Below are 57434 nucleotides of genomic sequence, written 5' to 3' on the forward strand. Positions count from 1 at the left end.
CGGCACGCCGTACGGCGAGGACGGCACCCTGATCACCGGCCCGCCGGTGGCCGCCTCCACCGCGACCCCCGTGCCCTGACGTGCCCTGACGTGCTCTGACATGCCTTGACGTGCCCTGACGGCGGGGACGACCGGGGCGCGGCGACCCGGGCCGGTCAGCCCAGGGCCGGTCAGCCCAGGGCGGCGGCCTTGCGCAGCAGCACCGACCGCTCGCGGGTGTTGCGGCACATCCGGGCGGCGAGCTCCAGCTCCGACCGGGCCTCGGCGGTGCGGCCGAGGCGGGTGAGCAGTTCGCCGCGCACGCCCGGCAGCAGGTGCGAGCCGGACAGCCGCCCGGACGCGGCCAGCCCGTCGACGATCCGCAGGGCCTCCTCCGGTCCGACGGCCATGGCGACGGCGACCGCCCGGTTGAGGTCGACCACGGGGGAGGGCGCGATGCGGCCGAGCGCCTCGTAGAGCAGCACGATGCGCGGCCAGTCCGTCTCTGCGACCGACGGGGCCCCGGCGTGGCAGGCGGCGATCGCCGCCTGGAGGCCGTAGGGGCCCAGGCCGTGGCCGGTGGCGGTGGCCCGGTCGAGCGCGGCCAGTCCGCGCCGGATCGCCGAACGGTCCCACCGGCGGCGGTCCTGGTCCTCCAGCAGGACCGGCTCGCCGTCCGGCCCGGTGCGCGCGGGGAAGCGGGCGGCGGTGAGCTCGAACAGCGCGAGCAGGCCGGACACCTCCGGTTCCCCGGGCAGCAGCGCGGTCAGGGTGCGGGCCAGCCGGATCGCCTCGTAGGCGAGGTCGGTGCGCAGCAGCCGGTCCCCGCTGGTCGCCGTCGAACCCTCGGTGAAGAGCACGTAGAGCACGCTCAGCACCCCGCCGAGGCGCTCGCGCCGCTCCTCCGGCGGGGGCACCGCGAAGGGGACGCCGGCGGCGGCGACGGTCTTCTTGGCCCGGGTGATCCGGGCCTGGAGGGTGGGCACCGGCACCAGGAGGGCGCGGGCGATCTCCTCGCTGGACAGTCCGGCGACCACCCGCAGGGTCAGCGCCGCGCGGGCCTCGGGCGACAGCACGGGGTGGCAGGCGACGAACATCAGCGCGAGGACGTCGTCCTCGATCAGGTCCGGGTCCCACGGCAGGTCGTCCGGGCGGTCGGGGACCGGATCGGCACCGGAGCTCGCCCCGCCCTCGGGCAGCCGGCCCGCGAGGGCCGCGTAGCGCTCGTCGAGGGCGGAGCGGCGGCGGTACCGGTCGATGGCGCGGCGCCGCCCGGTGGCGAGCAGCCAGCCGACCGGGTTGGCCGGCTCGCCGTCGCGCGCCCAGGCGACCAGCGCCTCCGCCACGGCCTCCTGGGCGACGTCCTCGGCGAGGTCGAAGTCGCCGGTGAAGCGGGTCAGGGCGCCGACGATCCGCGCCGACTCGATCCGCCACACGGCCTCGACGGCCCGCCGGGCGGCCTCGGCGCCCGGCGGGCCGTCGAGGTGCCCGGCGGACCCGCCGGTGCCGTCGGTCGGTCCGGTGCTCAGAGCTGGCCGGTCCGCTCGCGCCATTCCCGCTCCTGGATGATCCACTTGTTGTCCTGCGGGAACTCGTCGATGCCCGGCACGCGCCGGATCTCGATCTTCATCCCCGGGAGGGACGGCAGCCGCTTCGCCCAGGCGACCGCCTCGTCCTGCGAAGCCACGTCGAGGATGTAGAAGCCGCCGAACAGTTCCTTGGTCTCACCGTAGGGCCCGTCGGTGACAATCGGCGTCTCCCCGGTGAAGTCGACCACCACGCCCGTCGACGCGTCGTCGAGCCCCTCGGCGGCGACCAGCACCCCGGCCCGGATCAGCTCGTCGTTGTAGCGGCCCATGATGTCGAGGATCTCCTCGAAGGGCGTGTCCATCATCTTCTCGCGCGTCTCGTCGCTGCCGCGCATGATCAACATGTACTTCGCCATGGCTGGTTCTCCTCGGTACGGGGGAGTCGCTGTCCGACCCTCTCTACCCCAGGTCGAACGGGGCGGCGCGGGATCGACACGACGGGGGCGTCCGGAGAGAAATTCTCTCCGGACGCCCCCCGGCGTTCCTCCCGAGGCCCGCGTGCGGCGCGATGCCCCCGCCGCACGCCCGCCCGCTGGACGCCCGCCCGCTGGACGTCGTCCGCTACACGCCCGCCCGGTCCACCGGTGGCACCGGCCGGACGGCCGCGGCCGCGCCCCCGGAGCCGTCGGCGTCCAGCGCCCGGAGGATGTCCTCCACGCTCTGCTTGGCGTCGCCGAACAGCATCGCGCTGTTCTCGCGGAAGAACAGCGGGTTCTGCACCCCGGCGTAGCCGGACGCCATCGACCGCTTGAACACGATCACCTGCTCCGCCTCCCACACCCGCAGCACCGGCATGCCCGCGATCGGACTGGCCGGATCGTCCATGGCCGCCGGGTTGACGGTGTCGTTGGCGCCGATGACGAGGACGACCGTGGTCGCGGCGAGGTCGTCGTTGATCTCGTCCATCTCCAGCACGATGTCGTACGGCACCTTCGCCTCCGCCAGCAGCACGTTCATGTGCCCGGGCAGCCGCCCGGCGACCGGGTGGACGCCGAAGCGGACCTCGACCCCGCGCTCGCGCAGCCGCCGGGTGAGCTCCGCGACCGGGTGCTGCGCCTGCGCCACCGCCATGCCGTAGCCGGGCGTGATCACCACCGACTTGGCCCCCGCGAGCTGCCGCGCGGCCTCCTCGGCCCGGATCTCCCGGTGCTCGCCCTGCTCCTCGGCCCCGCCCGAGGCGGCCTCGATGCCGAAGCCGCCCGCGATCACCGAGAGGAAGGAGCGGTTCATCGCCCGGCACATGATGTAGGACAGGTAGGCGCCGGAGGAGCCGACCAGCGCGCCGGTGACGATCAGCAGGTTGTTGTCGAGCAGGAAGCCGGCCGCCGCCGCGGCCCAGCCGGAGTAGCTGTTGAGCATGGAGACGACGACGGGCATGTCGCCGCCGCCGATCGAGGCGACCAGGTGCCAGCCCAGCGCCAGCGCCAGCACGGTGACCGCGATCACCGCCGCCAGGCCCGGGCTGACCGTGAACCAGACCGTCAGCCCCACGAACGCCGCCAGCGCGCCGATGTTGAGGGCGTTCTTGCCGGGCAGCACCAGCGGCCGCGAGGCGATCCGGGCGGACAGCTTGAGGAAGGCCACGATCGACCCGGTGAAGGTGACCGCCCCGATGAAGATGCCGATGAACACCTCGGCGTGGTGGATGCCCAGCAGGTCCCCGGAGACGGCGGTCTGCGCCGCGCCGTGCGCCTCCACCTCCAGGTAGCTGTTCCAGCCGACCAGCACCGCGGCGAGGCCGACGAAGCTGTGCAGCACGGCGATGAGCTCCGGCATCTGCGTCATCTCGACCTGCCGGGCCCGCAACAGCCCGGCCGCTCCGCCCAGCGCCATCGCCAGGACGATCAGGGCGACCGCCCCGGCGCTGATGCTCCTCGACGCGACCACCACGGTGGCGACCAGGGCGAGCGCCATCCCGGCGATGCCGTAGACGACCCCGGCGCGGGAGGTCCGGTGCTGGGACAGCCCGGCCAGGCTGAGGATGAACAACAGGGCGGCGACGAGATCCGCGGCGTGGGCCGCCGTCGTGGACGTCATCGGGCTCAGCGCCTTTCCGGGGACGAGGAGAACATGCTCAGCATGCGGCGGGTGACGGCGAAGCCGCCGAAGATGTTCACGCTCGTCAGCAGGATCGCCACGAAGGAGAGCACGGTGACCGTCGCGCTCCCGTGCCCGATCTGGAGCAGGGCGCCGATCACCACGATCCCGGAGATCGCGTTGGTGACCGACATCAGCGGGGTGTGCAGGGCGTGGTGGACCTTGCCGATGACGTAGTAGCCGATCACCACGGCGAGTGCGAACACCGTGAAGTTCTGGGCCAGTTGGGTCGGGGCGAAAGCGATCAGCAGGAACAGCGCGAGCATCCCGGCGCCGATCAGGCCGAACCGGGCCGCCGGGGTGAGCCGGGGCCGGGCCGGTTCCACGACCGCCGGCGTCGCGGGCGTCGCGGCGGTCGCGGGCGCGGCCGACACGGCGACCGGCGGTGGCGGCCAGGTGACCTCGCCCGCCCGGACCACGGTCACCGCCCGCTGGACCACGTCCTCGAAGTCCAGCACCGGCTGCCCGTCCTTGCCCGGGGTCAGCAGCTTCAACAGGTTGACCAGGTTGGTGCCGAACAACTGCGAGGCCTGGGCGGGCAACCGGGCCGCGAGATCGGTGTAGCCGATCAGCGTGACGCCGTTGTCGGTGACCACCGTCCGGCCCGCGACCGTGCCCTCGACGTTGCCGCCCTGCGCGGCGGCCATGTCGACCACGACGCTGCCCGGCCGCATCGCCGCCACGTCCTCGGCGGTGAGCAGCCGGGGCGCCGGCCGGCCGGGGATCAGCGCCGTGGTGATGACGATGTCCACGTCCTGGGCCTGCTCGTGGTAGAGCGCGGCCGCGGCCCGGTCGTAGTCGGCCGAGGTGGCCTTCGCGTAGCCGTCGGTGCTCGCCTCCTGCGCGACCCGTACCGGCAGGTACTCCCCGCCGAGGGACTTCACCTGGTCGGCGACCTCCGGCCGCGGGTCGGTCGCCCGGACGATCGCGCCCAGGCTGGAGGCGGCGCCGATCGCGGCGAGCCCGGCCACCCCGGCGCCGGCCACCAGGACCTTCGCCGGCGGGACCTTGCCCGCGGCCGTGACCTGGCCGGTGAAGAAGCGGCCGAACACGTGCGCGGCCTCGATCACCGCCCGGTACCCGGCGATGTTGGCCATCGAGCTGAGCACGTCCATCGACTGCGCGCGGGAGATCCGCGGCACCGCGTCCAGCGCCAGCGCGGTCACCGGGCGCGCGGACAGCGTCTCCAGCAGATCGGGCCGCTGCGCCGGGGCGAGCAGGCCGATCAGGGTCGCGCCGTCGCGCAGCCGGGCGACCTCGGCGGTCGACGGCGCGTTGACCTTCAGTACGACGTCGGCCGACCAGGCGTCCCCGACGCCCGCTCCGGCGTCGGCGTAGGCCTCGTCGGTGAACCCGGAGGCGGTACCGGCCCCGGACTCGACCACGACCTCGTAGCCGAGGGCGAGGATCCCCCGCACCGTGGACGGTGTCGCGGCGACCCGGGTCTCCCCGGCGGTCGACTCGGCGACCACACCGATGCGCCGCGGGGGGTGGTGCGTGGCGTCCTGTGCAGACATCACTCGTGCCTCTCTCCTGGGAGGAGCCAATGACGGCGGGATCCGCGTCCGGGGGAGCGTCGCTCCCCTTGGAGGCAGGAACCTACCCGCCCTGACCCGCCGGGGCACCGGGGCGAGGCCGTGACGTGCTTCACCGATTCACCGGGCGGCGGGTCCGCTGCGCCGCCCGGGACGCCAGGGAGTGGCGGGTCGGGTCAGAACCCCTGGGCGCGCGCTCCCTCGCGCAGCAGGGCGAAGGCGGCTGCGGTCTCGGCGACGGCCTGCGGGCCGGCCTCGGCGATGTCCTGTCCGGCGGCCAGCCTGTCCCAGGCGGTGCGGGCGAGCACCTGGCGGACGGCCACGTACTGGGCGGCGAACAGCCGGGCCGTGATGCCGCCCTCCGGGTCCAGGGCCTCGGCGAGCGCGTCCGCGTCGGCGTCGACGTAGTCCAGGAGCTGGGCGGACAGTTCCGGGGTTTCGTAGACCAGCCGGAGGAAGGCGAGCACCTCGGGGTCGTCGGTGAGTCCGGTCTGGGGCTCGTGCGCGGCCAGCCCGGCCAGGTGGTGGCGCTCCAGGGCGTCCAGCGGGGTGAGTCCGGCGGCGCGGTCGCGCACCACCCGGCCGGCCTCGCCGAGGTGGTCGGCGAAGCGGTGCAGGACGAGTTCCTCCTTGGTGGCGAAGTACCGGAACAGGGTGGGTTTGGAGACCTCGGCGGCGGCGGCGATCTCGGCCACCGAGACCTGGGTGAAGCCCCGGTCGAGGAAGAGGGCGATGGCGACATCGGCGATGGTCTGCCGGGTGCGCTGCTTCTTGAGGGTCCGCAGACCCGGTTCTGGTTCGCTCGGACTCATGCCAAGAATCATAACCCGGATAAATTCGTTACTGGGTTGCGTTCGTTACCGAGTTGCTGTTCCATGGAGTCATCGACAACCGGAAGGGACGGGCACACACATGACGAACACGGCGAACGTGGCCACCATGACGAACGTGGTGATCGTGGGGGCGGGGCCGACCGGACTGACGCTGGCCTGCGGACTGGCCCGGCAGGGCGTGGCGGTGCGGGTCCTGGAGCGGGCCGCCGCCCACGCCGACGGCTCCCGCGGCAAGACGCTCAACCCCCGCAGCCTGGAGATCCTCGCGGACCTGGGCATCGCCGAGGAACTGGCCTCGATCGGCCGCACCCACCTGCCGTTCCGCAAGTACTTCGAGGGCGTCTTCGTCAACGAGACCGAGCCGTTCGCCGGCGCCCGGCCCAGCGCCACCACCCCGTACCCGGCCAGCCGGTGGCTGCAGCAGCCGCAGCTGGAGGCGCTGCTGCGCGAGCGGCTCGCCGCCCTCGGGGTGGAGGTCGAGCTCGGCGCCGAACTGGTCGACGTCCGGCAGGACGCCGACGGGGCGGAGGCCGTGCTCGCCGACGGCCGGCGGATCGCCGCCGAGTACGTGGTCGCCTGCGACGGCGGCCGCTCGACGGTGCGCAAACTGCTCGGCATCCCCTTCGTGGGCGAGGGCGACCCGGAGCCGATGATGGTCTGCGGCGACGTCGTGGTCGAGGGCCTGGAACCGGGCGCCTGGCACCAGTGGTTCGGGCCGAAGGGCGCCTTCATGCTCTGCCCTTTCGAGGACAGCCCCCGCTGGCAGCTCCAGGCCACCCCGGAGACCGCCGCGGACGGCACGACCGTCCCGCCGTCGCTGGAGAGCTTCCAGCGGCTCGCGGCCGAGCACACCGGCCGCGAGGACATCCGGCTCGGCGACGCCACCTGGCTGTCCACCTGGCGGGTCAACGTCCGGATGGCCGAGCGCTACCGGGAGGGCCGGGTCCTGCTGGCCGGGGACTGCGCCCACGTCCACCCCACGGCGGGCGGGCTCGGCATGAACACCGGCATCCAGGACGCCTGGAACCTCGCCTGGAAGCTCGGCCACGTGGTGCGCGGACTCGCCGCGCCCGCCCTGCTGGACACCTACCAGGAGGAGCGGCTGCCGATCGCCGCGTGGACCCTCGACGTCACCAGCGCCGGGATGGCGGCCGTGGTGGCGGGGATCGACACCCCCGGCATCGGGGTCGAGGCCGGCGGGGTCGGCGACTTCACCGGTCTGTCCCTGGGCTACCGGTGGAGCAGCCTCGCCGCGGGCGACCCGGCCGACGCCGGCGGCGCGGAGGCGCTGCTCCGGGCCGGGGACCGGGCGCCCGACGGCCCCTGCCCGGGCCCGGACGGCGCTCCGGGGCGGCTCTTCGAGCGGTTCGCCGGCGACGACTTCACCCTGCTCGGCCTCGGCGCGGGTGCCCGCCCCGACCTCGCCGGACTGCCCGGCCACGTCCGGCCGGTGCGGGTCGAGGACCGGGACGGCGAGGTCCGCCGGGCCTACGGTGTGACCGGCGAGGCCCTCGTCCTGGTCCGGCCGGACAACCACATCGCGCTGGTCACCCCGGCGGCCGAGCCCGGCCCGGTGCACGCCTACCTGGCGCGCCTCGGTGCCACCGGATGATCAGGGCCTCGGTGCCGGTGCCGGTGCCGGTGCCGGTGCCGGTGTCATGGCAGTGGCAGCGGCAGTGGTGCGGTCAGGGGCGGGGGCGGACGGCCAGGCCCGGGCGGCGGCGGTGCACCGTCAGGTAGACGACGCCCTCCGCCCCCGCCGCCACCGCGCGCTCGGCACCGTGCGGCAGCAGCCGCAGCGCACCCGGCTCCAGCGTGTGCTCGACGCCCGCGCACCGCAGGGTCCCTTGCCCGGTGAGGCCCAGGACCAGCACGTCCAGGTCGGGTTCGACGTGGGCGGCGACGGCCGCCCCCGGGCGCAACCGCACCACGTTGGCGTCCAGTTGACGCTCGGTGCCGGTCAGCCGCCACAGTGCCCCGGCGGCGTCGGCGCCGGCCTCCCGCAGCAGTGCCTCGACCGCCACGCCGTCGCCGGACAGGTCCGGCCCGGGTGTCCCGTCCGGCTCCTGAGACCCGTCCGACCTGTCCAGCCTGTCCGACCTCTCCGACCCGTCCGGCTCGGTCGGCTTGTGCGAATCCGTCATACCGGACATCCTCCCACCACGCGGCCGCCCCGCCCGGTCCGGGCCCGTCAGTCGACGGTCCCGCCCGTGTTGCGGATCAGCTGCCGGAGCACCTTCAGCGCGGTGACGTAGTCCGCGTCGTCGATGCCCGCGTGGATCGCGGCGCGGATCGCGGGGGCGTTGCGGGCGAGGTCGACCCGGGCCTGCTCGCCCTCCTCGGTCAGCCACAGCCGCCGGTCGGCGTCCTGGGTCAGCCAGCCGCGCTCCACCAGCACGGCGGCCTCCGCCGTCAGGTCGTCCTCGGCCCGGAGGTAGGAGGCCATCGCCACCCGGAGCTCGGGCACGGTCATGCCCGCGCCGTCCGGCGAGATGTCGTTCTTCGACAGGTTGCGCAGCAGCCAGAACTGCGGCTGGGTGTAGCCCTTCTCGGCCTGCCGGGCCCGGGTGAACGCGATCAGGGCCTCGTAGGCGACACCGGTCCAGTAGGCGGCGGGCTGGCCGGCGAGTTCGGTGTCGGAGATCTGCTGGGTCGACATGGGGGTCCCCTCCTGCTGTCTCGGATGTGCGACCCGCACGCGGTGCGGGTCGTACGAGAACCGTAGGACTTGAAGTGCGGTTGAAGGCAAGGAGGGGAAGCCCCCGGAGGTCGGCCCGTCAGCCCCTGGCGGCCTGCTCGGCCAGGGTCACCGGCAGCCCGGCCTCGATCCGCCGCAGCAGCCGGCCGCCGTGGACGCCGGGGGCGTCGAAGCCGCGCCACTCGTCCGGGTCGGTGTCGGACGCGGTCCGCAGCACCTCGGGGACCAGCACCGTCTCCGGGGCGACGGGCACGGCGTCCGGGGAGGGCGCGAGGTAGGGCGGGCGGAGTATCGGCCCGAACAGCTCGCCGCCGACGAGGTCCGGCTCGAACTCGGCGGACAGCACGGTGACCCCGGTCCTGAGATCCCCGTGGATCATCACCAGCTTGTCCGTCATGTGGCCGACGAAGGCCCCGACGTGGACGTCCCCGCCGACGATCAGCTTGGCGTCGCCCTCCAGGTAGACGGCGGCCGCCCGGAGGTCGCCGAGGACGACCAGCGCGGGGCAGCCGTCGTCGGTGTTGAGTACCGCGCCGTCCACCAGCAGGTCGCCGTCGACGATGTAGCCGGTGCCGTCGGGCTCGGTGGCGTCGAGGTCGAGGTGGCCGGCGATCGTCAGGGCGCCGGTGTGGACGTCGTACTGCTCCTCGTAGAGGTTCTCGTAGGAGTCGGAGGGCAGGCGGCGCTGCTCGAAGAGCGCCACGGCCTGGTCCCAACTGTGCGGGGTGGTGGTGATGTTCATGGGCCGAACTGTGCCACGGGGCACTGACGGCGACCGCCGCGGGGAGGGCGGCCGCCGCCGGGAGGTCGGCCGCGTGGCCCCCGCCGTCGTTCTGCCCGAACGGACCTTCCCTTCCGCCGACGCGCCTGGCAGCATCGTCCGTTATTCGGTGACAAGGGGCCGGTGACCGGTGGGCCGGGTGCTCCGGGTGTCCGCCGGGGGAGGGGCAGCATGCTGACGCACCGCGAGCGCGGTCGCCGCGGGGACGAGCACCGGCCCGCGCCCTGGGTGCGGACCCGGCTGCGCTCGGCGCGTGCGGCCGCCGCGCTCACCGCCGTCCTCGCCTTCGTCACCGTCCTCACCGTGACCGCGCTGCCCCGGGCCACCGACCGGGGCGCGAACAGCGCGCTGGCCGCCTTCGCCCAGGACCGCGGCGTCAAGGCGACCAGCCTCCACCTCACCGCCCGCCCGCGGCCCGACACCCCGGCCGCCGACCTCGACTCGGCCCGCGACCGGTTGGTCGGACAGATCACCGGGGACCTCCCGCTCACCCGCGACGGCGAGCACCACGGCACCCGCGCCCTCACCGACCGGGCCGTGCTCAACGACGGCTACGACCGCCCCGGCGGCATCGCCCCGCAACTCCACCTGCTCTACCTCCAGGGGCTCGCCGGACACGCGACCCTGACCGACGGCGCCTGGCCCGGACCGGCCGCCCCCGGCGAACCGCTGCCGATCGCCGTCAGCCGGCGGGCCGCCGACACCATCGGCCTCCGGGTCGGCGACACCGTCGACAGCGGACCCACCGCCCGTGCCAGGATCGTCGGCCTCTACCGCGCCGACGATCCCCACGACCGCTACTGGCAGGAGCTGCCCTGCCCCGAACGTGCCTGCCTGAAGACCCTCGACGGCGGCGGTGTCCGATGGGAGACCGCCGGATTCGCCGCCGGCGACAGCCGCCCGGCCCTGCTCGCCTGGGGCGGGGGCGGCGAGGACTTCTGGCGGCTGCCGGTGGACCCGCACGCCCTGCGCGCCGACCGGCTCGCCGCCCTCCGCTCCGGCGTCGGCTCCTACCTGGCCGGGTCCGGCGCCGTCCGGGCCGCGGAGGTGACCGGACGGCCCGACCTCACCGTCGGCACCCTGCTGCCCGAGGTCCTCGCCGAGGCCACCGCCCGCCACCGGGCCACCGCCCCGCTCGCCGCGATCGGTCCTGCGGGGGTCGTGGGCGTCGCCGCCGTGGTGCTCTGCCTGGCCGCCGCCCTCGCCGCCGACCGGCGGACCGCCGAACTCCGGCTGCTCCGGGCCCGCGGCGGTTCACGCGCCGGGATCCTGCTGCGCCTGCTCGGCGAGAACGCGGTGACCGTCCTGCCGGCAGCCGGAGCCGCCACCGCCCTCGCCCTCGTCCTGCTGCCCACCCCCCGCTGGACCGCCGCCGTCCTCGCCGCAGTGGCCGGGACGCTGCTCGCCGTCCTGGCCCTCCCGGTCCGCGCCGCTGCCCTGCTCTCCCGCCCCCCGGGCACCGGCGGCCCTCCCGAGGGTGCCCGGGGGTCCGGGCGGCGCCGGGCGGTCGGCGAACTCCTCGTCCTCGCCGTCACCGGCGCGGCCGTCGCGGAGGTCCGCCGCCGCGGCGCCGCCCCGTCGGCGAGCGGGCCGGATCCACTGCTGGTCACCGCGCCGTTGCTGGTCGCGCTCAGCGGCGGTCTGCTGCTCGCCCGGATCCAGCCGGCCGTCGTCGGTCGGCTCGCCGCCCTCGCCCGGCGCGGCCGCGGTCCGATCGCCTTCCTCGGTCTCGCCCGCAGCGCCCGCGACTCCGGCGGTCGTCACCGCCCCGCCGTTCTGCCGGCGCTCGCCCTGCTGCTCGCCGTCACCACCGCCGGCTTCGGCGCGACCCTCCTCGACACCGTCGACGGCGCCCGGCTGCGTGCGGCCCGCACAGCGGTCGGCGGCGACGCCGCGGTACTGGTCCCGCAGGACGCGCCACTGCCCGAGGCCTTCGTCACGGCCGCCGACGCGCTCCCGGGCGTCCGCGCCTCGACCGGCGTCCGGATCGAGCGGCAGACCTACCTGCTCGGTGCCGGCCGGCTCGCCGTACAGGTCACCCTCGTCGTCGTCGAGCCCCGGGCCTACGCGGAGATCGCCCGCACCGTCGGGGCCGGCGCGTTCGACCCTGCCGTCCTGGCCGACCCTGCCGTCCTGGCCGACACCGCGCCGTCCGTCGCCGCCCCGTCCGACACCGCGCCGTCGGCCGTCGCTCGGCCGGACGTGCCGGTGCCCGCTCTGATCAGCCCCGGCCTCGCCGGACAACTCACCCCCGGCCCGCAGCGGCTGCGGACACCCGGCGGCGAACTGCTCGCCACCGTCGTCGGCACCACCCCCGCCACCCCCGCCCTCCCCGAGGCCGTCCGCGAGTTCGTCGTCGTGCCGGTCGGCGCGGCCGCCGCCCGCCTGCCCGAACTCGCCCGGCCCGACAACTGGTTCGCCGTCGGCGACATCGACGGCGACCGGCTGCGCCCGCTCTTCGCGGCCCGCGGCCTGGCCGACGCGTCGGGTCTGGCCGGGCTCCTCCGCGAGGAGGCCCGGGAGGTGAGCGAGGAGCCCGGGGGCATCCCCGACGGCTACCTCGTGCGCACCGCCCGCGAGACGGCCGCCGCCCTGGCCGCCGACCCGCTCCAGCACTCCACCGTCCGGCTCTTCCGGTCCGCGGCCGTCGCCGGCGTCGCCTTCGCCCTGCTCGCCGTCCTGCTCACCGTCCTGCGGGCCTCGCCCGACCGCGCGGCGGTGCTCGCCCGGCTGCGCACCATGGGGCTCCGCCCCCGGGAGGGGCTGGCGCTGATCGTCGTGGAGACCGTGCCGCAGACACTGGCCGCGGTGGCCGGCGGCGCCGTGGTCGCGGTGGGGGCCGTCGCCCTGCTCGGACCGGCCTTCGACCTGTCGTTGCTGGTCGGCGCGCCGGTTGGGGACCGGCCGGCGCCCAGCCTCCTGCCGGTGCTGCTGCCGACGGCCGGCGTGGCGCTGCTCGTCTGCGCCGCGGTGGTGCTGGAGGCGGCCGTCTCCGGCCGACGGCAGATCGCCACCGAACTCCGCGCGGGCGACCGGCGGTGATCCCGGCCGCTCCGGGTCCACCGCCGGTCGCGTCGCCGGCTACAGCGGCTGCGGCTTGATCATCGCGAACGGCGCGCCCTGCGGGTCGGTGACCACCGTCATCCGGCCCGCCATCATGTCGAACGGCGGGGCCAGGACGGTGCCGCCGGACTTGACCAGCGCGTCCACCGTGGAGTCCACGTCGTCCACCGCGAAGTAGGTCAGCCAGTGCGGCGGGGTGCCGGGCGGGTCGCCGGCGAGCAGGGTCACCCCGCCGACCGCCCGGCCGCCGACCCGCAGCTCCCAGTAGGCGTCGGCGCCGTCCAGCGGCTCGATCTCGATCCCGAAGGCCGCGCCGTAGAAGGCGGTGGCGGCCTGGACGTCGGAGGTGTGGAGCTCGTTCCAGGTCAGCGCCCCGGCCTCGTTGACCACCTGGGCGCCGAAGAACTCGCCCGGCTGCCAGACGCCGAACACCGCGCCCTGCGGGTCGGCCGCCACCAGCATCCGGCCCAGCGCGCCGACGTCCATCACCGGGGCCAGCAGGGTGCCGCCGGCCGCGACGATCGCGTCCTGGGTGGCCTGCGCGTCGGTGCTCGCGAGGTAGCCGGTCCAGACGGTCGGCGGTTCCGGCGCGCCGTCGGGGCTCATCGTCGGGCCGATGCCGGCCACGGCCCGGCCGTTGAGCTCGCAGACGGCGTACCCGCCGAACTCCGCGGGTCCGGGCGTGCCCTGCCAGCCGAACAGGTCGCGGTAGAAGTCCAGCGCGGCCTGCTGGTCCTTCGCCATCAGGTCGACCCAGCACGGGGTGCCGGTCTGGTACGGAGTGGTGACTTCGGGCATTCTCGCTCCTCCTCGTGGGATCCCCCGCCGGTCACCCTCCCTTCGGGGCGGCCGTTCCACCGCCCGACACGCCGCCCCGTTCGACCACCGCCCCGGCCACCGGCGGGCGGTGGTCGGGGCGGCTGTCGGGCCCGCCTGGTCCGTCAGTGGATCACCGTCCCGCAGACCGAACCCGGCAGCGGCTGGAAGCCGTGGCTGCGGACGGTGGTCAGGGCGTGCCCGCAGATCCACCCGGTGGGGCCGAACACGGCGCGCAGCGCGGTGCCGTTGGCGTTCTGCGCGGTCCACTCGTTCTGGCGGACGACATTGGACACGATCCGGCCGAACGGCGTCGCCGCGAACTGCGGGTTGATGGCGTGCGTCGTGGTGTTGACCGAGGTGATCCCGTTGATGCCGCGCGGGGTGAGCGGGCCGGGTGCGTCGCCGGGGGTGGTGTGACCGCCGTACGCCTGGCCGACGTAGCGGCCGACGGAGTACGGCACCAGGGCGTCGAGGTCCTGGAGGAGCGGGTCGGTGCCCTGGTTCTCGCGGGCGACCACACCGACGCAGGAGTGGTCGGTGACCGGGTCCTGGGCGACCACCCGGGCGTAGTCGATCTTCTCCAGGAAGTATGAGGTGGCGTCCAGTCCCGACCCGTGCACGCCGTCGCGGTCCACCGTGACGTCGCCGCTGACGACCGGGTGGATGACGGCGTCGGGGAGCACGGGGCTGATCTGGCGCCAGTTGGTGGTCCGGCAGGCGTAGATCGAGGCCAGCTGGGCGGTCGTCAGCGAGGCCGGGGCGTTGCCACCGGCGGGGGCCGCCCAGCTGACGGCGTCCTTGGCCATCCCGATGAAGAGCAGATAGGCGGGGTCGGTGGGCCTCGGCGGCCGGACGGCCCGGGCGTAGTTGACGGCCGTCGAGCTGAAGAGGTCCATGGCGATGACGCCGGCGTCCGTGCTGAACGGCCGGTAGATGAGGGACGACCCGTACTTGGGCACGATCGGGCTCTGCCCGGCCGAGTCCCAGCCGGTCAGCCGGGGCGAGGTGGTGTCGCCGCCGGCGGCCAGGGCGGCGTTGTAGTCGGTGGAGAACTGGTCCAGCAGGCTCTGGGTCGCCTGCCCGCCGACGCCGACGAGGTCCTGGGCGGCCGGCAGGCCGAGCGGGTCGGCGGGCGCGGGGGCGGTGGTGCCCAGGACGAGGGCGGCGGCAAGGGCGAGGGCCGGGACGAGGCGGCGGCCGAGCCGGGCGGCGCGGAGGCCGCGCCGGTGACTGCCGGGGTGGTCGGCGGGGTGGTCGGCGGGGTGACTGGCGGAACGACTGCCGGCGCGGCTGCTGTGCCGGGTGACGTGGTCGAGCACGGGTGAACTGCCCTTCGGACGGGGGCGTCGGGATCCCGGCGTATCCTCGGTCGCCCGCCCGGCCACGGGAAGCCCCCGCGCCGAGGGAACGACGGTCCGCCGGCGTGCGGCGCCGCAGGTCACCCGGGTCCGGTGGCGGGCCGCGACGGCGAATGTACTTCCACCGGCCTTCCCATGGCTTCCCGTCGGCCTTCCGCCGGCCTTCCGCCGGTCTGCCGTCTGCCGTCCTGCTCAGCGGTCGTCCGGCCTCCCTAGCCGCGCCTCGGCGGCGTCGAGCAGGAGGTCGAGCGCGTGGGGGTAGGCGCTGCGGTTCATGTCGGCGGTCAGCAGGTGCGCGGTGGCCGCGATGTGCGGGTGGGTCGTGGCGTCGAGGCGCGCGTAGGAGGCCTGCCAGACCTGGTAGTCGGCGCTCAGGGCGGCCGAGGGCAGGGCGAGGGCGGCGGCGTCCAGGACGGCGAAGCCGAGGCTCTGGTCGACGAAGGCGTGGTAGATGCGGACGGCCTCGGGGTCCGGGAAGCCGGCGTCGCGCAGTATGCCGAGGATGTTCTCGACGGCGGTGATCTCGTTGGCCCGGCCGGTGGTGCGGTGGGCGGCGAGCAGGGCCGCCTGGGGGTGGGCCTGGTAGGCGGCGTGGATCCGCAGGCCGATGGCGCGCAGGTCGGCCCGCCAGTCGCCGGTGGGCCGCCAGCCGTGCTGGGCGCGGCCGATGAGCTCGTCGGCGATGGCGATCAGCAGGTCGTCGGTGCTGTGGAAGTAGCGGTACACCGCGCTGGGGTCGGCGCCGAGCGCGGCCCCGAGCCGACGGACGGTGAGCGCCTCGGCGCCGTGCAGGCCGACCAGCCGCAGCGCGGTGTCCACGATCAGCTCGGAGGACAGGACGACGCCCTGTTTGGTGGGCCGGCGGCGCTTCCGCTCGGGCTCGGGAACCACACGTTCGGTCATGCGGGCCAGAGTATGTCAACGGCCTTGACGTAGGGAGGGGAACGCGGGGACCGGGCGGATCCGCTCCGCTGCTACTCCGCTCGCCGCACCGGGAGGCTGCGGGGGCCGCGCACCAGGAGGCCCGGCCGGTACGGCAGGGCGGCGGGGTCGGCGGCGAGGGACAGCGCGGGCAGGGCGTCGAACAGGCGGGGCAGCGCTATCGCCGCCTCCAGCCGGGCGAGTCGGGCCCCGAGGCAGATGTGCGGGCCGTGCCCGAAGGCCACGTGCGGCAGGGCGCGGCCGTCACCGGGGGCGAACCGGTCGGGCCGGAAGGCGTCGGGGTCGGGGAAGACCTCCGGGTCGCGGTTGGCGGCCGCCAGGACGACCAGGACGGAGGAGTCCGCCGGGACGACCGTGCCGGAGCCGAGGTCGACCTCCTCGCTGGTGCGCCGCCAGGTGGTGCCCTCCAGCGGGCTGGCGTGACGCAGCGTCTCCTCGACCACCGCGCCCCAGCGGGGCTCGCCCTCCCGCCGGGCCGAGGCCAGCTCGCCGGGGTGGCCGAGCAGCAGCAGCGAGGCGGAGGCGAGCAGGTTCATGGTCGTCTCGTAGCCGGCGAAGAGCAGCAGGAACGCCATCGCCAGCAGTTCGGTGTCGTCCAGTGCCTCGGCGTCCTCGTCGGCGGCGAGCAGGCTGAACAGGTCCTCGCCGGGCTGCTCGCGCTTGGCCGCGATGAGCCCGGTGAAGTACCGGTGCAGGCTCTGCCAGGCGTCGTCGATCTCGCCGGGGGCGAGGGCGCCGGCCGGGGAGCCGACCCGGTAGGTCCAGCTGCGCAGGTCCGCCCGGTCCTGCTCGGGCACGCCGAGGATCTCGCCGATCACCAGGACGGGCAGCGGGAAGGCGAAGTCGTCGACGAGGTCGGCGACGCCTTCGCGGTCGAGGCGCTCCGCGAGCCCGTCGAGCACCTCCTCGGTGAGCCGGGCGATCCGCTCGCCCAGGGCGTCCACCCGGCGGGGGGTGAAGGCCACCGAGGCGAGTCGGCGCAGGCGGCGGTGCTCGCCGCCGTCGGTGTTGAGCATGTGGCGCTCCAGCACGGACCGCGCTCCGGCCGCCGGTCCCACCCGGGCGGAGCCGCCGGCCCGCGGCGCCGGGACGTTGGAGAACCGGGGGTCGGCCAGCACGGCCCGGGCCTGGCGGTAGCCGGTCACCAGCCAGGCCGAGGTCCCGTTGGACAGGTCGACCCGGGCCGCCGGGCCCTGTGCGCGCAGCCCGGCGTAGTACGGGTAGGGGTCGCGGGCGAACGCGGCGTCGGCGGGGTTCAGAACTGTGGTCACCGGGCCATTCTCGCCGGGCGCCCCGAGGGCTCCGACACGGGCCCCGGTCCACGCCCCGCCGGGCGGCCGGCCCGGCCCCGGCCCGGACGGATCCGGGCCGGGGGAGCGGGGCGCGGCCGCCCGGCGCGCGTCACGGTCGCGGGATCACGTCCGGACCGGGCGGAAGACCGGCTCCGGCCAGTCGCCCTCCGGGACCGTCCGGTCGAGCGCCGCGCCGATCACCCGCTCCTCGTAACGGAAGTGCGACTCCATGATCGCCGCCAGCCCGTCGAGTTCGCGCCCGATCGCCTCGTCCGGGCCCGGGCCGTCGCCGTCGGCGGCCTGCCGGGCGAGTTCGGCGACCCGGGTCAGGATCGAGGAGATGAAGCTGTGGTCCTCGACCAGCTTCGCGACCGTCCCCGCCAGATCGGGCCGCTCGCGCACCAACTGCGCGAACAGTCCGTCGTCCTCGCCCCGGTGGTGGGTCTCCAGGGCGCTGCAGAAGGCCAGACAGTGGGCGGCGAGCGTTCCGCCTCCGCCCGTGCGCCGGTGCCCCGCACCGGATTCGAGGTCGTGCTTGAGGTCGTTGATCAGGCGACGCAGTTCGTCGTGCGCCAGCGAGAGCTGCCGGCTCAGGGCGACCGTACGGCCGCCGTCCTGGGAAGCCACGTTCGGGCCGTCCCTTCGGTTGTCGCACCTCCATGCCTGACGCAGTCCGTCACCGGCACGCGATGCCGCCGCGATCCGATCACACCGCCGGCACTCCGGGCAAGCGCCCGCCGCCCCCGTTGGGCGGTCCGCCGGTCCGCGGGTCCGCGGGTCTGTCGGTGCGTGCCCGGGTCTGTCGGTCCGTGCCCGGGTCCGTCGGGCCGTGCCCGGGTCCGCGCGGACCGACGGCGTCGGCGTCCGCCTCAGCCCGCGGAGACGTAGAGGTTGCCCTTGGCGACGGCGGCGTACTCGCTCACCAGATAGGGGGCGACGCCCGGTGACAGCTCCCGGTCCTGCCCGGTCCTGGCGTCCAGCACCACGTCCTGGCCCCGCTGCGTGCGGCCGTACACCGCGCCGTGCCAGGCCGCGGTCACATCGGGTGCCACGCGCTCCCCGGGTCCGGCCGTGGACTGGATCCGCCACAGGACGTCGCCCCCGGCCGCGTCGACGCCGGTCAGCTCGGACCCGCCGTACCGTCCGACGCTGCACACCGTGGTGGTGCGGCCGTCGAACCAGCAGTCGTTGATGCGGGCACCCGGTGCGTCCAGGAACCGGAGCGGCAGTGTCTCGCCGGTGGCGGTGGACAGCAGGGTGGAGGTCTTCCCCCGGGCGACGAGGGCCTTGTCGCCGGCGAACTCGGAGAGGCCGAACCCCGCGCTGTCGGCCAGGGCCTTCCACAGGACGGTGCCGTCCTTCGCCGAGACGGCCTGCACCTCCGTGCGGTCCTCGCCCTCCACGCGGGTCCGCGAGGCACCGGTGACGGTGCCGACCTGCACCAGCAGGGCCTCGAATCCGGGCAGCGTCCACACGACCGAGCCGGTGGTCAGGTCGACCGCGTAGCTGGTGGGCGGGCCCGTCAGGCTGGGGACCACGACGAGGGCCCGGCCTTCGCTCACGCCCGCCACGGTCGGCGCGTCCGCCGAGGCCGCGCCCTCGGCGATCCGGACCCGGCCGGCCTCCTTGCCGCTGCCGAGGTCCAGGATGTCGACCTCGACGGCGTAGTGGTCGGTCGTGGTCCCCTGTCCCGGAACGGTCAGCGGGAACGCCGCCACCGCGAACCGCCGGTCGCCGGAGGCGCCCACGCCCGGGCGCCCCGGGACACCGTCCGTCGCCGACGGGTCGCCCGGTCGGCGGTCGGGGAGCCGCCCGGCGGAGGTCATGGCGGCGAGCACCCGGCCGTCGCGGACGGCCGTCACCTGGAGCTTCCGGCCGTCGGTGACGGTGATCAGATCGGCGCCGTCCAGGACGACGGCCGCGTCCGCGGCGGTGAGGTTCTCGCGAAGGACCGGGGTGAACCGCGTCGGAGGGTCGGCCCGGACCGGTACCGGCCCCGACCGGCCGGACGAGCCGGACGCGGGCGTCCGGGACGGACCGGCGGTCGCCGCCGGATCTCCGCCGGAGGGCTCGCCCTGGGGGTCCGGGACGCCGACACCCGCGTCGGACCGGCCGGAGGCGTCCGAGGCCGCGGGCGGGGCCGGGGAGTCGTCCGTGAGGATCTTGGTGCCGCCGTACCCCATGGCGACCACCAGGGCCAGCGCGGCGATCAGGATCAGCACCGTCCTGGCGTCGCCCCGGCGCACGTTCTGGATCAGTTGGTCACCGAGGGCCAGGTTCCCCCGGTTGCGGGACCGGCCGTCGATGATGATGCCGTCCCGGCCGATGCGCGGCGGCTCCGGCGGGGCGGGTGGCGCCGGCGGGTGGACCGGGACGGGCGGCACCGCCGGGGCCGGGGCCGGGACGAGCGCCGTGAGCTCGACCGCGAACGGCGGTTCGGTGGACAGGACACGGACCAGGATCCGGCACAACTCGGCCTGGGCGGCCGGTTCCTGAGGCCCGGCGTCGAAAGCCTCCACAGCGGCCCGGCCGTCCGGTTGCGAGGAGAGCCGACGCCGGACCAGGTCGCCCACGGCCTCGCCCATCACCCGGCCCGCGCTTCCGGCGATTCCCGATGCTGTGTCCGTCATGAGCCCGACAATGGTCGCGGCAAGATCAGACTCGCTCAAAGCGCCCCCCCGGCACGGTTGTCGACACCCAACCTTGGCAGGGGCGGCCACCGGTGGCCCCGGGTGGCCGCCCATTGCGACCGAACCGCAACATCGGGCCGGCGCCCGTGCTCGGGGCCGGCGCCCGTGCGGCCGGTGGGCCCGGGGGGCGTTCACTGCAAGCCATTGCAACGCTTCGTGAGGCCGATCGTTGCGTTGAGTTCACATCCATTGCAATGAAGGCGTCATTAACCCCTTGTTTTAGCGGTTGTGAGTGCCATGCACCGTTGACTGATCAATGAACGCAATGTAGCGTCCATCTTGTTCAGAGATACGCGAACGCCCTGCGAGGGTCGTTCCGGAAGCGCTCGCGATACGAGAAGAGGCACCACCATGTCCGTCGACACCACCCCCCAGGACGCGTCCGCCCCGTCGTCGGCCGCCGGGCCGGAGCGCCCCGAACTGCGGGCGGCCGCACAGGCGTTCGTCGACGCCGGGTTCGCCGGGATCCAGCTCCGGGTACACGACGAGCGGGGCGCCTGGGTCGGCGCCGCCGGGGTGCGGGAGCTGGGAGAGGCCGAACTGCCGCCGGTGGACGGGCGGTTCTGGATCGGCAGCAGCACCAAGACCTTCGTCGCGGCGCTGGTCCTGCGGCTGGTCGCGGACGGCGCGATCGGGCTGGACACCTCGGTGGCCGAGTACCTGCCGGAACTCGGCCTGGACGGGCGGATCACCGTCCGGATGCTGCTCCAGCACACCAGCGGGCTGTACAACTACACCGGCGAGCTCGACGCCGACGGGAACTTCGTGCCGGGGCTCCCCTCGATCGGCGGGCCCTGGGTGGAGAACCGGTTCCACACCTACCGGCCGGAGGAGCTGGTGCGGTTCGCGCTCGCCAGGCCGGCCGGTTTCGAGCCGGGCACGGCCCAGAACTACTCCAACACCAACTACACGGTGGCCGTGCTGCTGGTCGAGGCGGTCGGCGGCCGCCCGTACGCCGAGGCGATGCACCGGCTGGTCCTGGAGCCGCTCGGACTGCGGGACACCCTGGTGCCGGGCGACTCGCCGGAGCTTCCCGAGCCGCACGCGCACGGCTACGCCCGCTACCAGGAGGGCGAGGAGTGGAAGGTGGTCGACGTGACCCGGCAGAACAGCTCGCTGCTGATCGGCGCCGGCGACATGATCTCCACCACCCGGGACCTGCACACCTTCTTCTCCGCGCTGCTGGGCGGCCGACTGCTGCCGGCCCCGCTGCTGGAGGAGATGCGCACGCCGCACGGGATGCTCGGCTACGGCCTCGGGCTGTTCGTGCAGGACCTCGGCCCGGAGCACGGCACCATCGTGCACCACAACGGCGGTGCCCCGGGCGGCTACGGGGCGCTGATGATCGCCTCCCCGGACGGCAGCCGGACCCTCACCGCGGGGCTGACCACGGGCGACGCCGAGACGGACCCGGCACAGGTGTTCCCGGGGGCGCTGGACGCGCTGATCACGGCCGTGTTCCGGGACGGCCGCGGGCGGTGACCCGGCAGCGCCCGCTGTCGGCGGGGTGGTTCACCGGACGGCGCCCGTCCGGTGAACCACCCCTGACGAACCGTCAGCCCAGCGGGCGGCAGAGCACCGCGTCCGGGACGCCCCGGTGCAGCCACTTCCAGGTGAAGGCGACGCCGGCGAGGTACTCGTTGTCGCCGCACTGCCCCTTGTAGTAGCCGGGGGCCCAGTCGCTGCCGGACGAGCCGCCGTTGGCGGGGCGGTTGTCGCCGTGGTCGAACCACAGGGTCCGGGTGGCGGCCGGCAGGGCGGCGGTCGCGGGTGCGCAGAGCAGCGCGGCCATCGCGTTGGAGTTCACGCTGTAGCCGACGGCGAAGGTGCCGTCCGGGCACTGGAGCTTGTTGTAACCGGAGGCCCAGTCGCCGTGGGTCACATAGCGCTCGTCGGTGACGGTGGTCCAGTCGCCGCCGCCGGTCGCGGGCTGCCCGGCGTCGGTGCACAGACCCCGGCCGTCACTGCGGGCGAGGCCCACCAGCCGCTGGCCGTCGGGGCAGTTGCCCTTGCGGTTGCCCGGGCTCCAGTCCGGCCGGGCGAGCATCCGCCGGGAGAGGTCGAGGTCGGCGTGGTCGAGGTCGAGCAGGCCCCAGTGCGGGGCGGGGGCGACCTGGCCGGTGTACGAGGGCGCGGTGATCAGCCGGTTCCAGTACGGGGCGCGCCAGTCGCCCTGGTCCTCCAGGCTGAGCGGGCGGCCGGCGGTGTCGAAGTCGAGCAGTGCCCAACTGTCGTTCGGTACGCCGTTGCTGTGCCAGCCGACCAGCGGCCAGACGGCGAAGTCGGTGTCGTTCGCGGCCAGGATCCGGGTGAAGTTGTCGAACCAGGCCTGCTCCTTGGCGTCGGTCGATCCCCGGCCGCCGGCGCCGAACTCGCTGATCCACACCGGCGCGGTGAAGTGCTGGCCGGACTCGGTGACGAACAGGGCCTCGTCGTTGACGACCTGCGCCAGCTGCGCCGGGGTGAAGTCCTGGTAGCGCGGGTCGCCCGTGGAGCCGGCGGAGCCGCTCGCCGCGCCCGTGTTGGCGGGGCCGGTGTAGCCGTAGAAGTGCGCCGAGTAGACCAGTTTGCCGGAGTCGACCAGGGCGTTGGAGAGGGTGCGGACCGGGGTCAGCTGCGGCCGGCCGTGGCTGAACACGGCGGCCGGTATCCCGTACCAGTTGATGCCCTCCATGACGACGAGCAGGTCGGGGTCGGTCTGCAGGATCCGGTTCCCGGCCTCCTCGAAGGCGGCGTACTGGTCGTGGCTGTCGCCCAGGCCCCAGTTGGGGTCGTCCCAGGTGTCGCGGCGGACCTCGTTGCGCAGGTCGGCGCCGACCACGCGCTTGTTGTCCTTGTACCGGCCGGCCAGGAAGACCCAGTCGTCGATCCACTGCTGGGTGGACTGGCCGCTGTTCCAGCGCTCGTTGCCGTCCAGCCCGCAGCAGAACCGGTAGCTGGTGGTGTGGTTGTTGAGGACCACCGCGAAGCCGTCGGCGGTCAGCGCCGACACGACCGCGTCGAACACCTGGAGCGGGGTCTTGCCGCGCAGTTGCGGGTTGGCCGCGACGGCGACGTCCGGCACTGTGCTCGGGTCGTGCAGGAGGGCGTTGGCGAAGGGCAGCCGGACGCTGTTGATGCCGAGGCGGTGGAAGCCGCCCAGGATGTCGGCGATCGGGGCCCGGTCCAGGCCGAGCGGCAGGTTGTAGGAGACCTGCCCGGCCTGGTTGTTGGCCGGGTCGGTGGTCGACCCGCTGCCCTGCCAGGTGCCCTGGGCGCCGGCCCAGTTGCCGGACCTGAGCTTGAAGCGGGCGCCGGTGGCGTCGACGATGTAGCGGCCCCGGGTGCTGAGCGGGCCGGTCCAGGAGGCGGCCAGGGCCGGTCCGTCGAGGACCGCCGGGGCCGCCCCGGCCGCACCGGAGGCAGTGGTTCCGACGGTTCCGGACGTTCCGGCGGCTCCTGCGGCTCCGGCGGTGGTGCCGGTCCCCGCCGTCACGGCGACGCAGGCGAGCAGGGCGGCCCCCGCCGCCAGCGCGCGGCGCGCGAATGTGTTCATGGTCATCCCGGTGGGTGAGGGTGATGGGTGAGGGTTGGCCTGGCATGGATGTGACAACCACTGGTGCAACAACCATTCATGCCCCGTCCGCCCGGCCGGGACTCCGCAGCGGCCCGGCGCGTCGGACGGTGGGTACGGGTGCCGGGGAGGCGGACGGCCGCCCGGGCGGGCCCGTACCGATGGTCGCGCCGGAGGCTAGCAGCGGCGGCGATGTTGTACGGACAACTCCCGGTGGCGGAAACCGAGCTGTCCGGCGAACTGCGCACGGCGGTCGGTGCGTGCACGGCCGATGGCGAACGGGAGAGGGCGAACGGCGGGTGGTGCGCGGGGGCGGGGCCGGAGCCGGGGCCGGGGCCGGTGCGGATCTTCTCAGCGCCCGTCACGCGGACTACGGTGAGGCCGTGGCGGACACCTGGGGAGAATCCGGGCGTCGACGGCACCCCCGACCCGACCGGACCTCGCAGAACGGACCCACCACCATGCCCGACCAGGACCAGCAGCCCGTCGTCTGGGCCCCCGGCACCCACGAGCTGGGGGAGGGCGCCCGATGGGTCGACGGTCGGCTGGTCTTCACCGACATCCTCGCCGGCCGGCTCCTGGAGGTCTCCGGCACCGCGCCCGGGACGCCGCGCGAACTCCTGCGCCTGGACGTGCCGCTGGGCGCCGTGGCGCCGGTCGAGGGCCGCCCCGGGTACTGGATCGCCGCGGCGGGCACCGGCATCGCCCTCCTCGGCCCGGACGGCTCCACCGAGTGGCTGGCCCGCCCGGAGGAGGACGCCGCGGTCCCCGTGCGGATGAACGACGGCGTCTGCGACCCGCAGGGCCGTTTCTGGGCCGGCAGCATGGCGTACGACGAGACCCCCGGCGCGGGTTCGCTCTACCGCACCGACCACGACGGCAGCGTCCACCGGGTCCTCACCGGACTGACCATCGTCAACGGCCCGGCCTTCAGCGCCGACGGCCGACTGCTCCACGTCGCCGACAGCACCGCCGGCGTCGTCCACCGGTGCACCCTCGACGCCGACGGCAACCCGCTGGACATGGTGGAGTTCGCCCGGATCACCGACGGCGGATCCCCCGACGGCATGACCGTCGACACCGAGGGCCGGCTCTGGGTGGCGATCTGGGGGAGCGGAGCCGTCCACCGCTACGAGCCCGACGGCACCCTCTCGGCCGTCGTCCCCCTGCCGGCGTCGCAACCCACCTCCGTCTGCCTCCCGCCGACCGGCGGCCGGCTGCTCGTCACCACCGCCCGGCTGGGCCTCCCCGACGCACCGGCCCCGTCCGGCGCCGTGCTCGCCGTCCCCGTCGACGCCGCCGCCCCGGCCGCCGTCGGCTACCGCGCGCGCTGACACCCGGCCGTGGCCGGGCCGGCGTCGGCGGTCGGCGGTCGGTGTCGGCGGTCGGCGTCCGCTGTCGGTACCCCGTCCTAGGCTGCGGCCATGAGCATGATCGGGAGGTATCTCCGCCTGAGCGCCGGAGAGTTGGAGCGTGCGGAGCAGGACCCGGAGTGGGCCCGGGAGTTCGCGGAGGAGCTGGACGAGGGCGCGCGGGACGGCCGGTCCGGCGGGGCGTGGGCGCGGCTGCACGGCACCGGCAGGGCCTGGCAGGCACTCGACTTCCTGCTCCGCCGCCGGGAGTTCCCGGTGGACGTCGTGTACGGCGAGGCGGAGCTGCCCGGCGCCGAGGACTGGGGCTACGGTCCGCCGTGCCTGATCACCCCCGACCGGGTCCGCCTCGCCGCCGGGACGTTCGCCGAGCTGGACCCGGGCCGGCTGACGGAGGGGATCACCGCAACCGACCTCGCCGAGGCCCGGATCTACCCGCACGGACTGTGGGACTCCGAGGACGCGCTGCACCTGGTGACGGCCGAGTGCCGTGCCCTGGCCGACTTCCTCGGCGCGGTGGCGACCCGTCGGCACGGCGTGCTGGTCTGGATCGAATGACGACGCCCCGGGCGACCGGTCCGCCGCAGTTCACCGAATCTCCACACGGGGTAACTGCATCCTTCCGCCGATCGGGGGTACCGGGCCAGGACCGTGCCGACACGACGGAAGGACTCCCATGGTGGCCATCACCGGTGAAATGCTCGTTTCCGCCGCTGCCCCGACGGCGGACCCCTACGGGCCCGCGGCGCCCGCGACGACTCCCGGCGCCGACGGACCCGGCCGCACCCCCGGCACCGGCGCCAGCACTGGCGCCGGCCTGCGGGACCTGCTGCCGCCCGAGCTCGCGGCGGTGGACGACCCGCGCGAGGTCGCGCCCGCGGACGCCCGGGACCTCACCCGGCAGCTGCTGCGCCGACTGGCCACGCTGGAGGAGGGGACCAGGGAGTACTCGTACGTCCGCGCCACCCTGGTGGAGATGAACCTCTCCCTGGTGCGGTTCGCGATCCGGCGCTTCGACGCGCACCGCGAGCCGAAGGAGGACCTCCTCCAGGTCGGCGCCGTCGGCCTGATCAAGGCCATCGACCGGTTCGACCCCTCGCTCGGTGTGGAGTTCACCACGTTCGCCATGCCGACGGTGCTCGGCGAGATCCGGCGGCACTTCCGCGACACCACCTGGGCCGTCCATGTGCCCCGCCGCCTCCAGGAGCTGCGGATCGCGCTCGCCCGGGCGCAGGAGCGGCTCTCCCAGCGCCTGGACCGCGCCCCGACCGTGGCCGAACTCGCCGAGCACCTCTCGATCACCCCGGACGAGGTCGTCGAGGGCCTGACCGCCGCCAACGGCCACACCGCCGGCTCGCTCGACGGCCTCGCCACCGAGGACGGCGACGGCCCCGGGCCGCTCGGCGCGCAGCTCGGCGCCGACGACCACGGCCTCGCCCTGGTCGAGGACCTGGTCACGCTGAAGCCCCTGATAGCCGCCCTGCCGGAACGCGAGCGTCGCATCCTGTCGATGCGCTTCTGCGAGGACCTCACCCAGTCCCAGATCGGCGCCCGGCTCGGCCTGTCCCAGATGCACGTCTCCCGGCTGCTCTCCCGCACCCTGGGCCAGCTGCGCGACGGCCTGGAGGACGGCTGAGAGGGCCGTCGGGCGCGGAATCCCCGGGCGTGGCGGCCCTGACCACAAACCCTTCACTTGGCCGACGGGCACGGCCTCCGTATCGTCGGAGGGCACGGACACGGAGGGGACGACGATGATGCCATCCGACAACGACCCGGGGTACAGCACGCTGGCGGCGGTACCGCCGTACCGTCCCGGACTGGTGGTGGAGACCCGCTCCGGGCCCGGCGGCGCGAAGCTCTGCGTCCTCGTCGGCGATCTCGACATCGAGACCCTGGCGCCGGCCGCCGAGGCGCTCGACGCGCTGGTCGCGCAGGGCCCTGGGGCCGTGGTGATCGACCTCGGCGGGGTCGGCTTCTGCGACTCCTCCGGCCTGAACGTGCTGCTGAGGACCCGGATCGCGGCCGAGCGGGGCGGGCTGGAGCTGCGGCTCGCCGCCGTGCCGCCCACCGTGATGCGGGTGTTCGACCTGACCGGCGCCCGCGCGGTGTTCTCGATCCACGACTCGGTGGCCGGGGCACTGGCCGGATGAGCCCGGCGCGACCGGCCGCCGCCCGGGGCGCGACCGGACGTCGGCCTTCGGCCGTTCCCGCGGCTTCGGCCCGGATGCGTACCCTCGTCGCACCCGCAGCGGGCATAATTCCGGGACTGCCGGGAATCCGACCACGCGACAGATCGCCGTCGATCCGAAACGATCCGAAAGGGCGCCCTCGCATGACGATGAGCCGCGGAACCCTGGACGGCGACCCGCACCGGCCAGGTCCCGAGGCACCCCTCGGCGGTCAACGCAGGCGGCTGACCCTCGCCGGACTCCCCAAACCGGTCGCCCACGCCAGGACCTTCACCGCCCGGGCGCTCGGCGAGTGGTTCCCCTCCGCCCCCGCGCCCGGTGGTGACGGCGCCGCCGACGACCTCGTCCTGCTGGTCGCCGAACTCGTCGCCAACGCGATGCTGCACGGCGACGGCCCGCTGGAGCTGGTCCTGCACGTCACCGAGGCCCGGCTGCGGGTCGAGGTCAGCGACCGCAGCCCCGCGATGCCCGAGCTGCGCCGGCCGCACAACCCGGCCCTGCCCGGCGGCCACGGGCTGTTCATCGTGCAGCGGACCGCCGACCGCTGGGGCGCCGAGCCGCACAGCGAGGGCAAGACGATCTGGGCCGAGGTCGGCACCCCCCGACTGCTCGGAACGGGCTCGGCCTGAGGTTCGACCGCCTGCAGTGGCCCGTCCCGGTTCGGCGCCCCTCCCGCGGTGGACGGGCCGGCCGTCCACCCGCCCCTCAGGGACAGGGCGAGCGGAACGGGAGGTCGGGGAAGTGCGCCTGCCACACCTCCGGGGTGAGAACGCCGTCGGTGGTGGCGCAGACGCGTCGGGCCGCGTGCTCGACGTCCAGGTCCCACAGCCGGACCCGGCCGCCGTCGCCGGTGGCCAGCAGCCGGCCGTCGGGGGTGGTGGCGAACGCCGTGACCGGCTCCGGGAGGGTCACCAGCGGACGGCTCCGGACGTGCGACGGGTCGGCCACGTTCCAGATCCGCACCGTGTTGGCCGAGGCACTCGCGAGCATCCGCCCGTCCAGAACGAATTCCGCCCCGCTGAGGGCGTCGGCAGGTTCCGTGAACGGGGTGCCGAGTGCGGTCGGACGGTGCGGATCCGTGATGTCCCAGAGTTGGGCGGTGCGGTCGGAGAAGGCGACGAGCCGATCTCCGCGCGGGGAGAACGCGGCCGATTTGTACGGGCCGACGACACCGACCGGGGCTGCGCCGCCGGGCTTCCCGGCCGTCAACGGATCGGTGACCTCCCAGAGCTGCATGGGGTCGCCGGGCTTGTCACCGCTTTCCGCCATCAGGCGCCCGTCGGGGCTGAGGGTGCCTTTCAGGGACACGAAGGACCGGCCGGCCGGCGTCTCCGGCCCGACCTCCGACGCGCGGGCCGGATCGGTGGCGTCCCAGAAGCGGACCCCGTCCCGGGTGTCGATCCGAAGGGTCTTCCCGTCCGCGCCGAACTCCAGGTCCCCGACCAGGCTCTTCGGATCCTCGGACGTCACCGGCCACGACGACAGCAGCTTGGGGCGGGGGCCGTCGGTGATGTCCCAGAGGCTGAGGACCGGGCCCGGACCGACGGTGGCGAGAGTGCGCCGGTCCGGGGTGAGCGCCATCGACGGGCCGAACTTGCCGCCCTGTCCCGGCAGCGGCCCCCCGACCCCGGTCGGCCTGCTCGGATCACTGATGTCGGTGAGCCTGACCGAACTGTCGGGGCCGGCCGCGACCAGCGTCCGGTTGTCCTTCCCGAACCTCAGCCGACTGACGTAGCCACTGCCGACGAAGGTGGTGCGGGGCAGGCTCCAGAGGCGCAGAGTGCTGCCGTCCCCAGCAGCGAGCGTGAGCCCGTCGGGGCTGAAGGCGACGTCCCCCACAGCGCCGGTGTAGCCGGTCAGCGGAGGCCCCAGTTCCACACTCGCGACCAGGGCGGCATGCGCAGTCACGACGTTCCGCAGCCCGGTGAAGGTCCACAGCCGGATCTGCCGGTCCCGGCCGGCTGTCGCGAGCACCGTCCCGTCGGCCCCGAAGGCCATGGAGCTGACTTCGCCGTTGGGGAAGACGAGCTCGTTCCGCTGGACCGGATGGGCCCGGTCCGTCAGATCCCAGACCAGCAGCCGGGTCTGGTACCCCGTGGCGACCTCGCCGTTCCCGCCCTGGCTGCCGGTGGTGGCGAGGAGCCGACCGTCCCGGCTGAACACGGCGACCGGGCCCTCGGGTCCCCCGAACTCCAGCGCATCCGTCGGAAGCGGCTCCGGATGTCCGGGCCGGGAGATGTCGACCAGGCGCATGCTGTCCCGGTCGAGCACGAGCGTCCTGCCGTCCGGGCTCAGCGCGAGCGCACTCCCCGCTACCGTGGCGAGGGGTACCAGCTGTCCGGAGTCGGAGATGCCCCACAGCGCCGCGGTCTCGTCGCCCGCGGTCACCACGGTGCGCCCGTCCGGCGTGAGCCAGACCCGCTGCGCACCCTTGACAGGCCCGCCGATCGGCTTCGGCTGTGCGGGGTCGGAGACATCCCAGACCACCGCGGAATACGTGGCCGGGACTCCCGGATCCGGGTCCGCGATGACGACGGCCAGCCTCCTGCCATCGGCGCTCAGGGCCAACCGCCCGTGCAAGCTCGCCTTCTCGGGGAGCGGAACACCCGCTCGGCGCGGATGGCCCGGGTCACGGACGTCCCAGAGCAGCACGGCGTTCTCCTGCCCGATCGTGGCCATCCGGGCACCGTCCGCACTGAACACCGCTCCGGAGGTGGCCCCCGGGACCACCGTGGAGAGCGGGCTGTTCTCGGTGGCGATCAGGTTGGCGTACGTACTGTCGGACGGCCGCATCCGATGGGTGATCAGGTCGAAGCGGGCCGCCAGTGAAGGATCGGAGGGCCGGATCCGGTCCGCCTCGATGGCGATCTGGCCGGCCACGGCGTTGTCGCGCTCCCGCTGGGCGGTGTCCCGCTGGGTCTGCGCCGTCTCGCGCTGCTGGAAGGCGAAGGTCGCCGCGCCCGAGGCGATCAGGACGAGCGCCACCAGCGCGGCAGTGACCGTCCGGCGGACCTGGGCGGACCGGGTCGCCCGGCGTACCGACGCCCCGATGAAAGCGTGGGCCGCCGAACTCACGTGGTCCGGCGCCGCCCCGGCGGCGTTGCGGGCCGCCTCCAGACGGTTCCCCCGGTACAGCAGCGCGCTGTCCGCGTTCTCCGCGCGCCAGGCCTGGGCGGCCTCCTCGACCTCCTGACGGACCAGTACGGCGGCGCGGCTGCGGTCGATCCACTGCCGGAGCCGGGGCCAGGCCTTGATCATCGCCTCGTGCGTGATCTGGACCGTCTCCAGCTCGGTGGCCCGCTCCTTCGAGGTGGTCAGCAGGCGGTCCCGGGTGAACACCGCCAGCGCGACGGCGGTCGGGCTGGGGCCCGCCAGATCGAGGTCCGTGAGGAGCACCCGCCGACGGGTGTCCTCGGCCCCGGTGCCGATCCGCACCAGCCGCAGGAACAGCGACTCGGCGGCCTGCCGGGCGGCCGGCGGCAGACCGGTCCAACTGCGCTCGGCACTGGTCGCGATCGCCCGGTGGATCCCCCCGCTCGCCCGGTACTCGGCCACGGTGAGCAGGTTCCCGTCGCGGGCGCTCCAGGTCATCTGGAGCGCGTGGGCGAGCAGGGGGAGGCGCCCTGCGGTGAACCAGGCGGCCGGATCGGAGCCGACCACGGTCGAGTCCTGGGGGAACATGCCCAGGTCGCGCAGGAGCAGTTCCTCCAGGCCCTCCTCCAGTACCAGGCCGACGGCCTCGGCGGGGGCGGTGATGGCGGAGCGCAGTTCTGCCTCCGTCATCGGCCCGACGAAGATCTGGTGGTCCTGGAGGGCGGCCTGCAGCACCGGGAAGTTGCCGCACTCGCCGTAGAAGTCCGCGCGCAGGCCGTAGACGAGCAGGGCCACCGGCTGCTGCCCGGCCGGTCCGGAGGTGGACAGCAGTCCGAGCGCCTCGACGAACCGGTGCCGGGCGGCAGGATCCGTACAGAGGGTGAACAACTCCTCCAACTGATCGACGATCAGCACGATCCGCCAGGACCCGGCGCCGGGGAACCGGCCGCCGACGCGTTCCCGCAGGTCCTCGACGCAGCCCGCCGGGTTCTCGGCCAGGGCCCGGCGCTCGGCCTCCGCCGGCCGGCCGCTGATGGTCGCCAACCCCCGGGCCAGCGCGTCCATCGGCTCGGCCGTCGGGGTCAGCACCAGGTGCGGCCAGTCCCGGGACCCCGCCACCGGAAGCCTGCCCTCCAGCAGGGCCGGCCGCAGACCGGCGGTCAGCAGCGAGGACTTGCCCGCCCCGGACGGCGCCACCACCGCCAGCGGGCCCCCTTCGGCCAGCCGGTCGACGAGCTCGCGGACCAGCGTCTCCCGGCCGAAGTACCAGGCCGCCTGTTCGAGCCCGAACGAGGCCAGGCCGGGATAGGGGCACGGTGCGTCGCCGGTGGGCGGGCCGGGCCGCTGGTACCGGCCGTTCGGCGACAGGAAGACATTGACGTTGCCGCCTGCCTGGAAGACCTGCCCGCCGTCGGTCGCCGTGGCGTCCTGTCTGAGCTGCGCGGGAAGCGGCGCCCGGCCGGGCGCCGGCAGTCCGAAGGATTCGCGGCCCGACGCGGACGCGGACTCGGCGTCAGCGGGCCGTTCCATGCCCCGTCACGTGGGCGTCGTGGCCGGCCTGGATGACGGTGCTGTTGCCCGAGGCGTTCGCCCGCATGGTGATCACCGGCCCGGCTGCCGCCGCCGGTGCGGGTGGCAGCAGCGGAGAGAGTTCCTCGTCGATGATCCGCCGCAGTTCGGCCGTCAGGGACGGGTCGCTCGCCAGCAACCGCTGGAGCCGTCGCCGCCAGTCGACGGCCAGGCCCTCCTCGGCCTCCTCGTCACCGGCCGCTCGCGCCGCGAGCAGCTCTGTCCGCACCTCGCCGAGTTCGGCCCGGACGGTGTCCGCCCGCTCGGGATGCACCCGCTGCCACAGGCTCACCACCGCCTCCCGGGCCTGCTGCCAGGCGTCGGTCGCCATCGCACCGATCAGGGCCGTACCGGCAGCCAATGCCAGCGGATCCATCGTTCCCCCCCAAGAGCCGATGGGATCCATCGTAGGGAAGCGACCTTCCACCTGCCACCGGTTGACATCAACTCCGTTCTGCGGAACGCAATCTGTCGATCGGTCAATGGACCGGGAGCTTGCGGGCGGAAGGCCGGGTGGTGACGCGGGGCAGTTCCGCACCGGATCGACACGGGTCCTGGGTGTGCCCGTCGTACGCCCGCCGCGCCGCCGCATGATTGCGGCCGTCCCGGGCAGACGGGCGCCGACAGTGTCGGGCACGGGAAGGGCGGGAGGCGAGGCCGATGTCGGAAGCGGTGGCGGCACACCTGACGATGCGTCTGATCACCGGCGTGGACCGGGGTCGCGACCTGGCCGTCGAGTGCCGGTACGAGGCCGGCGACCCCTACGCGGTCCGGCTGGACTTCGGTGGCGGCGAGGAGACGGTCTGGGTCCTGGCGCGGGAGCTGCTGGCCGCCGGGCTGCGCGGGCCGGCGGGGGACGGGGACGTGCACATCGAGCCCAGCGCCACCGGTCGCCGTGTCCTCATCGCGCTGGGCGGCCAGGACGGTGTCGCGCTCCTCGACACCCCGGCCCGGCCGCTCGCGCGGTTCCTCACCGCGACCGGCCGCTCCGTCCCGGTGGGCTCGGAGTCCGGACGGATCGACTGGGACGGCTGGCTGCTCCGACTGCTGTCCGCCTGAGCACGAGCCCATGAGCCCATGAGCCTATGAGCGGACGGGCGGACGAGCGGACGAGGCTATGAGCGCACGAGCGCGTGAAGACGGGCATGAACCGCGGCATCCGGGTTAGACGAGCGGACGAAACGACCGATCCGTCAGGAAAGGACCGCCATGACCGACCTGTCCCGCCTCCCCGGACCCATCGAGCAGCAGTGGAGCTGGCAGCTGGAGGGAGCCTGCCGCGGTGTCGACAGCAGCGTCTTCTTCCACCCGGCCAACGAGCGCGGCACCGCCGCCAAGGAGCGCGAGGAGCACGCGAAGTCGGTCTGCGCCCGCTGCCCCGTCCGCGTGCAGTGCCGCCGCTACGCGCTCGCCACCCGTGAGCCGTACGGCGTCTGGGGCGGTCTGACCGAGGGGGAGCGCCGGGTGCTGTTCACCGACTTCGCCGAGGCGGGCGCCCGGTCCGCGTAGCGCGGCCGTGCTACGCGGACCGGGCCGACCGGGTTTGCCCCGCGCCGTGGGTGGTAGACGCAGGGACGCGTCCGGAGAGCGGCAGGCCGTTCGGCCTCCGCGGCCCCGCCCGCCCGAACCCACCGGGAGGCTTCCGTGATCGTCCTCGGCGTCATTCTGCTCATCATCGGCTTTGTCACCGGTGTCTCGATCCTGTGGACCGTCGGCATCGTCCTCCTTCTCGTCGGTGCCGTGCTGTGGATCGCGGGCTCCCTCGGCCACGAGGTCGGCGGACGCCGCCACTACTACTGATGCGGCCACCGACGGCTGTCGGCCGCCGCCCACGAACAGCCCACCCGGGGTGTCCGGCGGCCCCGGGCGGCCGATCCTCGTGCCATGGCCTCGATCGTCGTGCTCTACGAGTTGGACCCCGGGCAGGTGCTCGGCCCGGACGGGGTGGAGCCCGCCGTGCTGGGCGTGCACGCGGCCGGGGCGGACCCCGACGTGCCGGAGGACCCGCTGCCGCGCACGCTGTGCGGGCGGGACACGGCGGGCATGGAACACGCCCACTTCCGGGCGGGCCTCGGTGAACCCTGGTACCCGCCGGCCCTCGCCGAGCAGCGCTGCCGGGAGTGCGAGCGGGCGCTGCGGTCGTCCTGACGGCCGCCGGGGCCGGGGCGGACGGCCACCGAGGCCGGAACCGACGGCTACCGGAGGCGGAACAGGACGGCCCGCCAGCCCGTGCTCGCGGTGCCGCGCCCCTCGCAGGCGGCCTCCGGTGCCCCGCTCCAGGTCAGGTACGTCGTCGTCAGCCGGAGGTCCGCCGGGCCGGGCGAGCGGGGCGCGCCGGGCCGATCGACGGCGGGGAGCCGGTGCCAGTCGGCGGGAAGGTCCGGCGCGGACCCGCCGTCACTGCCGACCGCGCCGAACAGCAGGTCCCCGTCCTCGCACGGGACCAGGTCGCCGCCCAGCGTCAGGTCGCGCCCGCCAGCGGCCGAGCCCGGGTCGGACGTGGTCTCGATCCACGGGCCGGCCCCGGTGACCCCTCGGAAGTCGTCCACCGCGGCGAAGCCCTGCGCCGCGTCCGGCCACAGGATCCGGATCATGTCGAGCTCGTCCATCGCCTTGGCCCGCACCGATACGAAGACCGCCAGCCGGCTGCCGTCCCGGTCGATCGGGTAGCCGACGAGCCGGTAACGGTTGCCGACGGTGTCGGTCACGGTGAGCGGCCCGGGGTCGGCGCCGCCCAGCAGCACGGTGACGACCAGGGTGTCCCCGTCCCGGACCGGGCTGCGGACCTCCAGCTCCTCGCCCTTGGCGTGGACGAGGTCCGCGGGGGTCCCCTCCCAGGCCACCCGGGCGACGTAGAAGCCGTGGCTCCCGGCGGAGGTGGTGGTGGACCGGTCGCCGACCGCGCCGTGCGGCACCGGGGGGCTGCCGTCGGACACGGCGGAGGCCGCCAGCAGCGCGGCCACCGCGCCACCGACCCAGGCGGACGACCGGAGCGGGCGCCGGGGCCGGTGGCTCCGGGGCGCCGGTGGGGAGCCGTGGGGGGCGAGGGGCCCGGCCGGAGCGGCGGCCGCCGGCACGGGCCGGACCGGACCGCCCTGGGCCGGGACCCGGCCCCCGGTCGGCGGGGTCGGCGGGGTCGGCGCATTCGGTCCAGGCCGTCCGGGGTGTCCGACCTGTCCGACCTGCTCGGACACCCCGGACACCCCGGACACCCTGGACGGCGCGGATGCCCCGGACAGCCCGGGAGAGGAGGCCGGCGGTCCCTGCCGGGCCCCCGCGGCCACCGGTACCCCCACCGCCGGCAGCAGCAGCGCCGGATCGTCGGCGAGCACCCCCCGGTGCAGCTCCTGCAGTTCGGCCCCGGGCTCGATGCCCAGCTGGTCGACCAGCACCTGCCGCCCGTTCTGGAACACCTCCAGCGCCTCCGCCCGCCGTCCGCTGCGGTGCAGCGCCAGCATCAGATGCGCCTGCAGCCGCTCGTCGAACGGGTGCGCCGCGGTCAGCGCGGCGAGTTCGCCCAGCAGGCCGGCGTGCCGGCCGAGCCCGAGCCGTACCTCGACGTGCTGGTGCTGGGCCCGGACCCGGGCACTCTCCAGCAGGTCGAGTTCGGCCCGCAGGACGGCGCTCTCCGGGACGTCGACCAGGGGTTCGCCCCGCCACAGGCCCAGGGCGCGGCCCAGCAGCGGCTCCGCCGCGCCCGGGTCGCCGCCGTCCACCAGGGCCCGCGCCCGTTCGCACAGCTCCTGGAAGGCACTGACGTCCAGCTCGCCGTCGCCCAGTTCGACGGCGTACCCGCCGCTGCGGGTCACCACCCGGCTGCCGGCCTCGGGTCCCAGCGCCCGCCTCAGTCGCATCACATAGCTGGGCAGCGCGGCCCGGCTGCGGGAGGACACCGCGGTGTCCCAGACCGCCTCGGCCAGCTGGTCGCAGGTGACCGTCCGTCCGGCCCGGACCAGCAGCAGGGCCAGTGCGGCGCGCAGGCGCGGCCCGCCCACGGTGATCTCGCCGTCCGGGCCGTAGACCCGTAACGGACCCAGTACCTCGAACCGCACGCCCGCCCCCCGACAGCGTCGCCCCCGCCCGAACGGTCGGATGCTACCAGTCTGCGAGCGGAATGCGATCGGACTGCTACGCCCCGTCGAGCAGCCTTGGGCCGTCTCCGGGACAGCCCGTCGATCCGGCCGGCGGTCCAGGGGCGCACACCGACACCACACACAGGTCCTGGCGCGCCGCGCCGGGGACCGGGGAGGGAAACCCATGAGGAAGTCCGGCGTCAGGTCGAAGACGGCCGCGGTTCTGCTCGCGGTGGGGATCGCGGCCGGCGGTGTGGCCACGGCCGCACCGGCGAGCGCCCGCACCACCGCCTGCAACATCATCAACATCGGGCAGCCCGGCAACGTCTACTGGCACGGCCAGTACGCCGGGCAGGTCGAGCAGCAGTACGACAACTGTGGTCACGTCCTGGCGCACTGGCAGTGGGCGGGGGCCTTCCAGGCGGCGAACCCCGGGGCGTACCTGTACGTCGGCCTCAGGTCGCCGTACGGCTACAGCAACCAGTGGGGCTCGTACGGCGTCAACACCAAGGACGTGACGGTGGGCTGGGTCGACATCCACGCCGTCGACCCGGACGCCTGGATCGCGATGGCCTCGGTCAACGGGTGCAACTGGGCCTACGGCAGCGAGCACTGGTACGGCGGCGCGGACTGGGCCGGGCCGGTCAACTCCAGCTGCTGACCCCGGCGGGTGCGGCCCCGGCGGCCCTCGGCCGGGGCCGCACCCCCGCAGGCCCCGGGGCCGCACCCCCACCGGTTCCGGGGCCGTCCGTTCCCGGCCGTGACGGGGGTCGGCCGGGCGCGGACGCGGTGCGGACGACGGGTGCGGGCGGCCCGGCGGGTCCGGCGGGTCCGTCCTGACGGCTGGTCGGGTTGCCGGACCGGGGAGCGGGGGAGACTGGCGCGGTGAACCAGTTGCGGGAGATCGTGGCACTCGCCGACGGCGTACTGGGCCGGGACGTCGTCGGGGTCTACCTCCACGGGTCCGCCGTGCTCGGCGGCCTCCGCCCGGCCAGTGACCTGGACGTCCTGCTGGTCGTCCGGCGGTCGCTGGCGGAGCGGGAGCGGTCGGCCCTGCTCGGGGGCCTGCTCGGGATCTCCGGCACCGGAGCCGGGGACGGCACCCCGGACGGGGACGGCACCCCGGACGGTGGCGGCGACGCAGTCGGGGACGGCACCCCGGACGGTGGCGGCGACGGCGCGCGGCCGGTCGAACTCGCCGTGGTGGTGCGGTCCGAGGTCCGGCCCTGGTGCTACCCGCCGGTCTGCGACTTCCTGTACGGCGAGTGGCTGCGCGCCGACTACGAGGCCGGAAGCGTCCCCCGGCCCGAGCCGATGCCCGACCTGGCGCTGCTGATCACCATGGTGCTGGCCGGCGACCGGCCCCTCGCCGGGCCGCCCCCGGCCCGGGTGCTCGACCCCGTTCCGCACGCCGACCTGGTCCGGGCGAGCGCGGCGGGCCTCCCCGGCCTGCTCGACGACCTGGAGGACGACACCCGGAACGTCCTGCTCACCCTCGCCCGGATCTGGAGCACCCTCGCCACCGGCCGGATCGACTCGAAGGACACCGCCGCGGACTGGGCCCTCGCCCGGCTCCCGCCCGAGCACCGGCCCGTGCTGGCCCACGCCAGGCGGCTCTACCTCGACTGCCGCTACTCCGAGGAGAGCTGGAGCGGGGAACTGCGGTCGCGGGTGCGCCCGCACGTGGACCGGGTGCTCGCGGAGATCGACCGGCTGGGCCCGGAGACCGACCGGCCGGGCCCGGGGAGCGGGCCGCGCTGAGGCCTCCTCGCACCGGCCTCCCCGCCGTGTCCCGCCGTCAACGGGGGCCCTGCGCCGGTGCCCCGGCGTCGGCCGTGCGGCGCAGGAAACCCTCCACCGTCGCGGCGAAGGCGTCCGGGTCGTCCAGCCACGGGTAGTGGCCGCCCCCGGGCTGGACGGCGAGCGTCACGTCCGGGAACAGCGGGGCCGCGACGGCGACGGCGGCCGGGGTGGGCCACGGGTCGAGTTCGCCGGCCAGCAGCAGGACGGGGCAGGGCAGGGCGCCCAGCCGCCGCCGCAGCCGCTCGGTGTCGGGCGTGTAGCCGGCGTAGTAGTGCTCGCTGACGGCCAGCGACCGCTGGGCCGGGTCGGCGGCGGCGTGGGCCCGGGCGGCGTCGTCCCAGCGGCCGTACATCAGGGGTTCGAAGGCCATCCGGTGCGGTGCGGCCTCGGCGAAGGTCCGGGCGGCCTTGACCCGCCGGTAGGCGGCCACGGCCTCCGCGTGCCAGGGTTCGGCGGAGCGGGCGGCGATCACCTGCTCCGCGCCGAGGTCGGAGGCCGCGCCGAGGGCGGTCAAGGACGGGGTGACCAGGACCAGGCCGGTCAGCCGGTCGGGGTGCGCGGCGGCGTACAGGAGGGCGAGGCCGCCCCCGGCGGAGTGGCCCAGCAGGTCGACGCGCTCCAGGCCGAGGTGGCGGCGCAGCGCCTCGACGTCGTCGACCAGGCGGTCGACGCGGAAGGTGCCGGGGTCGGCGGGGGTCGCGGAGGCGCCGGTGCCCCGGGTGTCGGGCAGGACCAGGGTGCGGGTCGCGGCGAGGTCGCCGAGCTCGCCGAGGTAGGCGGCGGCGCGGCCGGGCCCGCCGGGCAGGACCAGCAGCGGCGGGCCGTCGCCCACGGTGCGGAAGGCGAGCTCGGTGCCGTCGTACGAGGTGAAGGTCTCCATGCCGGACAGCCTGCGGGGCCGGCGGCGGCCCCGGCTACTGTTCAGCCACGGCTGAATGATCGGGGGTGGCGGTTGTGGCGGTGGAGATCCGGCTGTCGGCGGCGGAGGTGGCCCGGGTCCGGCTCGCGGTGTCGCCGCTGGCCGAGACGGTGCTCGGGGTGCGGGTGGCGCTCGGCGCCGGCGGCCACCAGGTCCACCTGCCGTGGGTGCGGGAGGCCCGCCCGGTGCTCGCGGCCGAGCCCGAACTGCCGTTGCTGCGGACCCTGCTGGAGGGCTGTCTGCCCGCCTTCCTGTTCCCGCTGCCGGACCGGCGGGTGCCCGACTTCGCCACCGAACTCGCCGGCCTGCGCGCGGTCGACCCGGGCTATGTCGCCGCCGAGTGCGCCGCCGCGCTGGGCCGGGCCCGGGCGGCCCGCGAGCTGCCGGAGCCGGCCGAGCTGCTGGTCCGGGCCGCCGACGCGCTGGACCGCTGCCACGCCCGGCTGGTGGCCCCGCACTGGGGGCGGATGCGCGCGGTGCTGGAGGCGGACCTGGGGCGGCGGGCGGTGGCACTGGTGGACGCCGGGGTGGAGGGCCTGTTCGCCGAACTGCACGCCGATGTGGTCTGGCGGGAGGGCGAGTTGCTGGTGGCCGGCCGCCGCAGGACGGCCGCGCCGTGGACGGTCGAGGGCGGCGGGCACGGCCTGGTGCTGATCCCGTCCGTGTTCGCCTGGCCGGACGTGCTCGTCGACCACGCGCCGCTCGCGGCCGCCTCGATCCGCTACCCGGCGGCCGGGGTCGGACTGCTCTGGGAGCGGCCCCGACCGTCCGCGGAGGGACTGTCCGCCGTCCTCGGTCGTACTCGGGCCGCCCTGCTGGACGCGCTCGCCGAACCGCTGAGCACCCCCGAGCTCGCCGACCGGCTCGGGGTCAGCCCGAGCGCCGTCTCCCAGCACCTGGGCGCCCTGCGCGGCGCCGGTCTGGTGAGCACCCGCCGCACCGGTCGCACCGCGCTCCATCTGCGCACCGTCAGCGGGACGGCGCTCACCAGTACTGCGGGGGAGGCGGGCTGACGTACCGTCACACAGTTCGCGCAAGCTCCGTGGGCGGTGTTCCGGCCCGGACGGATTGAGTACGAATACTCAGGCGGGCGGCGGCCGGGCACGGCAGGATCGGCGGCGTGACCAGACCTCAGTACGGCAGCAGGGGCGGACGGCGGAGCGGGGAGGCGCCCCCCGTCGGTCGGCGCCGCGGCTCCCGGCCCGGTCCGCCGGGGCCTCCGGGCCGCCCGGGCCCGCCCGGCCGGCCCGACCGCGGGGGAGTGGCGGGATGATCTGGGGATCCGGCGGCCCGGTGCGGGTACCGGACGGAATGTTCGGGCCGAGGTCGGGGCCGGGCTCGGGCTCGGGGCCCGGAGGCCGCCGGGGCCGGTTGTCGGTGGTCGCTGAGAAGATCGTCCGCATGAACGACGCGAACACCGACAGCCCCGCCGTGACCTGGACCGCCGACCTGCCCACCACGGTCGGACTGGTCCGCACCCTGCACGACCTCGACGACTGCTGGACGCTCGCGGACGTCGAGCGACTGGTCGCGGCCAGGCCGGACTGGAAGATCCGCCGCGCGTTCACCGACCTCCTGGTCGTCGGCCTGCAGGCCGAACTCCGCTGGCCGGCCGGGGCCGAGCTGTTCCTCGGCACCACCGTGCCGAAGGCCGACAGCTACCGACGGGCCTGGGTCCCGCTGCTGCAGTTCCGGCTGCCGACCCCCGAGGAGGAGCGGCGCGGCGCGCTGAGCGCGCTCTCCGGGGCACTGCGCGAGGTCGGCGAGCCGACGGCCGTCCCGACCGCCGCCGACGGGTTCGGGCTGCGCTGGCGGTCCGCCGGCCGGACCATGCTGCTCCAGGCCAACGACCGCCGGGCGTGGATCGCGATCCAGCCGCACGTCCGGGAGGTCCGGCACGTCAGCCCCGAACTCCCGGTCGCGGTGGCCGCGTTCGTCCCGCTGCTGCACGACGCCCCCGGCGGGCACCTCGCGGTCGAGGACGTCCGCCGGGCCGTCGAGGAACTCCCCGGGGCGAAGGCCGAGTTCGGTGAGAGCTGGGTCGACGTCCGGCTCTCCGACCCGGACTTCGCGCCCTCCTTCGCCCAGCGTGCGTCCGTCCTGCGCGACGCCCCCGCAGGCACCTTCGACGTGCTGGACCTGCACCGCTTCGACCTGGGGCCGACGACCATGGAGCACCGGCGGGAGGTGTTCGGCGAGATCTTCGGCGCGGTCCGCGCCGTCCTCGGCGAGCCGACCCTCTTCGGTGGCGGACCGGACGGACCGGACGTCCGCTGGCGCGAGGCCGGGGAGGACGGCCGGCTGCTGCGACTGCGCTGCGAGGGGCGCCGGATCCGGCTGGAGACCGAGGCGGCCGCGGCCTTCGAGGAGGGCGAGCGCTCCACCTTCGAGTGGGGCGGTCCGGGTGGTGCCGACGAGTCCGGCGACTTCGCGATGCTGCCGTACAGCTGGCAGCTCCACCTGCCGCACCAGGCCCCCGGCGGCACCGCCGACCATCTGCCGGGCGGGCGGCTCGCCCTGTCGGTGCCGCAGCTGCGGGAGGGTCTCGAGTGCCTGTTCGCCGCCTGGATCGAGCAGCTTCCGGTGCAGCGCCCGGGCGAGAAGGCCATGTTCACGATAGCCGCCCCGCAGATCAGTGGCGGGCTCTCCGTCACGTACAGCACGGTCAAGGGCGTCCTGCTGCGGGTCGGCCCGCGCCCCGGTGACCAGGCCGGGGTGACGGCGGCGATGACGGCCGACGGCTGGGAGCCGTCGGGGCGGCGCTTCAAGGCCGAGTGGCGCACGCCCACCGAGGAGACCGCCGGGGAGGCCGCCGCGCTGATCGCCGCCGAGCTGACCGCCCGCGGCATCAGCGGCGACTCCGGCTTCGGCCTCGGCCCCGGCTCCGTCACCGCCCGCCGTCCGGGCATCGGCCTCTCGCCCCAGCTGGCGGCCCACGGGTTCCTCCGCGTCACGGGCCTGGGCCTGGAGACCTCCTGAGCCGGGGTCGGCCGGGGTCGGCCGGGATCCGCGGGACAGGCCCTAAGGTGTCTACCGTGCCGGACACCGCGTTGCTCGTCGTCGACCTGCAGATCGCCCTGCTCCTGGGAGCCCATGACACCGAGGCCTGCCTCGACCGGGTCGCCGAACTGGCCGGGCGGGCCCGGGCGGCCGGGGTCCCGGTGGTCTATCTGCGGCAGCGGGTCGACCATCCCGACGTTCCGGCCGAGGCGCTGGAGATCCACCCGACGGTGGCCCCGCAGCCGGGCGACACCGTGCTGGCGAAGGACAGCGCCGACTCCTTCCTCGGCACCGAGCTCGACGCGGTCCTGCGCCGGCAGGGCGTCCGCCAGGTGGTCGTCACCGGCCTCGCCACCGAGTACTGCGTCGACTCCACCTGCCGCAGCGCGCTCTCGCACGGCTACGACCTGCTGCTCGTCGCCGACGGCCACACCACCCCGACCCGCCCCGCCGACAGCCCGCTGCCCGCCGCGGCCCAGGTGATCGTCCACCACAACGCGCTCTTCGCGACGATCATCTACGCGGGCCGCACCGTCCGGGTGCTCCCGGCGGCCGAGGTGGACTTCGCCTGACCGGCCCGGGCCGGGCACCCGTGCTCCACGGGTGCCCGGCCCGGGCCCGGTGGATCAGGAGTGCGCGAGGCAGTGCTTGAGCTCGTCGAGCGGGTAGAACCAGCTCCCCTTGGCGACCGGGCGGCAGGAGGACTTGAACGCCGTCTCCTTCTCGTTGTAGAGCATGCGCACCAGGTAGGTGGCCGGGCGGCCGTCGGCGGGGGTGTCGGCGAACAGGTCCCACTGGATGTTCGCGCCCATCGGCGCGACCTCGGCGCCGCGCCACGGGTTGTTCCGGTAGGTGTACGGCTCGTCCGGGTCGGCCTGCTCGGTGCTCCCGGGGAGGCCCAGCAGCACGGCCAGCGGTTCGATCTCCTCGGCGTGGGTGAACCGCAGCACCGCGCCGTTGCCGCTGGTGCCGGCCGCCCTGGCCCCGGCCTGCGCCAGCAGGTCGTCCAGGAGGACGCCGGCCATCCGGTAGGTGATGGTGCGTCCGGCGAAGGCCGGGCCCGACTGGTAGAACTCCTCGGCGTCGTCCAGGTAGGCCAGCCACCGGGCGTCGTCCTGGGCCAGGAACGGCGTCAGGTCGACGCCCGGCGCCTCCACGCTCAGGTCCGGCGCCGCGCTGTAGAGCGCGTGCAGGGAACGGGCGAAGGCGACCTGCTCCTCGGTGGACAGCGCCTCGGCGAAGCCCGCGCGGAACAGTCGCCCGACCGCGTGCCGGGCCGCCCGGGCGGTGCGCGGCTCGTGCTCGACACCGGAGAGGACGGCGGCGAGGTCCGGGTCGCTCGCCAGGTACGCCTGGTAGTCCGCGTTCTGCGGCTGCTTGTGGAAGTACAGCAGGTTCTTGTCGGTGACGGGGGCCTTGATCGAGCCCGCCAGCGCCGGGACCCCGGCCGTCAGGCCCGCGGTGAAGGCACCGGCGCTCGCCACCGTGCGGGCCACGCCCGAGGTCTCCACCACGACGGGCCGCCCGTCGGCCGCGATCGACCGGAACAGCGACGGCAGCCGCTGCTCCATCCGCAGCGCCGTCTGCCGCTGCTCGTCGGCGCCGCGGGCGGAGAGGTTGCCGAAGCCGAGCGTGGAGACCGCCGTCAGCAGCGTCCGCACCTGCGGGGCCAGCCGGGCGCCGAGGTCGGTGAGGGCGCCCTGCTCCTGGGCCCGGCCGAGCAGGGCGAGCACCGCTTCGCCGTCCTCGCCGTCGGACATGGCGCGCGAGCCGTGCCGGGCCACGTTCTCGGTGAAGACCGGGGCGAAGCCCTTCGGCGCCTTCTGGTAGTGCCCGGGCCGGCCCTGCGGCTCGTACGGGGCCTTGGTGCCGTAGAGGTCGCGGTCGACGCGCGAGGCGCCGGACCGGTCGTGCGCGGCGGCGGTGCCCGCGGTGAACAGCACTCCGGCGGCCAGGGAGGCGGTCATGGAGACGGCCACGGCGACGGACAGGGGGGCGGTGCGCTTCACGGCGACCCTTCGGGTGGATGCGGACTGCCGGCCGGCAGCCTCGGACTGCCGCACGGTGCCACGCGCGGGGGAAGGCCGGTCGACGCCCCGTCAGGGTTCCGGTGAAGGAGGCCTGAACGCCGGACGGTCCGGTCGGCGCCCGCGGTGCGGCGACGGCGCCGCCGGAGGGTGCCGCCGATCCTCGGATTCGCCCTCGCGGGCGTCGCGTTGATGGGATCATGTCGCTCCCGAACCAGTCCGCAGCACCCGAGGGGACCGCCGATGAAGCCGCTGTCCGCCACCGACCCGCGCGAGGTCGGACCGTACCGCCTGCTCGCCCGCCTGGGCGGCGGCGGAATGGGGCGGGTCTTCCTCGGCCGCTCGCCGGGAGGGCTGACCGTCGCGGTGAAGCTGGTCCGCCCCGAACTGGCCGAGGACGCGCGGTTCCGGCGGCGGTTCGCCCAGGAGATCGAGGCCGCCCGGCGCGTCGGCGGGTTCTACACCGCCCAGGTGGTGGACGCCGACGCCGCAGCCGACCCGCCGTGGATGGTCACCTCCTACATCCCGGGCCCCTCGCTGGGGGAGGTGGTGGCCCGGCACGGCCCGCTGCCCGTCGCGACGGTCGCCGTGCTCGGCGCCGGACTGGCGGAGGGGCTGGCCGCGATCCACGCCTGCTCCCTGGTGCACCGGGACCTCAAGCCCGGCAACGTCGTCCTCGCCGAGGACGGCCCGCGCGTGATCGACTTCGGGATCGCCCGCGCCCTGGACGCCACCTCCGGCCTCACCGGCACCACCGTGATCGGCACCCCGGGGTTCATGTCCCCCGAGCAGATCCTCCGGAACCCGGCCACCCCGGCGAGCGACGTGTTCAGCCTGGGCGCGGTGCTCGCCCACGCGGCCACCGGCCGCCCGCCGTTCGGCGAGGGGCCGACCGAGGCCGTCGTGTACCACGTCGTCCACGAGGAACCCGACCTCGACGGCCTGCCGCCGGTCCTCGCGCCGCTGGTCCGGTCCTGCCTGGCCAAGGACCCGAAGCAGCGGCCCGGCGTCGCCGAGGTGCTGACGCGCTGCGCCGGTCAGGCCCACTCGGCCAGCGTCTGGCTGCCGCCGGACGTGACCGCGATGATCGCCGACCAGGTCCGCCGGACCTCCGAGCTGACCACCGCCGTGATTCCCGTCCTGCCGACGCTGGTCGAGCCGCCGCCCGCGGAGGAACCGCCCGTCCTCCCGCCGGTCCTGCCCCCGGTCGCGGCGCCGGCCCTGCCTCCGGTCGCGGCCCGGGTGGGCGAGCTGAAGGCCGGCTACGCGACGGTCGTCCTGCCCTGGATACCCGGCGAGACCGGCGGGATGAGACGCACCACCGTCGTCCGCTGGCTCAAGCAGGTCGGCGACGCCGTGGAGAAGGACGAGCCGCTGCTGGAGGTCGCCTCGGGCCGGGGCGACCTCGTGGTCACCGCCCCGCACGGCGGCCTGCTCTACGCCGTCCACCGCCGGGCCGGGGAGACCGTCCGTACCGGCGCGGTGATCGCCGGCATCGGCTCCCCGGCGGCCACCCTCCCGAGGCCGCGGGCGGTCCGCATCGCGCTGGCCGCGCTGCGTCGCACCTCGGCCGCGCTGGGGGTGCTGCTCGTGCTGGGGCTGATCGCGGGCGCGGTCGCCGTGTTCAGCCCGCTGTTCGAGGACGAGGCCGCCGCGGCCGGGCCCGGCGACTGCGTCGGCAAGGAGATCCTGAAGCGGGGCGGGGAGCTCGACACCGAACATCCGAAGTGGCTCACCGCGCCCTGCGGCCTGCTGTCGGTCCGCGCTCCCGTGCGGGACGAGAAGGGCGACCAGTACTTCACCGTGCTGGCCCGGCTGGAGGCGCCCGTGACGACGACCTGCGAGCAGGCCGTCCCCGACTGGGCCACCGGCACCGGGAAGCTCGCCCAGGACTTCGGTGCCGTGGTCCTCTGCCTGCGCGAGCGCTGACGCCGGGCGAGCGCTGACGCCGGGCGAGTACCGGGACCGGGCGAGTACCGGGGCCGGTCGAACGCCGGGGCCGGTCGAACGCCGGAGCCGGGTCGAGCAGCGGAGCCGGGAGGAGCGCCGACGCCCGGGAAGCGCCGGGGCCGGGCGGCGTCCTACGGTGAAGGGGTCCGACCCCGTCCCGGCGGCGGCCTCCCGCGCCGGGGTGGCACACCCCACGCGGACACGGGAGCGAGGTGCGATGCGCCGATCGCCGGAGCGCGCGGAGCGGCTGCGGCGGGCACGCCCCGCCCCGGCGGTGGTGCACCGCGCCGTCCGGGTCACCGCCGCGGCCTGCGCCGGGTTCTACACCTTCCGCTACGGCCTGGACCGCCCGGCCTCGGCCACCTACGCGCTGTTCGCGGCCGTCGCGCTCGGGGTGCTGGCCCGGGTCGAGGGCTCCGCGCGGACCCGGGCCCGGACGATCCTGTGGACGCTCCCGGCTGCCTGGGCGCTGGTCTGCCTCGGCACCGTCCTGGCCGTGCACTCCTGGGCTGCCGCCCTGGGCATGGTGGGCGTCGGCTTCGCGGTGTCCTACGGCTCCGTCGGCGGCCCCCGGATGGTGGGACTGGCCAACGGCCTCCAACTCCTCTACATCCTTCCGTGCTTCCCGCCCTACAGCCCCGACACCCTGCCGCAGCGGCTGCTCGGCGTGACGGCCGGGCTGCTGCTGCTCGCCGCCGCCGAACTGCTGCTGTGGCCGGAGCCGGCGCCGCCGGACTACCGGGGCCGGCTGTCGCGTGCCGCCCTCGCCCTGGCCGAGCTCGCGGACCTCGCCGCCGACGCCTGCGCGGGCCGGGCGACGGCCCCCGGCGCCGTCACCTCGGCCGCCGACCGGGCCCGCGCCCGCATGGACGAGCTGCGGTTCAGCCGGGTCCCCGTGATGGAGCGCCCCGCCGGGGCCGGAGCCGTGGACCGCGCCCTCACCCACTGCGCGGCCGCCCTCCGCTACACCGGCCCGCAGGTGCTGCGGATCCTCCGCCTGGCCCGGCCCTACCCGGGCGCGGCCCGGCTGACCGCCGTCACCGCGCAGGCCCTGCGCGCGGCCGCCGCCGGGCTGCCCCGGGCGGGCCCGGCCCCGGACACGGGCGTCCTCGACCGCGAGCTCGCCGACTTCGACACCGCCCGCGCCGCCCTGCCCGGGCCCGATCGCACGGATCGCACGGATCCCACGGATCCCACGGATCCCGCCGGGCGCGTCCGCCCGGCGCTCGGCACCGCCGCCCTGGACTCCGCCGAGGGCGCCCGCTTCGTCGTCCGGGCGGTGCGGGTCGGCCGGCACGCGGCGCTGCCGCCCGACGAGACGCCCGCCGACCAGCGGCCCGGCCCGTTCTGGTACGCCTACGACCCCGCCCCGCTGCTGTGGTGGCGCCGGTTCCGTGCCAACCTCACCCCGCGCTCGGTCGCCTTCCGCAACGCCCTGCGCACCGCGGGAGCCCTCGGCGCGGCCCGGCTGCTGGCCGGCGGCCTCGACCTGTCGCACGGCTTCTGGGTGCTGCTCGCCACGCTCACCCTGATGCGCACCAGCGCCGCCGACACCCGGACGACCCTGCGCCCCGCGCTGGTCGGGACGGCCCTCGGTGCCGCCGCGACCGCCGCGGTGCTGCTGGCGGTGGGGGAGCACCCGCTGGTCTACGCCCTCGCGCTGCCGCCGGTGATGCTGATCGCCTTCACCGCCGGACCTGCGCTCGGGCCGGCCTGGGGCCAGGGACTGTTCACCCTGGTGGTCGCCCTCGTCTTCACCCAGCTGGCGCCCGCGAGCTGGCGGCTGGCGGAGGCCCGGGTGGTCAACGTCGCCGCCGGGGCGGCGATCGGGCTCCTCGCCGGACTCTGCGCCTGGCCGCGCGGCGGTGCCCAGGACCTGCGCCGCCGAACCGCCGGGCTGCTGGAGGACAGCGCGGACGCGGTGCGCGAGACGGTCGCGGTGCTGACCGGCACCGGCCACCCGGGCGGTGCGCTGCGCCGGGCCCGCAACTCCACCCTGCTGACCGAGGCGATGTACGCCCAGTACCGCTGCGAACGGCACGACCCGGCCGGGGACGGGCCCAACTGGCAGGCGGCCGTCCTGGCCGGCCAGCACGCCGTCCGGGGCGCCGAACCGCTGCTGGCCCGGATCCCGCCCGGGACGGCCGCGCCCCACCGGGGCGGGGCGCGGGCGCTGCTGGGCCACGCGGACCAGGTCGCGGCGGCGTTCCGCCGTCAGGCGGCGGCCCTGCGCGCCCGTGAGCCGGCGGGCGCCGCGCACCCGGCCGTCGCCCGGGCCCGCGCCGCCCTGGTGGCCGAACTCGACGGTCCGCCGCCCGCGCCGGGCACCGACGGACGGGTGCCGCTGCACGCGGTGGACGTGGCGGTGTGGCTCGCGGGGCTGCTCGACGACCTCCAACAGATCCACGAGCCCGGCTGAGTCCGGCCGGGCGCGGTTCTGCGCATCCGGCCCGAGTGCCTTCGGCCGGTTCGTTTCGGAAGGGTTGGCCGGGGCCCGACGGGCGGAAGATGTGCCCGGGGTCGGACCTGTGCGAACGAGTCATTCCGATCAGCCGGTCCGATGGTCAAGGAAGAACAAAGTTCAGAGGCCGTCGAAATACTCTCGAAATAGAACAGAAATATGATCTACTCGCCCGCGTTCGGTTCTGTCCGATGAAATGACCGACTCTCCCGCCCGCTGGGACACCGTCGGGCACGGGCTCTCCGCCGGGAGTGCGCCGGGAGCCGCCGGGCCGGGTCCGGGGCCGGCGCCCGGGCGGCCGCCGATCCGATCGTGTCCGCAGCGCCGCAGGCCGGAGCCCGGTCGACGAGCCTCCCTCCGGCCGGGCACAGCCGTCGCAGGGGGAGCGTTCGCACACCCAGCACGGCGGTCGCGCGCCCGGGAACGGTGACCGAAGGCGTCGGGTGGCGCGCGGCGGCGCGCCCGCCGCCGGAAATGCGACCGAGCGCGAGCCGGGTGCACCGCACCCGATGTCCGGTCCGAACGTGCGCCGTTGCGGAGAATTCGAAGCGGCTCCACTATTCGGAGGGCCGCATCGCCATACCGGATTCCGGCGGTCGGGGTCGCATCCCACCAGCACGAAACCGAACGACCGGATCGCGATTCCTCCGGGCCGGCCCGGCCTCCGCACTCCCCCCGCCCCTACGCCACCGGGGCGCCACGCCGCACCACGGTCCCGTCCGGCCGCGCCGCACACCGCTGCCGTCGGACGGCCGGGTCCCACCGCGTTCGCTCACCAGCGCTCCCGCCGTTCCGGCGGCACGTCGTGCCCCGCCCCGCTCCGTCCCGCTCCGGCCCCGCCACGAGGAGGGTTCCGTTGGACAACCGCTACGAGGCCTACGCCTACGCCGACCCGCTCTTCTACGACTCGCCCCGGCGCTGGGGAGCGCAGGAGGAGTTCGCCGCCGTCACCCGGCCGCTGCCCGAGGGCTGGGAGCGCGGGGACCTGGAGATGTGGGCCGTGGTGCGTCCGGCGGGCGTGCGGATCCCGGACCAGGGCTGGAAGATCCACGTCTCCGCCTGCCTCGGGACCGCGGAGGAGGCGCTGGAGACCGTCCACGCCTTCTGCCTGCGGGAACGCGTCACCTTCAAGTTCCTGCGCGGACTGCCCATCCTCCAGGTGCAGAACTCCAAGTACGCGCCCCGCGGCTCCAGCGGGAAGTTCTGCACCCTGTACCCGGTCGACGACGCCGAGCTGCAGCGCTGTCTCGACGGACTCGGCCCGCTGCTGGCCGGCCACCGGGGCGCGTACATCCTGAGCGACCTGCGCTGGAAGGACGGGCCCCTGTACCTGAGGTACGGAGGCTTCGCCGAACGCTACTGCCGCAACGACGCCGGGGAGCTCGTCCTCGCCCTGGCCGGACCGGACGGCCGGCTGGTGCCGGACGTGCGCGGGGCCGCGTTCTCGGTGCCGCCCTGGGCACCGGTGCCGGAGTGCATCGCCGAGGCGGTCGCGGAACGCGCGGCACCGCAGGACACCGGACTCCCGTACACCGTCGAGCGGGTCCTGCACTTCTCCAACGCCGGTGGTGTCTACCTGGCCCGCGACGGGAAGGACGGGACGCAGCTGGTGCTCAAGGAGGCCCGTCCGTTCGCCGGGCTGGACCAGCGCGGCGTCGACGCGGTGACCAGGCTGCGCAACGAGCACGCCGTCCTGGTGCGGCTGGCCGGGGTCCCCGGAGTCCCCCGGGAGCACGGGCTGCTGACGGCCTGGGAGCACGAGTTCCTGGTCCAGGAGTACGTCGCCGGGCAGTCCCTCAGCGAGTGGCTGACGGCCCGCTACCCGCTGATCCACCCCGATGCCGACGAGGAGGCCGTCGCCCGGTACACCCGTGACGCCCTGGCCGTCGTCGACCAGGTGGAACGGGCGGTGGCCGGGATCCACGAGCGGGGCGTCGTCTTCGGGGACCTCCACCCTCGCAACCTGATCATCCGGCCGGACGGCGAGCTGAGCCTGATCGACTTCGAACTCGCCAGCACCGTCGACGACTTCCTGCGCCCCGCGCTGGGCGCCGCCGGCTTCACCGCCCCGCCCGGCCACACCGGGACCGGCGTGGACCGCTACGCGCTGGCGGCGCTGCGGCTCTGGCTCTTCTACCCGCTGGTTCAGCTCACCGCCCTCGACGCGGACAAGGCCGGACAGCTCGCGGACGCCGTCGAACGCCGCTTCCCGGTGCCGCCCGGTTACACCGACGACGTCCGCCGCCTGCTCGGCCGTACCCCCGGTGACGGGCGTACGCCCCGCCCGGAACTCGCGGAGGGCCGCGCCGAGGCCGACGCGCTGCTGGAGGCGCCGGTCGCCGACTGGCCGGCGATCCGGGACTCGCTCGCCGCCGGGATCGCCGCGGCCGCCACCCCCGAACGCTCCGACCGCCTGTTCCCGGGCGACGTCGCCCAGTTCACCCAGGGCGGGCTGGGCTTGGCGCACGGCGCGGCCGGGGTGCTCTACGCCCTGCACAGCACCGGGGCCGAGGTGGACCCCGCGCACGTGCGGTGGCTGGCCGAGGCCGCCCTCGGCCGCCGGACGTCGCCCGGCCTCTACCACGGCGGCCACGGCGTCGCGTACGTCCTGGACCTGCTGGGGGAGCGCGAACGGGCGCTGGAACTGCTGCACCGGCTGGACGGGCACGCCGCCGACGGCGATTCGGCGCCGGCGCCGACGCTGGCCTCCGGCGGGCCCGGGACCGCGCTCGCCCTGCTGCACTTCGCCCGCTCCACCGGAGACGAACGGCTGCTGGAGCAGGCCCTGAACGCGGCCGGAGCCGCCGCGACCACCTGGGAGAAGCACGGCGGCGGCGCGGCCGGACTGCTGGCCGGCTCCTCGGGGGCCGCGCTCGCGCTGGTCCGGCTGTACGAGCACACCGGTGACCGCACCCTGCTGGACCGCGCCGAGGCCCTGCTCGAACTCGACCTCGCCCGTTGTGTCGAGGTGAGCGACGGCACCCTCCAGGTGGTCGACCGGCGTCGCGTCCTGCCCTACATCGAGACCGGCAGCGCCGGGATCGGGCTGGCCCTGGACGCCCTGCTCCGCCACCGGCCCGCCGCCGCGTCGGCCGAACGGCAGGCGCTGATCCGCCGGGCCGCCGAGCCGGAGTTCGTGATCCAGTCGGGCCTCTTCAACGGCCGGGCCGGACTCATCGGCTACCTGGCCCTGACCGGCGGGCGCGCCGACGAGGGCCGGGCGGACCGGGACGGCGCCGGGCTGCTCGACCGGCACCGGAGGCTGCTGACGCTCCACCAGGTGCCCTACCTGGGCCGCCTGGCCTTCCCCGGCGATCAGCTGCTGCGGCTGTCGACGGACCTCGCGACCGGATCGGCCGGTGTGCTGCTGGCCCTGGGCACGGCGTTCGCGGGGACCCCGTTCCTCCCGTTCACCGACCCGGCCGCCACCGCGGCACCGGCCACCACCGCACCGCGGACGGCCACCGCACCGCCGGCCCCGCCCCACTGACCGCACCCCCCGCCGAAGGGCCCGTCGGCCCACCGGCACCCCGAGCGCGCCGCCGCGCGAGCGCGCCACCACAGACTCCCGGCCGACCGGCCGGGCGAACCACCGCGAAGTGAAGGAGACCATCATGGCGATCCTCGACCTCCAGACCCTGGAGCTGCCCGAGACCGAGGCGGCCCCGATCGACGACACCCTCGCCAGCACCAGCTCGCTGAGCGTCCTGAACTGCGGCACCAGCACGGTCAGCACGCTCATCTGTCTCTGACCCACCCGGCCGCCCGACGGGTGGCCCTGTGGTCCGAGCGGCCAGGCCGGGCGGGTGGTCGACCGACCACCCGCCCGGCCCCCGGGCCGCGGCGTCCGACGCCGCGGCCCTCTCGCTTCCCCCCTCCCGCCTCTGCCCCCTCCCGCCTCTGCCCCCACCCGCCGATCCGCCCAGCAGAGAGAGGTGCCCCGTGGCCGCCCAGCTCGCCGACACCGTCGCCGCCCGGCCCGCCGACACCGACACCGCCGCCGCCCCCGCGCCGTCGCAGGTCCGGCTGCGCCGTGAACTCGCCGTCCAGCCGGTCCGCCTCGCCACCGCCCTGCTCCTCGCGGTGGTGGCCACCGTCGCGGCCCTCGCGCTCCCGCTGCTGGTCCGCCGGATCGTCGGGGACTTCTCCGCCCACCGCTCCCTCACCCCCGGACTGCTGCTGATGGCGGTCGCCGCCGTCGGCGGGGCGGCCGCCCAGGCCCTCTCCGGCTTCCAGCTCGCCCAGGTCGGCGAAGGCATGACCTACCGGCTGCGCACGAGGGTGATGGCCCACGCCCTGCGGCTGCCGCTGCCGGTGGTACGGGCCCGGGGAACGGGCGAGCTCGCCGCCCGGGTCACCTCCGACGCCCAACTGCTCGGCCAGGTCGTCGAAGTGGCGATGCAGCTCCCGCTGGCCGCCTTCGGGGTACTGGCGACCCTGGCGGTGATGGTGTGGATCGACTGGGTGCTCACCGCCGTCACCGTCACCGCGCTGGCCGCCCTGACCGGCCTGGTCCTGCTGATCATGCGCCGGATGCGGGCCAATGTCACCGGCCAGCAGGAGGCGGTGGGCCGGATCGCCCAGCGCTTCACCGCCGACCTGGAGGCCCTCACCACCATCAAGGCCTGCCGGGCCGAAGCCGTGGCCGACCGGGTGCTGGAGCAGGACGCCGAGCGGCTGCGCGTCGTGTCGCTGACCGGGGCCCGGCTGGGCGCCCTGGTGCCGGCGGCGCTCACCCTCGGCAACCAGTTCGCCATGATCGCGGTGATCCTCACCGGTGGCGCGCGCATGGCGGCCGGGCACCTGGCGGTCGCCGAGTTCGCCGCCTTCCTGCTCTACCTGCTCCAGACCGTCCCCTCGGTGAACACCCTCGCCACCGGCTTCGGCCGGCTCCAGGCCGGACTCGCCGCCCGGGACCGCTGCAACGAACTGCTCGCCCTGCCCCGGGAGGCGGACCCCGACGACGAGGCCCGCCCCACCCCCACCCCGGTGCCCGACGCGCCGGCCGTGGTCTTCCGCGGCGTCTCCTACTCCCACGCCGGCACCGGGCGGCCCGCCCTGGACTCCGCCTCCTTCAGCATCCCGCGCACCGGACTCACCGCCGTCGTCGGCCCCTCGGGCGCGGGCAAGAGCACCGCGCTCTCCCTCGTCGGCCGCTTCGTCCGGCCCGGCGCCGGCTCGGTCAGCATCCTCGGCCACGACATCCGCACCTGGCCGCTGGGCTCCCTGCGGGCCCGGATGGCCTACGTCGACCAGGAGTTCACCCTCCTGGAGGCCAGCGCCCGGGACAACCTCCAACTCGGCCGCACCGGCACCGCCGGAGACGGCGAACTCGCCCGGGCGCTGGCCACCGTCGGCCTCGCCCAGGACGTCGACCGCCTCCCGCACGGCCTGGACACCGTCCTGGGCCGCGAGTTCGACCTGTCCGGCGGCCAGCGCCAGCGGATGGCGCTGGCCCGCGCCCTCCTCACCGGCGCCGACATCGTCCTCCTCGACGAGCCCACCAGCCAGCTCGACGGCCTCAACGAGCTGCGCTTCCGCGAGATCGTCGACCAACTCGCCCGGCACAGCGCCGTCGTGGTCGTCGCCCACCGGCTCTCCACGGTCCAGCACGCCGATCACGTGATCATGATGAGCCGCGGCACCGTCGTCGACGCCGCCGACCACCCCACCCTCCTCGCCCGCTGCGCCCCCTACCGCGAACTCGTCGCCGCCCAGACCGGCGGCCAGGTGTCGGTCTCCTCGGACTGACGCAGGGAATCCGCCCGCGAACCGTCCGGACGATTGCCGGAACATCCGGCGTCTGTCATGATCACGATCCGTGATGAACCGTCGTACTCTGATAGCCGCGCTCGCCGCCGCCCCCGCCCTCGCCGCCGTCGGCGGCACCCTGGCCGCTGCCCCGGCCCACGCCGCGGACGCCTACGCCTCCAACACGGCCCTCTACGCGGACCCGGCGCTCACCGAGGGCGTGGACTTCGGCCGCCGTTCCCGTCGGCACCTGGTCGACGACCAGAACCCGGCGGCGCGCGCCGGAATCGTCCGCACCACCGTCATCGCCCCGCACGGCGGCGGCATCGAGGGCGGCACCTCCGAGCTGTGCCTGGCCGTCGCCGGCTACCACCCGGCCGACCTCACGCCCACCCCGGCGGCCGGACCGGTGCACGACTTCTGGATGTTCGAGGGCCTGCGTTCCTCCGGGAACAGCGCCCTGCACGTCACCTCCACCCACTGCGACGACACCGTCGCCCGCGCGATGTGCGCCGGCAGCCTCAACGTGCTCTCGCTGCACGGCTGCACCGCCGCCCAGGCCGGCCTGGAGACCGGCGCCGCGGCCGTGCTGGTCGGCGGCCTGAACCCCACCTTCCGCCAGTACCTGATGGAGCAGTTCGCGGCGGCGGGCATCCGCGCGGTGACGGCCTCGGGGGAGGAGGAGATCGCCGGGATCTCCCCGGAGAACATCTGCAACCGCAGCCTGCTCGGCATGGGCGCCCAGCTGGAGACGACCACCGAGCTGCGCGCCGCGATGTTCGCCCCGGGCCGGAACACCAGGACCGAGCGCGCCGCCAACACCCTGCCGCTGTTCTGGACCTTCACCAACGCCGTCCGGACCGCCGTCCAGCGCCTGGAGGCCACCCAGCCGGTGCTCTGACCCGGATCCGCGGGCGGAGCGGCCGCCCGGCCCACCCCTCAGGGCGCGGCCGGGCGGCCCAGCGGCAGCAGGTACTGGATCGGCTCGTCCAGGTCGTCGAGGGCGAGCAGCTCGTGCGCGAGGTCGTCGAAGAGCCCGCCCAGGGGCGTGGTGCCGAGGCCGTAGGCGGCGGCGGTGAGCAGCAGGTTCTGGGTCAGGTGCCCGGTCTCGACCAGGCCGAGGCGCAGCGCGCGCAGGCCGTAGCGCTGCCGCAGGCCGGCCAGGTCCAGGTGGACCGCCAGCACCGCGGGCGCCTCGTCGACCAGCAGCGCCTGCGGGTCCGAGGCCGGGCGGGAGAGGTAGTAGGAGAGGGCCTTGAGCTGGTCCGGCTCGGGCGCCGGTCCGATCGGGCGCAGGCAGCGCAGCTCCGGGACGCAGTGGTAGGTGCCGGCGGGCAGGCCCTCGACGGCGAGGGCGATCAGCCGGACCCGGACGGCGCGCAGGCCGCCCGCGCTGGGGTGGGGACGGTCGCCGGTGGGCCGGTTCGGCGCGCAGGCGGACCAGAGCAGGCCGCCCAGCTCACCGGCCGTCAGCGGACCGGTCAGCCGGCCCCGGGTGGAGCGGCGGCCGAGCAGCGCGTCGGCGAGCGAGACGTCCGGCAGCGGGTCGGCGGGCAGCGGCACGTCGCCGGGCGCCGGGCGCGGCACGTCGAGGGGCGGCGCCTCGCGCAGCGCGGTGTCCTCGGGGCGCCCGATCTGGAACTTGCTGCGCTCCAGGTACTGACGGTCCGGGGCGTCCGGACCCTCGGGGAAGAACTCGAACGGCCGGCCCGTCTCCAGCAGCGTCCGGCCGGCGAGCCGGCAGACCGCGCGTTCCTCGTCCGGCCCGACGCCGAGCCGGTTGAACAGCATGTGCAGCTGCGAGGCCCACACCCGGACCAGCCGCTCCTCGGACCCCTGCGGCGCGTCGGCCCGCATCCGGGCGGCGGCCTCCGTGACGTGCGCCGACCAGTCGCCGAGCCAGGGTGCGGCCGTACCGGCGTCGAGGGCCTCGCGCAGGGCCGCGGCGCGGCGGGCCAGGGCCTGCCGCTGCTGGGCGAAGACCGTGTTCACCCTGCTGTGGACGGCGGCCCCGGGCAGCGGCCGGAACTCCGTGACCCAGCGCCAGGAGGCGGAGTGGCCGCGCAGCCAGCGGGCGGCGGCGAGTTCGTCCAGCCCCAGGGCGCGGGCCGTGGTGTGCGCCAGGTCCAGGGCGAGCGGCAGCCGGGCGCCCCGGGCGGCCGGGGTCGGCGCCGGGCCGAGGGTGCGCAGGGCGAGGACCGCGGCGCGGGTGGAGCGGGTGAACAGCTCCTCGGCGACCGGCAGCAGCGCGGGCCCGCCGTAGCGTTCGGTCTCCGGCTCGTACGGGACGGCGGTGACCTCCCCGTGCCGGTCCGCCCACGGGCCGTCCGGCGGGGTGCGGAGCGAGGCGAGCCGGCCGAGCTCCTTCGCGAGGGTGTCCGGGTGCGCGGTCGGCCCCCGGAAGCGGATCCGCAGGTGCGGGCCGCCCTCGCCGTAGCGGATGAAGAACCAGTCGGTGTCCGCGAGGCGGTCCATCAGCGGCGCGAGGTCCTCGGTGACGAAGGCGTCGGTCCCGTGGGCGGGCAGCGGCAGGGCCAGGTGCAGGCTCTGCCAGGGGGCGGTCGGCGTCAGTCGGGTCGTCATCGCGTCCTTCCCGGACGGCGGGGGAGTCGGGTGGGTGGGGGCGGGAGGGTCAGGGGAACGGGTGCGGGTGCAGCGGCAGCCGGTCGTGGCGCAGCGGGTGCGGGACGCGGCCGAGCCGGTACGGGACCTCCAGCAGACGGGGCAGGCCCAAGGTGCGCCGGTTGGCCTCGCCGAAGGTCATCGGGAGCGTCCCCGGGACGATCACCTTGACGCAGTGCAGCCCTAGCCGGTCCCGCACGCCGGGCTCGTCCTGACGGACCACCACGACCTCCAGGCCCTGACCGGCGAGCCGGTCGACCGTCCGCCCCAGCAGCGCCGTCAGGTCGCCCACCGGTTCGGGCGCGCCGGGCCAGCGCTCCTGCCACGGCACCGGGGGCGGGCCGGCGAACAGGAAGTCCAGGCGGGGCTGCGCCTCGGGCAGGGTGTTGAGGCCGACGTGGTCGTCCAGCGCGAGGACGAGTTCGGGCCGGTCCAGCATCGCGCGCAGGCGCCGGCGGTCACGGGCGCCGCCGTCGGTGCTCGGGCGGCGCGGCTCGTCCTGCACATTGGTGACCACCTCGGCGACGGCGGAGCGGATCGCCGTGCGCGGGTCGTGGTGGGCTCCGGCGGCCAGGAAGGTCCGCGGGGCGTCGGGGTGGGTGCCCCGGTAGCGGCAGAGGGCGAGCACGGCCGGGACACCGAGGTCGTCGGTGGCGTCGAGCAGGGTGAGCCGGTAGCCGAGCAGTTCGGCGCGGTCGGCCAGCGCGGCCGTCCCCGGGTCGTCGGCGGGGACGGTGACGGCGGGCAGCGGGGTACGGGCGTACCAGGCGAGCAGGAAGGCGTCGCGCTCGGCGATCTCGAACAGGCCGTACAGCGCCGCCTCCTCGGGGCTGTTGCCCAGGCCGCAGCCGTTCGAGGACTCGTGCGCGATCCGGGGGCGGTCGCGGCCCGGCGGGTCCCAGTAGGCGAGGTGCTCGGGGAGGGCGACCGGGCGGTCGTGGGTGAGGGACCAGCCGTGCACCCAGTCGAGGACCAGCTCGGGGGTGAAGGGGACGGTGGTGCGGGCGGGGTGCTCGCCGGGGTCGGGCAGGCCGAGCCGGACCGGGTCCAGGACGCCCCCGGGGCCTCGGGCGGCGGCCAGTTCGGCGTAGGAGGCGCGCAGGGCGGTGCGGCGGCCGAGCGGACGCATGCCCGCGAGGCGCTCCACCGCCTCGAACAGGGCCACGCGTTCGCTGGACCGGAAGTCCGCCGACCGTCCGTAGCCGCCGTCCTCCTCGGCCCGGCCGTCGGTGACCAGGGCGCTGGTGAGGGCGAAGGCCGAGTCCTCGGTGCGGTAGAGGCGGCGGACCGGGCCGAAGCGCTCGTCGAGCAGTTCGGCGCGCAGCCGCTCGGGGGTGGTCCGGTCGTTGGCGCCGCGCAGTACGGCCGGGTCGGGCAG

46 protein-coding genes (2 of these 46 only partly in view) are annotated in these 57434 nt (G+C 75.3%); 24 read left to right on the plus strand and 22 right to left on the minus strand.

The window, feature by feature from the left end; genetic code table 11:
- A protein-coding gene (locus tag ACW14Y_RS38675) for a DUF3152 domain-containing protein (protein WP_380299702.1) crosses the window boundary here: on the plus strand, positions 1 to 79 show its final stretch. It extends 629 nt beyond the left edge of the window; 79 of the gene's 708 nt are visible here — the last part of the coding sequence; the start codon falls outside the window, past its left edge; it ends in the stop codon at positions 77 to 79.
- A gap of 91 nt (positions 80 to 170) precedes the next feature.
- Here ACW14Y_RS38675 and ACW14Y_RS38680 read toward each other — a convergent pair whose 3' ends face one another.
- The 5 genes from ACW14Y_RS38680 to ACW14Y_RS38700 all read right to left on the minus strand — a co-directional run bounded on the left by ACW14Y_RS38680 (position 171) and on the right by ACW14Y_RS38700 (position 6012).
- A complete protein-coding gene (locus tag ACW14Y_RS38680; protein WP_456985141.1) occupies positions 171 to 1532 on the minus strand; it encodes an RNA polymerase sigma factor in 1362 nt (453 codons plus the stop codon).
- Positions 1505 to 1924, minus strand: a complete 420-nt coding sequence (locus tag ACW14Y_RS38685; RefSeq protein ID WP_380299701.1) for a YciI family protein — start codon at positions 1922 to 1924, stop codon at positions 1505 to 1507. Before ACW14Y_RS38685 ends, ACW14Y_RS38680 begins: the two co-directional genes overlap by 28 nt.
- 205 nt (positions 1925 to 2129) lie before the next feature.
- Positions 2130 to 3605, minus strand: coding sequence for a Re/Si-specific NAD(P)(+) transhydrogenase subunit beta (pntB, locus tag ACW14Y_RS38690; protein WP_380299700.1), 1476 nt, complete (start codon positions 3603 to 3605; stop codon positions 2130 to 2132).
- Between the two features lie 5 nt (positions 3606 to 3610).
- Positions 3611 to 5182 (minus strand): Re/Si-specific NAD(P)(+) transhydrogenase subunit alpha, encoded by a 1572-nt coding sequence (locus tag ACW14Y_RS38695; protein ID WP_456985142.1) that lies wholly within the window; start codon positions 5180 to 5182, stop codon positions 3611 to 3613.
- A 194-nt stretch (positions 5183 to 5376) separates the two neighbouring features.
- Complete coding sequence (locus ACW14Y_RS38700; protein WP_380394151.1) at positions 5377 to 6012, minus strand: TetR family transcriptional regulator; 636 nt, start codon at positions 6010 to 6012, stop codon at positions 5377 to 5379.
- Positions 6013 to 6112: 100 nt separating this feature from the next.
- Here ACW14Y_RS38700 and ACW14Y_RS38705 point away from each other — a divergent pair, with 100 nt between their 5' ends.
- The gene (locus tag ACW14Y_RS38705; RefSeq protein ID WP_456985143.1) at positions 6113 to 7645 is read left to right on the plus strand and encodes an FAD-dependent monooxygenase; all 1533 of its coding nucleotides are present in this window, start codon (positions 6113 to 6115) and stop codon (positions 7643 to 7645) included.
- Between the two features lie 73 nt (positions 7646 to 7718).
- On the opposite strand, the gene ACW14Y_RS38710 is transcribed toward ACW14Y_RS38705, so the two are convergent.
- The 3 genes from ACW14Y_RS38710 to ACW14Y_RS38720 form a co-directional block, all read right to left on the minus strand.
- On the minus strand, positions 7719 to 8177 hold the full coding sequence (locus ACW14Y_RS38710) for a cupin domain-containing protein (RefSeq protein WP_456985144.1): 459 nt from the start codon (positions 8175 to 8177) through the stop codon (positions 7719 to 7721).
- 47 nt (positions 8178 to 8224) lie between these two features.
- A complete protein-coding gene (locus tag ACW14Y_RS38715) occupies positions 8225 to 8692 on the minus strand; it encodes a MarR family transcriptional regulator (protein WP_380394159.1) in 468 nt (155 codons plus the stop codon).
- Positions 8693 to 8810: 118 nt separating this feature from the next.
- Entirely contained in the window at positions 8811 to 9473 is a 663-nt protein-coding gene (locus ACW14Y_RS38720; RefSeq protein ID WP_456985145.1) for a hypothetical protein, read from the minus strand.
- 210 nt (positions 9474 to 9683) lie between these two features.
- On the opposite strand from ACW14Y_RS38720, the gene ACW14Y_RS38725 reads away from it, so the two are divergent.
- A complete protein-coding gene (locus tag ACW14Y_RS38725) occupies positions 9684 to 12554 on the plus strand; it encodes a hypothetical protein (RefSeq protein WP_456985146.1) in 2871 nt (956 codons plus the stop codon).
- Between the two features lie 39 nt (positions 12555 to 12593).
- Here ACW14Y_RS38725 and ACW14Y_RS38730 read toward each other — a convergent pair whose 3' ends face one another.
- From ACW14Y_RS38730 to ACW14Y_RS38755, 6 genes are all read right to left on the minus strand, one after another.
- A complete protein-coding gene (locus tag ACW14Y_RS38730) occupies positions 12594 to 13373 on the minus strand; it encodes a VOC family protein (protein WP_456985147.1) in 780 nt (259 codons plus the stop codon).
- A gap of 143 nt (positions 13374 to 13516) precedes the next feature.
- Positions 13517 to 14713: a hypothetical protein gene (locus tag ACW14Y_RS38735; protein ID WP_456985148.1), complete on the minus strand. Its 1197-nt coding sequence runs from the start codon at positions 14711 to 14713 to the stop codon at positions 13517 to 13519.
- 231 nt (positions 14714 to 14944) lie between these two features.
- Positions 14945 to 15655, minus strand: coding sequence for a TetR/AcrR family transcriptional regulator (locus tag ACW14Y_RS38740; protein ID WP_380299689.1), 711 nt, complete (start codon positions 15653 to 15655; stop codon positions 14945 to 14947).
- A 71-nt stretch (positions 15656 to 15726) separates the two neighbouring features.
- On the minus strand, positions 15727 to 16965 hold the full coding sequence (locus tag ACW14Y_RS38745; RefSeq protein WP_456985149.1) for a cytochrome P450 family protein: 1239 nt from the start codon (positions 16963 to 16965) through the stop codon (positions 15727 to 15729).
- Between the two features lie 144 nt (positions 16966 to 17109).
- Complete coding sequence (locus ACW14Y_RS38750; RefSeq protein ID WP_380299687.1) at positions 17110 to 17613, minus strand: hemerythrin domain-containing protein; 504 nt, start codon at positions 17611 to 17613, stop codon at positions 17110 to 17112.
- 242 nt (positions 17614 to 17855) lie between these two features.
- Positions 17856 to 19616 (minus strand): outer membrane protein assembly factor BamB family protein, encoded by a 1761-nt coding sequence (locus tag ACW14Y_RS38755; protein WP_456985150.1) that lies wholly within the window; start codon positions 19614 to 19616, stop codon positions 17856 to 17858.
- Between the two features lie 411 nt (positions 19617 to 20027).
- Between ACW14Y_RS38755 and ACW14Y_RS38760 the strand changes: the two genes are divergently transcribed.
- The gene (locus ACW14Y_RS38760) at positions 20028 to 21158 is read left to right on the plus strand and encodes a serine hydrolase domain-containing protein (RefSeq protein WP_456985151.1); all 1131 of its coding nucleotides are present in this window, start codon (positions 20028 to 20030) and stop codon (positions 21156 to 21158) included.
- Between the two features lie 73 nt (positions 21159 to 21231).
- Here the strand turns inward: ACW14Y_RS38760 and ACW14Y_RS38765 are convergent, their stop codons facing one another.
- Positions 21232 to 23217: a glycoside hydrolase family 5 protein gene (locus ACW14Y_RS38765; protein WP_456985152.1), complete on the minus strand. Its 1986-nt coding sequence runs from the start codon at positions 23215 to 23217 to the stop codon at positions 21232 to 21234.
- 473 nt (positions 23218 to 23690) lie between these two features.
- Here ACW14Y_RS38765 and ACW14Y_RS38770 point away from each other — a divergent pair, with 473 nt between their 5' ends.
- The 5 genes from ACW14Y_RS38770 (at position 23691) to ACW14Y_RS38790 (ending at position 27417) form a co-directional block, all read left to right on the plus strand.
- A complete protein-coding gene (locus ACW14Y_RS38770; protein ID WP_456985153.1) occupies positions 23691 to 24563 on the plus strand; it encodes an SMP-30/gluconolactonase/LRE family protein in 873 nt (290 codons plus the stop codon).
- Between the two features lie 90 nt (positions 24564 to 24653).
- Positions 24654 to 25157, plus strand: coding sequence for a YfbM family protein (locus tag ACW14Y_RS38775; protein ID WP_380394036.1), 504 nt, complete (start codon positions 24654 to 24656; stop codon positions 25155 to 25157).
- Positions 25158 to 25296: 139 nt separating this feature from the next.
- Positions 25297 to 26235, plus strand: a complete 939-nt coding sequence (locus ACW14Y_RS38780) for an RNA polymerase sigma factor SigF (protein WP_456985154.1) — start codon at positions 25297 to 25299, stop codon at positions 26233 to 26235.
- Positions 26236 to 26350: 115 nt separating this feature from the next.
- The gene (locus tag ACW14Y_RS38785) at positions 26351 to 26749 is read left to right on the plus strand and encodes an STAS domain-containing protein (protein ID WP_380299680.1); all 399 of its coding nucleotides are present in this window, start codon (positions 26351 to 26353) and stop codon (positions 26747 to 26749) included.
- A gap of 182 nt (positions 26750 to 26931) precedes the next feature.
- Positions 26932 to 27417: an ATP-binding protein gene (locus ACW14Y_RS38790; RefSeq protein ID WP_402723242.1), complete on the plus strand. Its 486-nt coding sequence runs from the start codon at positions 26932 to 26934 to the stop codon at positions 27415 to 27417.
- Positions 27418 to 27493: 76 nt separating this feature from the next.
- Here the strand turns inward: ACW14Y_RS38790 and ACW14Y_RS38795 are convergent, their stop codons facing one another.
- Both ACW14Y_RS38795 and ACW14Y_RS38800 read right to left on the minus strand, forming a co-directional pair.
- A complete protein-coding gene (locus ACW14Y_RS38795; RefSeq protein WP_456985155.1) occupies positions 27494 to 31411 on the minus strand; it encodes an nSTAND1 domain-containing NTPase in 3918 nt (1305 codons plus the stop codon).
- The gene (locus tag ACW14Y_RS38800; protein ID WP_380299677.1) at positions 31395 to 31811 is read right to left on the minus strand and encodes a hypothetical protein; all 417 of its coding nucleotides are present in this window, start codon (positions 31809 to 31811) and stop codon (positions 31395 to 31397) included. The genes ACW14Y_RS38795 and ACW14Y_RS38800 overlap by 17 nt, the downstream gene beginning before the upstream one ends.
- A 299-nt stretch (positions 31812 to 32110) precedes the next feature.
- On the opposite strand from ACW14Y_RS38800, the gene ACW14Y_RS38805 reads away from it, so the two are divergent.
- From ACW14Y_RS38805 to ACW14Y_RS38820, 4 genes are all read left to right on the plus strand, one after another.
- Positions 32111 to 32509, plus strand: a complete 399-nt coding sequence (locus ACW14Y_RS38805) for an SsgA family sporulation/cell division regulator (protein WP_380299676.1) — start codon at positions 32111 to 32113, stop codon at positions 32507 to 32509.
- A gap of 150 nt (positions 32510 to 32659) precedes the next feature.
- Entirely contained in the window at positions 32660 to 32959 is a 300-nt protein-coding gene (locus ACW14Y_RS38810; RefSeq protein ID WP_380299675.1) for a WhiB family transcriptional regulator, read from the plus strand.
- A gap of 135 nt (positions 32960 to 33094) precedes the next feature.
- Positions 33095 to 33250, plus strand: coding sequence for a DUF6131 family protein (locus tag ACW14Y_RS38815; RefSeq protein WP_380299674.1), 156 nt, complete (start codon positions 33095 to 33097; stop codon positions 33248 to 33250).
- A gap of 84 nt (positions 33251 to 33334) precedes the next feature.
- Positions 33335 to 33598, plus strand: coding sequence for a hypothetical protein (locus ACW14Y_RS38820; RefSeq protein WP_030394572.1), 264 nt, complete (start codon positions 33335 to 33337; stop codon positions 33596 to 33598).
- Between the two features lie 47 nt (positions 33599 to 33645).
- Here the strand turns inward: ACW14Y_RS38820 and ACW14Y_RS38825 are convergent, their stop codons facing one another.
- On the minus strand, positions 33646 to 35502 hold the full coding sequence (locus tag ACW14Y_RS38825; RefSeq protein ID WP_456985156.1) for an AfsR/SARP family transcriptional regulator: 1857 nt from the start codon (positions 35500 to 35502) through the stop codon (positions 33646 to 33648).
- A 205-nt stretch (positions 35503 to 35707) separates the two neighbouring features.
- Here ACW14Y_RS38825 and ACW14Y_RS38830 point away from each other — a divergent pair, with 205 nt between their 5' ends.
- Positions 35708 to 36184 carry a hypothetical protein gene (locus ACW14Y_RS38830; protein ID WP_266315070.1) on the plus strand — a complete coding sequence of 159 codons (477 nt, stop codon included), beginning with the start codon at positions 35708 to 35710 and terminating at the stop codon, positions 36182 to 36184.
- Between the two features lie 224 nt (positions 36185 to 36408).
- Entirely contained in the window at positions 36409 to 37284 is an 876-nt protein-coding gene (locus ACW14Y_RS38835; RefSeq protein WP_456985157.1) for an aminoglycoside adenylyltransferase domain-containing protein, read from the plus strand.
- Between the two features lie 37 nt (positions 37285 to 37321).
- Here the strand turns inward: ACW14Y_RS38835 and ACW14Y_RS38840 are convergent, their stop codons facing one another.
- Positions 37322 to 38206 (minus strand): alpha/beta fold hydrolase, encoded by an 885-nt coding sequence (locus tag ACW14Y_RS38840; protein ID WP_456985158.1) that lies wholly within the window; start codon positions 38204 to 38206, stop codon positions 37322 to 37324.
- 65 nt (positions 38207 to 38271) lie between these two features.
- Here ACW14Y_RS38840 and ACW14Y_RS38845 point away from each other — a divergent pair, with 65 nt between their 5' ends.
- The 3 genes from ACW14Y_RS38845 to ACW14Y_RS38855 all read left to right on the plus strand — a co-directional run bounded on the left by ACW14Y_RS38845 (position 38272) and on the right by ACW14Y_RS38855 (position 41817).
- The gene (locus ACW14Y_RS38845) at positions 38272 to 39258 is read left to right on the plus strand and encodes a DUF5937 family protein (RefSeq protein ID WP_456985159.1); all 987 of its coding nucleotides are present in this window, start codon (positions 38272 to 38274) and stop codon (positions 39256 to 39258) included.
- 388 nt (positions 39259 to 39646) lie between these two features.
- Complete coding sequence (locus tag ACW14Y_RS38850; protein WP_456985160.1) at positions 39647 to 41224, plus strand: hypothetical protein; 1578 nt, start codon at positions 39647 to 39649, stop codon at positions 41222 to 41224.
- A gap of 56 nt (positions 41225 to 41280) precedes the next feature.
- Positions 41281 to 41817 carry an isochorismatase family protein gene (locus tag ACW14Y_RS38855; RefSeq protein WP_380299668.1) on the plus strand — a complete coding sequence of 179 codons (537 nt, stop codon included), beginning with the start codon at positions 41281 to 41283 and terminating at the stop codon, positions 41815 to 41817.
- A 54-nt stretch (positions 41818 to 41871) separates the two neighbouring features.
- On the opposite strand, the gene ACW14Y_RS38860 is transcribed toward ACW14Y_RS38855, so the two are convergent.
- Entirely contained in the window at positions 41872 to 43254 is a 1383-nt protein-coding gene (locus tag ACW14Y_RS38860) for a histidine-type phosphatase (protein ID WP_456985161.1), read from the minus strand.
- A 261-nt stretch (positions 43255 to 43515) separates the two neighbouring features.
- Between ACW14Y_RS38860 and ACW14Y_RS38865 the strand changes: the two genes are divergently transcribed.
- From ACW14Y_RS38865 to ACW14Y_RS38890, 6 genes are all read left to right on the plus strand, one after another.
- Entirely contained in the window at positions 43516 to 45201 is a 1686-nt protein-coding gene (locus ACW14Y_RS38865; RefSeq protein ID WP_456985162.1) for a protein kinase domain-containing protein, read from the plus strand.
- 238 nt (positions 45202 to 45439) lie between these two features.
- Positions 45440 to 47641 carry an FUSC family protein gene (locus tag ACW14Y_RS38870; RefSeq protein WP_456985163.1) on the plus strand — a complete coding sequence of 734 codons (2202 nt, stop codon included), beginning with the start codon at positions 45440 to 45442 and terminating at the stop codon, positions 47639 to 47641.
- Positions 47642 to 48539: 898 nt separating this feature from the next.
- Positions 48540 to 51173, plus strand: a complete 2634-nt coding sequence (lanKC, locus tag ACW14Y_RS38875) for a class III lanthionine synthetase LanKC (RefSeq protein ID WP_456985164.1) — start codon at positions 48540 to 48542, stop codon at positions 51171 to 51173.
- A gap of 124 nt (positions 51174 to 51297) precedes the next feature.
- Positions 51298 to 51435: a SapB/AmfS family lanthipeptide gene (locus tag ACW14Y_RS38880; protein ID WP_094745592.1), complete on the plus strand. Its 138-nt coding sequence runs from the start codon at positions 51298 to 51300 to the stop codon at positions 51433 to 51435.
- Between the two features lie 190 nt (positions 51436 to 51625).
- Positions 51626 to 53434 carry an ABC transporter ATP-binding protein gene (locus ACW14Y_RS38885; RefSeq protein ID WP_456985165.1) on the plus strand — a complete coding sequence of 603 codons (1809 nt, stop codon included), beginning with the start codon at positions 51626 to 51628 and terminating at the stop codon, positions 53432 to 53434.
- Between the two features lie 73 nt (positions 53435 to 53507).
- Positions 53508 to 54335 (plus strand): poly-gamma-glutamate hydrolase family protein, encoded by an 828-nt coding sequence (locus ACW14Y_RS38890; protein WP_380299658.1) that lies wholly within the window; start codon positions 53508 to 53510, stop codon positions 54333 to 54335.
- Positions 54336 to 54373: 38 nt separating this feature from the next.
- Here ACW14Y_RS38890 and ACW14Y_RS38895 read toward each other — a convergent pair whose 3' ends face one another.
- Positions 54374 to 56017, minus strand: coding sequence for a thiopeptide-type bacteriocin biosynthesis protein (locus ACW14Y_RS38895; RefSeq protein WP_456985166.1), 1644 nt, complete (start codon positions 56015 to 56017; stop codon positions 54374 to 54376).
- Positions 56018 to 56066: 49 nt separating this feature from the next.
- Positions 56067 to 57434 carry the 3' portion of a TOMM precursor leader peptide-binding protein gene (locus ACW14Y_RS38900; RefSeq protein WP_456985167.1) on the minus strand. It continues 537 nt past the right edge of the window, so 1368 of the gene's 1905 nt are visible here — the last part of the coding sequence; the start codon falls outside the window, past its right edge — the gene reads right to left on this strand; the stop codon is at positions 56067 to 56069.

Source organism: Kitasatospora sp. cg17-2 (assembly GCF_054031055.1).

Excerpts from the sequence above, each read along its gene's own strand:
- ACW14Y_RS38785 (WP_380299680.1), top strand. The coding sequence starts at position 26,351 with ATGATGCCATCCGACAACGACCCGGGGTACAGCACGCTGGCGGCGGTA.
- ACW14Y_RS38865 (WP_456985162.1), top strand. The coding sequence starts at position 43,516 with ATGAAGCCGCTGTCCGCCACCGACCCGCGCGAGGTCGGACCGTACCGC.
- ACW14Y_RS38820 (WP_030394572.1), top strand. The coding sequence starts at position 33,335 with ATGGCCTCGATCGTCGTGCTCTACGAGTTGGACCCCGGGCAGGTGCTC.
- ACW14Y_RS38780 (WP_456985154.1), top strand. The coding sequence starts at position 25,297 with ATGCTCGTTTCCGCCGCTGCCCCGACGGCGGACCCCTACGGGCCCGCG.
- ACW14Y_RS38680 (WP_456985141.1), bottom strand. The coding sequence starts at position 1,532 with ATGGCGCGAGCGGACCGGCCAGCTCTGAGCACCGGACCGACCGACGGC.
- ACW14Y_RS38840 (WP_456985158.1), bottom strand. The coding sequence starts at position 38,206 with ATGGAGACCTTCACCTCGTACGACGGCACCGAGCTCGCCTTCCGCACC.
- ACW14Y_RS38880 (WP_094745592.1), top strand. The coding sequence starts at position 51,298 with ATGGCGATCCTCGACCTCCAGACCCTGGAGCTGCCCGAGACCGAGGCG.
- ACW14Y_RS38695 (WP_456985142.1), bottom strand. The coding sequence starts at position 5,182 with ATGTCTGCACAGGACGCCACGCACCACCCCCCGCGGCGCATCGGTGTG.
- ACW14Y_RS38700 (WP_380394151.1), bottom strand. The coding sequence starts at position 6,012 with ATGAGTCCGAGCGAACCAGAACCGGGTCTGCGGACCCTCAAGAAGCAG.
- ACW14Y_RS38805 (WP_380299676.1), top strand. The coding sequence starts at position 32,111 with ATGTCGGAAGCGGTGGCGGCACACCTGACGATGCGTCTGATCACCGGC.
- ACW14Y_RS38715 (WP_380394159.1), bottom strand. The coding sequence starts at position 8,692 with ATGTCGACCCAGCAGATCTCCGACACCGAACTCGCCGGCCAGCCCGCC.
- pntB (WP_380299700.1), bottom strand. The coding sequence starts at position 3,605 with ATGACGTCCACGACGGCGGCCCACGCCGCGGATCTCGTCGCCGCCCTG.
- ACW14Y_RS38810 (WP_380299675.1), top strand. The coding sequence starts at position 32,660 with ATGACCGACCTGTCCCGCCTCCCCGGACCCATCGAGCAGCAGTGGAGC.
- ACW14Y_RS38685 (WP_380299701.1), bottom strand. The coding sequence starts at position 1,924 with ATGGCGAAGTACATGTTGATCATGCGCGGCAGCGACGAGACGCGCGAG.
- ACW14Y_RS38705 (WP_456985143.1), top strand. The coding sequence starts at position 6,113 with ATGACGAACACGGCGAACGTGGCCACCATGACGAACGTGGTGATCGTG.
- ACW14Y_RS38725 (WP_456985146.1), top strand. The coding sequence starts at position 9,684 with ATGCTGACGCACCGCGAGCGCGGTCGCCGCGGGGACGAGCACCGGCCC.
- ACW14Y_RS38770 (WP_456985153.1), top strand. The coding sequence starts at position 23,691 with ATGCCCGACCAGGACCAGCAGCCCGTCGTCTGGGCCCCCGGCACCCAC.
- ACW14Y_RS38890 (WP_380299658.1), top strand. The coding sequence starts at position 53,508 with ATGAACCGTCGTACTCTGATAGCCGCGCTCGCCGCCGCCCCCGCCCTC.
- ACW14Y_RS38830 (WP_266315070.1), top strand. The coding sequence starts at position 35,708 with ATGAGGAAGTCCGGCGTCAGGTCGAAGACGGCCGCGGTTCTGCTCGCG.
- ACW14Y_RS38850 (WP_456985160.1), top strand. The coding sequence starts at position 39,647 with ATGAACGACGCGAACACCGACAGCCCCGCCGTGACCTGGACCGCCGAC.
- ACW14Y_RS38740 (WP_380299689.1), bottom strand. The coding sequence starts at position 15,655 with ATGACCGAACGTGTGGTTCCCGAGCCCGAGCGGAAGCGCCGCCGGCCC.
- ACW14Y_RS38730 (WP_456985147.1), bottom strand. The coding sequence starts at position 13,373 with ATGCCCGAAGTCACCACTCCGTACCAGACCGGCACCCCGTGCTGGGTC.
- ACW14Y_RS38795 (WP_456985155.1), bottom strand. The coding sequence starts at position 31,411 with ATGGAACGGCCCGCTGACGCCGAGTCCGCGTCCGCGTCGGGCCGCGAA.
- ACW14Y_RS38755 (WP_456985150.1), bottom strand. The coding sequence starts at position 19,616 with ATGACGGACACAGCATCGGGAATCGCCGGAAGCGCGGGCCGGGTGATG.
- ACW14Y_RS38720 (WP_456985145.1), bottom strand. The coding sequence starts at position 9,473 with ATGAACATCACCACCACCCCGCACAGTTGGGACCAGGCCGTGGCGCTC.
- ACW14Y_RS38760 (WP_456985151.1), top strand. The coding sequence starts at position 20,028 with ATGTCCGTCGACACCACCCCCCAGGACGCGTCCGCCCCGTCGTCGGCC.
- ACW14Y_RS38895 (WP_456985166.1), bottom strand. The coding sequence starts at position 56,017 with ATGACGACCCGACTGACGCCGACCGCCCCCTGGCAGAGCCTGCACCTG.
- ACW14Y_RS38870 (WP_456985163.1), top strand. The coding sequence starts at position 45,440 with ATGCGCCGATCGCCGGAGCGCGCGGAGCGGCTGCGGCGGGCACGCCCC.
- ACW14Y_RS38790 (WP_402723242.1), top strand. The coding sequence starts at position 26,932 with ATGACGATGAGCCGCGGAACCCTGGACGGCGACCCGCACCGGCCAGGT.
- ACW14Y_RS38765 (WP_456985152.1), bottom strand. The coding sequence starts at position 23,217 with ATGACCATGAACACATTCGCGCGCCGCGCGCTGGCGGCGGGGGCCGCC.
- ACW14Y_RS38775 (WP_380394036.1), top strand. The coding sequence starts at position 24,654 with ATGAGCATGATCGGGAGGTATCTCCGCCTGAGCGCCGGAGAGTTGGAG.
- ACW14Y_RS38710 (WP_456985144.1), bottom strand. The coding sequence starts at position 8,177 with ATGACGGATTCGCACAAGCCGACCGAGCCGGACGGGTCGGAGAGGTCG.